Origin of the sequence: Martinezella lusitana, from assembly GCF_900094565.1 — a bacterium.
Classification (GTDB): domain Bacteria; phylum Pseudomonadota; class Alphaproteobacteria; order Rhizobiales; family Rhizobiaceae; genus Rhizobium; species Rhizobium lusitanum.
Genome location: NZ_FMAF01000012.1, coordinates 1 through 55,653 on the forward strand (window position 1 = coordinate 1; position 55,653 = coordinate 55,653).

The following is a 55,653-nucleotide window of genomic DNA, read 5'->3' on the forward strand; positions in this document are numbered from 1 at the left end:
GCGGCGCCATCTTCGCCGCCTGGCCGCCGCTCTATGCGGTGTCCTTCTCCGGCTTCTATCTTGCCATGTTCGCCATCCTGTTTGCGTTGATCCTGCGGCCGGTCGCCTTCAAATACCGGTCGAAGCGCGAAAGCGCCCGTTGGAAGGCCGGTTGGGACTGGGCGCTGTTCATCGGCGGCTTCGTTCCCTCGCTGATCTTCGGCGTGGCGGTCGGCAACGTGCTGCAGGGCGTGCCCTTCCGCTTCGATGACGACATGCGCATCTACTATGAAGGGTCGTTCTTCGCGCTTCTGAACCCTTATGCGCTGCTCTGCGGCCTTCTCTCTGTCTCCATGCTCACCATGCACGGTGCAGCCTGGCTTCAGGTCAAGACGGACGGTGTCGTTGCGGAGCGTGCTCGTCGCTATGGCAGTCTGGCGGCTGTGGCCGTGATCGTTCTCTTTGCGCTGGGCGGCCTGTTTCTCTGGGCGGGGATCGACGGCTATCGCATTTCCAGCGCCATCGATGCGGCCGGCCCTTCCAATCCGCTGCTCAAGACCGTCGAGCACAGTCCAGGGGCGTGGCTTGTCAACTACGGTACGCATCCGTGGATGATGATCGCGCCGGTTCTCGGTTTCGTCGGCGCGGCCGCCGCCCTGCTTGCCATGCTGGCCCGGCGTGAAGTGACCGTGCTGTTGTTCAGCAAGCTTGCCATCCTCGGCATCATCTCGACGGTGGGTCTGTCGATGTTCCCGTTCATCCTGCCGTCGTCGCTCGATCCGCGCTCCAGCCTCACGGTCTGGGACGCATCGTCCAGTCACCTGACCCTGTTCATCATGCTTGTCGTCACGGGCATCTTCCTGCCGATCGTGCTCGCCTACACTGCCTGGGTCTATCGGGTGCTGTGGGGCAAGGTCGACGAGAAGACGGTCAATGACAAGGGCGGTCACGCCTACTAACCTTCAAGGAGATTCCGCATGTGGTACTTCGCCTGGCTTCTCGGCTTTCCTCTGGCCGCCGCTTTCGCTGTCCTCAATGCCATGTGGTATGAACTCGTCGACGATCAAGCGACGAACAACAAGCACGGATAAGGCGCACGCGGCCGGGCACAGTACCCGGCCGCGTGCCGACCAATCACTCCCCAGATCTATTGAAAGACGTTTTTCCCGTGCTCACCAGTTCGCTTATTCGTTACGCTCAACCTGTACCGCGCTACACCAGTTATCCCACGGCGCCGCATTTCCACGACGGCATTGACCATGTAAGCTACGCCAGATGGCTTGGCGAAACGGATCCGCACAAACCCGTTTCGCTTTACCTGCATGTGCCCTTTTGCGACCGGCTCTGTTGGTTTTGTGGCTGCCATACCAAGCAGGTACGGCGCTACGATCCCATCGCCGATTATCTGGACGCACTTGAGGCGGAGATAGCACTCGCAGCAAAGGCCCTTCCGGGCCGGCGGCATGTGAGCGCTATCCATTTCGGTGGCGGCTCGCCCACCGTGATCGAGCCTGACGACATCGACAGTCTTCGTAGGAAACTCGATAGCGCTTTCGACATCGACCCTGATTGTGAGATCAGCGTCGAGATCGACCCACGCAATGCGAGGCCCGACAAACTCGAAGCCTGGCATCGTTTCGGCATGACGCGGGCGAGCCTTGGCGTTCAAGATTTCGATTCCGACGTTCAAAGGGCAATCAATCGGCTGCAAAGCTTCGAACAGACGCGCGCGGTCGTGGAAGCATTGCGCGACGTGGGCGTGGGCTCGATCAATCTCGATATTCTCTACGGCCTGCCGCTTCAAACGACGGAGACGCTGCGTCGAACTATCGATCTTGCCGTGTCGATGCGGCCGAACCGTATTGCGCTCTTCGGCTATGCGCATGTTCCCTGGATGAAAAAACACCAGAGCCTCATCGATCAAAATACCCTTCCTGGTCTGGCCGAGCGGTTCGACATGGCAAGCTTTGGTGCTGCTCAATTGGCGGAAGCCGGCTACATCCCGCTGGGTATCGATCATTTCGCCGACGAGAAAGACAATCTTTCGGCGGCGGCGGCCACGGGAAAGATGCGACGCAACTTTCAGGGATACACGACGGACGAAGCTGAGACGCTGATCGGGCTCGGAGCATCTTCCATCGGAAACCTGCCGCAAGGCTACGTCCAGAATGCGGTCTCTGTTGGCGATTATATCCGTCGAGTCAGAGCAGGCGCGCTAACGACCAGTCGCGGCTTTGCCCTTTCGCCCTCCGACCGGATCATAGGCAAACTGATTGAGAGCCTAATGTGCAATTTTTCCTTCTCCATCGCAGATCTGAGGCGAACCTTCGGAAGCCAGGTCGACCATTTGCAAATCGAAGCCGCAGCGATCACTGCCGAGGAGAAAGACATGATCGACTTTGACGGCGATCTATTCCTGGTGAAATCGGCAGCGCGACCCTTTGTTCGCACGATTGCTTCCCGCTTCGATCGCTATCTGCCGACCAACAAGGCGCGCCACAGCACAGCCGTTTGACGCCTTTGAAAGAGACAGATTAATCGAGAAGTTCACGCAGACGGACAGCAAGCTCGCGGGCGGTATAAGGCTTTTTCAACCAGCTGCCGGCTTCCGCTAATTCGCGACCGGCGATCGTGGGCTCGGCATACCCTGAAGTGAACAGGACTTTGATTTCGGGCCGCAATGTTCGGACCTTGTGTGCCAGTTCGTCACCAGTCATGCCGCCCGGCATCACGACATCGGTGAAAAGCAGAGCGATATCCGGGTTCTCCTGAAAGAGCGCGAGTGCCTCGGTTCCATTGGTCGCCTCGATGACCCTGTAGCCGGCATCGAGAAGCCGGGAGACTGTGACGCGGCGAACGCGCTCGTCGTCTTCGACGACGAGGATGCGTTCGAAGCCTTTTGGAATATTGGGTTTCTTGTCCTCATCGACGCGATCCGGTTCGGTTCCCGCTGGCGCCTTCTGCGCCGGCAGAAAGATGCGAATGCTCGTCCCTTGGTCGATCTCACTGTAGAGTTGGACGAGTCCTCCCGATTGCTTTGCAAAACCATAGACCATGCTAAGGCCAAGCCCGGTGCCGGCGCCCATTCCCTTTGTCGTAAAGAATGGCTCGAACGCTCGCTTCTTCGTCTCGCTCGACATACCAACGCCGGTATCGGTCACCGCGATCAGCACATATTCGCCGCTCCGGACTTCGGGATACATCCGCGCATAATCGGCATCGAGCCGAAGGCGTGAAATCTCGATCGTCAGGAGGCCACCGCGCGGCATCGCATCGCGCGCATTGATTGCCAGATTGAGAAGAGCATTCTGCAGTTGCGAGCCGTCAACAAGCGCTTCATTCACGGAACCGGTAACAACGGTTCGCAATTCGATCGATTCCCCCAGCGTACGCCGCAATAGATCAGAGAAGCTGGATATGAACTTGCCGACATCCATAAGCTTCGGGTTGAGCGGCTGGCGGCGACCAAAGGCGAGGAGTTGAGCCGTGAGCTTCGCGCCATCCTCGGCTGCTGCTTGCGCTTCAGAAACCAGCGAGAGTAGCTTAGTATCCTGCAGCCTTGCTTCGATCATTTCCAGGTTGCCGCTGATGACGGTGAGCAGATTGTTGAAGTCGTGTGCCAGCCCGCCCGTCAATTGGCCGACGGCTTCCATCTTTTGCGACTGCCGCAGTTCTTCTTCGATCTTGTGACGGCTCGTCAGATCACGGACGAAGCCGGTAAAGATGCGCTTGCCATTGGCGATCGCCTCACCGACCGACAATTCCATTGGAAAGACCGTACCGTCTTTGCGTCGCCCGCTGACGACACGACCATAACCAATGATGCGCCGCTCGCCGGTCCTCAGATAGTGTGAGAGATAGCCGTCATGTGCCTCACGATCCGGTGAGGGCATCAGCATACGAACATTTTCGCCGTAGACTTCTTCGGCGGCATACCCAAACAGTTGCTCTGCCGCGGCGCTGAAGGATGCAATCGATCCCGCTTCGTCAATGACGATCATTGATTCGGGCACCGTGGCAAGGATCGAGCGGAGGTGCGCTTCCCGCTCTGCCAGATCTGCTTGAATCTGCTTGAGGTCGCTTATGTCGTTATTTGTCTGGACAATCACCTGCCGTGCCGGATCGACGGTGGACGCCGCAACCCACCGGCTGGTCACAACAATGGGCCTGCCGTCCTTATGGTGATGAATGAGTTCTCCCTGCCAGTCAGCCTCCTGAACGATCTTGTCGCGTATGGTATTGAGGGGTTCGGGGAAGATCGTTGATAGCAAGTCATGAACCACTCGGCCGATTGCTTCCTGTCGGGTCCACCCGTAAAGCCGCTCGCATCCCGTAGTCCATCTGCTGATGACGCCGTCGAACCCGTGAACCACAATATTTGCACTATCGAGAATCTGGGTGATCTCGTCCAATCTGCTTTCGGCGACCCGAAGTTGTGACGGCTGGTCGTTCATAGTTGTTCCATTTGCAATTCGTTAGTGGCGTCGCCGCGTATTGTCCAAGGAAATGACGGACGAACTACTGCCGTGGTATTCATCGCCCTCTCCTGCCAGATGTGCAAGTGTACCTACCTTTATAATGCAGACCGAATGGCGGCCCGCAGGACCGACGATACCCTTGTTTGTCAGCTTCGTCATGGTCCTCGAGACTGTTTCGATCGTAAGGCCGAGATAATCGGCGATATCGAGGCGGGTCATCGGAAGATCGACGACGTTACTCGAGCAGTCCTGCTCACGCTTACGCTGAAGCTGTTGCAGCAAGAAGCTGCAAAGCCGCTCTTCGGCATTCTTGCACGATAACAGCACCATTTGATCTTGCGCCGCCGCCATTTCGTCACAAAGACGTGCAAGGAGTTGGGGCCTCAACTCTGGCGAGCCACTGACTGTTTCCTCGAAGGCCTTGCGGGAGAAGCGGCGCAGTCTGGTTGGCGTCACGGCTTCAGCGCTATAGAGATAATGGTTTCTGAGCGACACACCGACAAGATCGCCTGGATACAGAAAACCGGTGATGACACGTCTGCCATCCGCCATGATCTTGAAAATACGCAAAACACCCTCGACCAGCTCAAAAAGGTGCTTTGCCTGATCACCTTCAAAAAACAACGTTCTACCGGCATCGAGCTGTTCCATTGGCTGTTTCCAGAATAACGCCTGAAGACACGCCGGTTCTTTATCAAAAGCAACGACAACGTCGCTGTAGTTCTGAGCCTGTTCTGCGTGACTTGCCGACAACATGACGATCCCTCTCAAAAGTTGTTCTGATGCCGGTCAGATTGACGTGTTCCGAGTGACAGCCGAATGCCGCGCGTGTTAGAGATGGTGCAATTTTGTAACGGATTGTCACAGGGTCGAAACCCATTCAACTGGAACCTTTGCAATGGCCTCGGATCAACAGCGACGCGAACATGTTCTGGTCGTAGATGACGATGCGCGCATCCGACAGATGCTGACACGGTATTTCGAGGACGAGGGATATGTCGTAAGCGCGGTTTCGAACGGCTCGGAAATGCGAGCCAACCGGAGGCAGCAGAATTTTGATATCATTCTGCTCGACTGGGTTCTTCCCGGTGGGGAAGACGGGCTGGATCTTGCTCGCGAAATTCGTGGGCAGTCGGACGTTCCAATCATGATGCTGACGGGCCGCGATGATGTGGTCGACAGGATCGTCGGGATTGAGGTCGGAGCTGACGATTATATCGCCAAGCCCTTCCATCTTCGGGAAGTGCATGCTCGCCTGAAAGCTATCCTTCGCCGTCGCCAACCGGCGATAAAAAAACCGGAGGGCGATGCGGGCGACGTCATCCGTTTCGAAGGCTGGCAGCTCGACATCAGCAAGCGCCAACTTCTGTCGGCGGACAGGAACGAAATCGAACTGACCACCGGTGAATTCGATATACTGGTTGTATTTGCGCGCCACGCTGGTCGAGTGCTCAACCGTGAGTTCTTGATGGAGCTGACGCGTGGCCGGAATCTGGAAGTCTACGACCGGACGATCGATGCCCAGATTGCGCGATTGCGCAAGAAAATCGAGACGGATCCCACACATCCACAGCTGATCAAATCGGTACGCGGTGTTGGCTACGTCTTCACCGGCAAGGTGTAAGTGCCCTGAGTTGCAGTAGAGGAAGCTTCAAGGATCTTTGCCGCCAGACAACATCATCAGGCCATGATCCAGCCGCTGGAACTGCTCCTCGTCGTGCATTTGCTCCCAATTCCCTGCATTCTGGTTCCAGAATCGAATCTGCGCGCACCTCAGTTCCTTGGCTCGCGAACGAATGCTGGCAAACAGGGTTCTCGCAAGGCCACGTTCATCGGCAGCACTTGTGACGATCAGAAAGATGACATCAAGCAACGGACCGACGACGGGATGGTCGCTGTGCCTATAGATGCTCAGGCCTTGAATGTAGCCTCGAGGGTTGACCGCGACGAGGATTTCCTCGCGGCGGATGGCATCTGATGCCATCCGCTGCCACGCTACCATACCAAGGGTTGGGACTGCTGCCTGGATGAGAGGATAGGCCCGCACAATCTGATCCGGCCGCAGCGCGGCAATAACATAGATGCCAGCCATCCCTCTCCCCCTTCTAAGTCCCTTCTAAGAATGAATGCAAGCGGCCACGCCATATCGAAGCGACCGCACAACGATTGGATGTCATCGTGTCATCATCAGGGGAACAGCTGTCTGTTCCAGCATGGAGCGCGTTACCCCTCCAAAAATCCACTCCCGCACGCGTGAATGTCCGTAGGCGCCCATGACGATTAGATCGGCGCCGATATCTGTCGCATGCTGTCGCAGGACGTCGGCGACGGCTCGGCCACCGCTAGCTAAAACATTGACTGATACCCGAACTCCATGCCGCGCAAGGAAAGCAGCGACATCCGCGCCCGGTTCTTCGCCGCTACTGTGGGTCGATGCATGGGGATCGACAATCGCAACACTCACATTGTCGGCTGCGGTCAGCTGCTCCATCGCAGCGCGGACGGCCTGACTTGCTTCGTTACGCGAGTCCCAGGCGATCAGCACCGTTTTTGGGCGCAGTGAGGCCGCATGTCCCTTGGGTACGACGAGGATCGGGGCCGGCGACTGAAACAGGGCGCCGTTCAAAATTTCGCGCCTCATATCGTCCAGGGCCAGAAGGCCGCCGCCGATCAACGTCAGATCGACATAACGCGCCCGTTCTCCGATTTCGTTTTCCGCCCACCCGTATTCCGTAAAGACACTGGCCACATCAAACGAAATGTCGTCCGATTGCAGTATCGTCTTGGCAGCAGCCACCTTTAGGCTGAGCTGTTCCGTCTCGCGCTCGCGCTCCTCGATCCAGGCTGTCGAGGTCACTTCGCCGTAGCCGCCGATCGGTGGAGCAGCAAGTGCTGTCACCAGCACCGAGAGATGCGCCTTCGACTCCCGGCACAATTCGATCGCGGAGTGTAGATCGTCGTCGTTTTGATTGACGCCGATGATACTCAAAATGGTCTTGGCTTGCATGGTCACACCTCCTGTTTGAACTTGTTGGATCGGTGTGAGTTTAAGCAACAGAACGAAGTCCGCGTTGATCTTGGTCAAGATTGAAGATCAAGGAGAAATCGCGCGCATTGAACAGCTTGATTTGGGTCAAAGCCAATGACCCCGTCCTGCCGTAGAGACGATGCTGATCCTCAGGCGACACATTCCAGGCAAAGCCGATCGAGATGTTCCGCCAAAGCCGATCATTTCCGGCATTTCGTGGGAAACGCCGGCTCCTGAACCGAAGGAAACATTATGCCGGATACCAACCTGCTTCTCACATTCAATACAGGCTCTTCATCACTGAAGATCGGTCTGTTTGAGTGGGATGCGCAAGGCGCGCGTCGTATCGGCAAGGGCCTGGTGGATTTCAGCAGAAGGCCCCTCACCTTTCATCTGACCGAAGGACCTGCCGTCTTTGACCTTCGCCTGCACGCCGAAGGAGGCGAAGATCTGCGCGATGTCATTGCAGAAGCATTCGAAGTGCTCGGCATGCATTTCGATATGGCCGCGGTGCGCGCCGTGGGTCATCGCGTGGTTCACGGTGGAGATCAGTTCACAGGACCTGTTCGTCTCGACGAAGGCAATATCGGCGAACTGGATAAGCTGGTCGCCCTTGCCCCTTTGCATCAACCACAGGCACTCCGTGTGATCCGTGCCGTCAAACATCTGCGACCGACGCTCGTCCAGACCGCGTCCTTCGATACGGCCTTTCATGCAACCCAAAGTGATCTTGTGCGCCGATTTGCTCTTCCGCGAGCCCTACACGATCAGGGGATCAAACGTTATGGTTTTCATGGTCTCTCCTACGCCTTCATTGCAGGGGAGTTACGCCGGCGCGTTCCGGATGTTGCTGCCCGCAAGGTGATCGTTGCCCACCTCGGCAACGGTGCCAGCCTCTGCGCCCTCGATGGCGGTGAAAGCCGCGATTGCAGCATGGGGTTTTCAACGCTCGACGGCATACCGATGGCAACGCGTTGCGGCGCACTCGATCCCGGCGTGTTGCTCCATCTTCTTGGGCCGAAGGCCAGGACCCTGCGGAATCTAGAGGACATGCTCTATCATCGCTCCGGTCTGCTCGGCGTATCGAGCATCAGCGGTGATACCCGTGATCTGCTGAAAGACGAGCGTCCTGAGGCGCGAGAAGCGATTGATCTGTTTGCCTTGCGGATTGCTGGCGAAATCGGCCGCATGACGGCAACGCTTGGCGGCCTGGACGGCATCGTTTTCACCGCCGGGATCGGCGAGCATCAGCCGGAAATCCGTGCCGCGATCTGCGACCGCCTGCGATGGTTGGGCGTCGCCCTCGACGGTAAAGCGAATGCCACCAGCGCGTCCATCATCAGCACTTCGGCAAGCTCTGTGGCGACCTTCGTCATCGCAACGGACGAGGAGCAGATCATCGCCAATGAAGCCCTGTCGGTTCTGGCAGGCAAGTGATCCAGATCAGCAGCCCATCGCGCCGTTCGCGGCAGTGTAACGAACGACCATATTGAATCGGAGCAACCACATGGAAAACCAGCCAGCCGCGACTTTTACACATCCGCTCGCCGCCGCCGAACTCGACCTCATCGACCGCTATTGGCGGGCGGCCAATTACCTCTCGGTCGGCCAGATCTACCTGCTCGACAATCCGTTGCTGCGCGAACCGCTGACGGTCGAGCATATCAAGCCGCGCCTGCTCGGCCACTGGGGCACGACCCCAGGGCTGAACTTCATCTACGCCCATCTCAACCGGGTCATCCGAAATCGCGATCTTAATATCATCTATATTTGCGGCCCCGGGCATGGCGGCCCCGGCATGGTCGCCAACACCTATCTCGAAGGCACCTACAGCGAGATCTACCCGGATATTTCGACGGATACGGACGGCATGCGCAAGCTGTTCCGTCAGTTCTCCTTTCCCGGCGGCATTCCGAGTCATGCGGCGCCTGAAACACCGGGATCGATCCATGAGGGCGGCGAACTCGGCTATGCGCTGGTGCATGCCTATGGCGCCGTCTTCGACAATCCCGATCTGATCGCCGCCTGTGTCGTCGGTGATGGCGAAGCGGAAACCGGTCCGCTTGCCGCAAGCTGGCACTCCAACAAGTTTCTCAACCCGGCCCGCGACGGCGCGGTGCTGCCGATCCTGCATCTCAATGGCTACAAGATCGCCAATCCGACCATCCTTGGCCGCGACACAGACGAGGATCTACGTCATCTCTTCATCGGCTACGGCTACGAACCCTTCTTCGTCGAAGGTTCCGATCCGCACCAGATGCATCAGGCGATGGCTGCGACCTTCGAACAGGTTTTCGACCGCATCCGCGCCATCCAGGCCGAAGCCCGCACCGGCGCTCCGGGCAATTTCTGCCCGCGCTGGCCGATGATCGTGCTCAGAAGTCCGAAGGGCTGGACAGGACCGAAGGAAGTCGACGGCAAGAAGGTCGAGGGTTTCTGGCGGGCGCATCAGGTGCCGGTTTCCAATTGCCGCGAGAACCCCAGCCATCGAAAGATCCTGGAAGATTGGATGCGCAGCTACAACCCTGAGGATCTGTTCGACACCGACGGGCGCTTGAAAGAGGAATTACGTGCGCTGGCACCGGCAGGCGAACGCCGCATGGGTGCAAATCCTCATGCCAATGGCGGCTTGCTGCGCCGTGAGCTCGTCGTACCCGATATTCGCGACTATGCGGTTGCCGTCTCGGAGCGAGGCAGAACAATGGCTCAATCGACCGAGATTCTCGGGCATTATCTGCGCGATATCCTCACCCTCAATGCCGATCACGCCAATTTCCGCATCTTCGGCCCAGACGAGACGGAATCCAACCGTCTCGGGAGCGTCTTCGAAGTGACAAACCGTGTGTGGATGGAGGAGATAAAGCCCTATGACGTCAGTCTAGCCCGAGACGGCCGGGTCATGGAAGTACTCAGCGAACATCTATGCCAGGGATGGCTCGAAGGCTATCTGCTGACTGGCCGCCATGGTCTGTTCTCCTGCTATGAAGCCTTCATTCACATCGTTGATTCGATGTTCAATCAGCACGCCAAATGGCTGAAAGTGTCGCGCGAACTGCCATGGCGAAAGCCGGTTTCCTCGCTGAACTACCTTTTGACCTCGCATGTCTGGCGACAGGACCATAATGGCTTCAGCCATCAGGATCCGGGGTTCATCGATGTTGTTGCCAACAAGAGAGCCGACACAGTGCGCATCTACCTGCCGCCGGATGCCAATACGCTGCTATGGACCGGCGACCATTGCCTGAAAACCTATGACCGCATCAATGTCATCGTCGCCGGCAAACAACCGGAGCTGCAATGGCTGTCGATGGATGAAGCAGTCAAGCATTGCGAAGCCGGCATCGGCATTTGGGATTGGGCCAGCAACGAACAGAGCGCGGTCGAACCGGATGTCGTCATGGCCTGCGCCGGTGATGTCCCCACCATGGAGACGCTCGCTGCCGTCGATCTTCTCCGCCAGAATATTCCGGAGCTGTCGATCCGCGTTGTCAACGTAGTCGACCTGATGGCGCTGCAATCGAAGCAACAGCATCCGCATGGTCTCGCCGATGAGGTCTTCGACGGCTTGTTCACACCGGACAGGCCGGTCATCTTCGCCTATCACGGCTATCCCTACTTGATCCATCGCCTGACCTACCGGCGCACCAACCACCGCAACTTCCATGTCCGCGGCTTCATCGAGGAAGGTACGACGACGACCCCCTTCGACATGACCGTTCTCAACGAGCTCGATCGCTATCATCTGGCCATCGAAGCGATCGAGCGCGTGCCGGGTCTCAAGGAAAAAGCACAGGATGTGATCAAGCTTTTCCGCGACAAGCTCGAAGAACACGGTCGCTACATTCGCCAATACGGTGAGGACATGCGGGAAATCAGCAATTGGAAATGGCCCTATAACGGCGGTGGGGATCGTTTGTCATGAAGTGATGCCTTTTACCAAGGGAGCGGCACGGGCACCGGAGACCTTCTCGCGGTAGACACCGGCGATGTAGTTGCCCGCCGACCGCGTGCCGTGCTCGATCTCAGCCTGACGGGTAAGGTCCTGTTCGTCAGGGCTGACCCGAAGATAGATGCGGGCAACCTTCATGGTTAGGAGGCCAGGATGGCTATACCGAACTTTGCCAACCCTAGAAGCCATGGTCACGAATGGCAAAGCCGATGTAAATTGGCTAGGTCCAAAATGCCCGTCAAATTTTGCCATCAGCGGCCCGCCCAGAACGGGGCACATGATCGGCCGCTGCCTATGGCGAAGAGAGCGGTAATGACCCGATCTGCCTTGGCGGCGGTTGCTGCGATCATACACCTGTCTGTTTCGGGTCGTGATGCGCTTCGCCCAGGTCGCAACGCGACCGGTCAGGTTGAGAAGTAGCGCGTTGGTGTTGTCCCGAGCGCCTTCTTGAACATCATGATGAAGGCGGTGGCAGACTCGTACCCAAGGTCGCTCGACACCCTCTGGACCGTCGCGCCGCTGGCGAGTTCGCGCAGCGCGATCACCAGGTGCAATTGCCGCCGCCACCGGCCAAAGGTCAGCCCGGTTTCCTGAACCATCAGTCGCTTCAAGGATCGCTCGCTCATGGCGACGTGGGCAGCCCATTCCCCAAGGGTGCGGCGGTCGCTCGGCTCCGCCGTCAGCGCAGCGGCGATCATGGCGATCTTGGGGTGGCTGGACACGGGTAGCTCCAGCCCCTGTTTTGGCATGAGCGCCAGTTCGTCCAGCAAGACCCGCACGAGGCGGCCGACGTGGTCATCCGGACCATAGCTGCCCGGTACATCTGCCAGGCGGAGGATCATTTCGCGAAGCATCGGCGACACGGACAGCGTGCAGCATTCCAGCGGCAGCGCCGCCGCGCCGGGTTCGACGAACAGGTAGGACAGGCGGGCGTTGGACGTAACCTGGTTGCTGTGCGGCACGCCACCCGGGATCCAGACCCCGCAGTCTGGGGGGACAATCCAGAGGCCGTTTGCAGCCGTGCAGGTGACGGCGCCGTGCAAGGCGAGGATAAGCTGGCCCTGACGGTGCTGGTGCTGCGGCACCTCGGCTTCGTAGTCGCTAAAGTCGAGATGCACGGCGACTGCCGGGCAATCCGACCGGTCGGGATCGAAGTCGGGGATGCAGGGGCGCGGCTTCTGCGCAGATTGGCCGGATTTGAAGATCATGTGGCATTATCTCTAAATTCGCGCGCACTACAATCCGCTACAAGTGTGATCAACAACCTGATGGAGACTGTCATGCGAATTGCTGTCGTCGGCGCAACCGGTAGGATCGGCGCCAAGCTCACTCGGACTCTGCTGAGCGCAGGGCATCAGGTAAAGGCCCTTTCAAGGGGCGGTCCAGCCCTCGACGCACTGGTCAAGATCGGGGCAGAGCCAGTTATTGGAAGCTTTGACACAGGCGTCGGAGAACTCGACAGGTTCTTTCAGGATGCCGATGCCGCATTCCTGATGGTCAAGACCGACTGGAACAATATTCATCAGCACTATCCAGTGGTTGCCCAGCGCTTTGTCGATGCGCTTAGCCAGTCTGCAGTCAAGCTGGCTGTCAGTTTGTCGGCTTTGGGGTCGGACGTGAATGGGAAGACCGGCCATTCGGAGTGCTTCTACATCCTCGATGAAAAGCTGAATGAACTCAGCAATATCAACCTGGTGCATTTGCGGGCGGCCTGGTTCATGGAGAATACGGCGACCTGGACGGAGTCAGTCGCAAGATATGGCCGGATCGCCTGGTTCTATAAGCCAGATCTCAAGATGCCATGGGTGGCGACGGATGACATCGCCGATCTTGCGGCTAAGGAATTGACTAGTCCGACAGGCGAACACCGCGTCATCCGGGAGGTCGGTTCGGAAGATCTCACGATGACTGAGTTAGCCGCGATCATCAGCAAAGAGATCGGCAAGCCAGTGGAGTATCGCCGCATCGACAGAAAGCGGAAGGATGTTGAAGCCGAATTTCTCAAACGCTTTGGGACGCCGAATAGATGGCTTGATGACGACCTGAGTGCTGACGCGTACAACAATGGTGTTGTGCGTTTCTATGGTGACGCCCCTCCGCTGCGTCCTCAGTTGCCCACAAAGATGGAAGCCTTCATCAGAGATGTTTGGAAGCCGCGCTATCTGCAGTCGGTTGCGAGCGAACGCGAACCCGAAACATTTTATACGTGGAGCGCAAAGCCTGAACTTTAAGGACTGATCCAATCCCACAAATCCACGATTGCGGCGGCCTTTTGGCGGAGGTGGATGCGGAGAACGGGGCCAAGATGATGTCGAATCTTAACGCCGCCAGGACGACACTGGGCTTAACGGCAGACGTGCGTGTCTAGGACGTGATGATTGGCAACGTTTAAATCATGAACAGTATGGAGACACGTAATGGCCCGTGCATGGCATCTTAAGTCGCGGCCGATTAGCAGGCCTGGTCTCGGGAATTTTGAGCTGAAGCAGATCGCGCTGCCGAGCCTCGAAGAGGGACAGATCCACGTAAGAAATCTCTCGCTTTCAGTAGACCCCTACATGCGTCCGCGCATCGATGACAATCCGCGGAGTTACATCCCACCGTTCAAAGTTGACGAGCCGATGGATGGCGGCGCGATCGGCGAAGTCCTGGAATCGAGAGCGAAGATTCAGTTGGAATCTAAAACTGCTATGCAGACATATCCCACGGATTCACGAGGTTCACTCCCATGCCCTCGAAATCTTTGACGTTTCGTGTGACCAGTGTCATACGCCGGGTGAAGGCTACCGCCGCGATATAAGCGTCATTGATCGGCCTGGGATTGGGTACATGCCATTTCGCCGCCTGAACGGCGGCCGGCTCATCCAATGGGAGGATACGACCGGAAAATGCCCCAAGGACCGTGTTTTCCATCCAGTTGCGCAATACCTTCCCGGCGACGGGATCATTGTGCTCCACCAGCCGAACGCCAATCTCCAGCTCGTGCAGGACCACGGACGAAATAAAGGTTTCGGCTGGATCGACGGTTTCGTTCCAGACCGCGACATTGGGATCAGCCCTGCCGCTCGCGACTTTGCGCAGCTCAGACACAACATTGGTATCGAGTAATAGCATCAGGACAGGTCAACCGGCTTGGCATGTTCAGAGCGCTGTGGGAGCGGCAAGTCAATGTCGTCTGCTCCTGGCGCGGCTAGCATATCGCCAAGCGTCCGCATTTTGCCGGTAAGCCGCTTGTACTCGTCGAACGACAGGAGGACGTGCGCGGGCCGTCCCCTGTCAGTGATGATGACCGGGCCGTCCTTGGCGGCGCGTTTTGCACGACCTAGATCGTGATTGAGTTCACGGCCTGAAAGCGTGGTGACGGTCATGGCAAACTCCAACGTTTGTAGCCCCGATATTTGTAGTTACGTAACCACATTTAATTCACCGAAGCTGGAATTGCAAGAAGCAGTCACGGCCGCCGATCGTGCCGACGCGAGGTGAAACGAGCGAGGTGTGATCCGGAAGTGATGGAGAGTATCGGAGAAATCAGTGCGAGCGCCGGCCACAGGCCGGGATTTCGGGAGTTCTCGACGTGCAAGGAGCGGAACAAGGGCAGCCGCAGGAGCTTCAACATGGTGGCCCCAAGGGGAAGCGGGACCGACTGCCCCTGCTCCTTGCGCTCCGCTTTTCATGGGCGGGCGGGGAGCTTCGAGGGGTGGGGTGCCAGGCGCATCCCTCGTCCGTGACTCGCGCCGCTCGATGCGGCAAGGGACGGCAAAGCGGGCTGAGAAGCTGCGCCGCCTTGTGCCGGCGGCGCGATCTCACTGCGCAATCACCTGCCGGCTTTCAATTGCGCCATCCGCTCTCCGAGCAACCACAGTGCCTTATTCAGCTTGATATCCTGATCGATCCCGCTGACGGCGCGGGACTTGACACGGCGCGGCCTTCCGAGATCGTCGTGGCCAACGCCATGCAACCCGCCCTTAATGGCATTTTCCTGCACCACGTTCCAGAGCGTCCATAGATCGTCCGCGCGGTCTTCATGACGGCGGGGGAAAAGCAACTGTTCGGCCTTGATCGGCGTCGTCGTTTCCCCTTCGCTGTTGCCAAATATGAGAACATGGGCGGCGCCTGCGACAATATCCTTTTCATCGCGGTTCAAATCGCCTCGTCAGCGCAACGCTTCCTGTCAGCCCATGGCCAAATCAATACGATCTCCCGCTGGTGTGCCAGTTCACGTCTGAAATAAAGGTCGGCATGGCGGGACAGTTCTGTCTTGGACTGTTCGGACAGATCTCCAAACTGACTGTCCTTGCCGCGATAGATCCGCACAGGCTCCAAGATAACTGAAGCGTAAGGCTTGAGGGCACCCGGGTCGAGGTCCGTGTTGAAAGCGACCCGATGATCCGTCTGCGGGCTGGTTGCGCGCAGTTGCCGGCTCGACGACAGTTCCCGGTACAGAACAGGTTGGGTAGAGCACGATGCACAGAGGGCGCTCACTGCTAAGATGAGTATCGCCCTGTGACAGGTACGTGCGATCGGCAGGAGTGCATCCATTTTCGTCTCCTCGCTCCAGAGCGGTCGTTCAGCCTTGCCGGACCCACATCCGGAGACGGCGCATAAGGGGCGCGACCCATAATCAGCTACGGGCGTTTCGACAGCATTCCAGGAATATTGCGTTTTGTTGCAGCAAGACCGGATGGGCGTCGCGCACTGTCGCTTGCGAGAGGTTGTTCGTCCGAGACAGTTCGATCTCCGTGGGTCCAGGCGAGATCGCGTTGATGATGACGGCGGTCGTGGCGAGTTCCAGCGGCCAGCTTTGCCTCAAGCTCACTACGCTGCTTTGGCTGCAGCGCACTCGTCCACTCGACGGCGCAGAGCACCGTGAGGCTCGAAAAATTTACGATCTCTAGCCATCAGTCGAGAATGTAACGGATTTCCAGGCATTGATTTCCTGTTGAAGGCGCTCCAACTTGGCCGACACATGCTTGAAGGCGTCGCTACCGAGAAGGAGCTGCGGCGGAGGATTGGTGGAATCCACCAACATCAAGACAGCCGCTGCCAATTTATCAGGATCGCCGAGTTGCTTGCCGCTCACGGCCTGACGCGCCTCGCGGATCGGATCAAACAGGCTGTCGTAATCCGCGATGGAACGCTCCGTGCGGACCATAGAACGGCCTGCCCAGTCTGTCCGAAATGAGCCGGGGCAAAGCGTCGTCACGTGAACACCGAAAGGCGCCATTTCCGAACGCATGACCTCAGAAATGCCCTGAAGCGCGAACTTGCTGCCACAGTAATAGGCGATGCCGGGCATGGTGATCATACCACCCATCGACGTGACGTTGACGATAAAGCCACTGCGGCGCTCACGGAACCTCGGAAGAAACGCCTTGGCCACCGCGACGGCACCGAACACATTCACGTCGAACTGGCGGCGCATCTCCTCGATTGGCGATTCTTCGAGCACGCCCTCATGACCATATCCTGCATTATTGATCAGCACATCGACCGGGCCATGCTCTTCCTCCACCTGCTGGACCACGCCCGGAATACGGTCGAATTCGGTGACGTCACAGATGTCTGTACGGAGTGACGGGAGCGTCTTCGCCAACGCTTCACGCGAAGCTTCGGATCGGACGGTCCCGATGACCCTGTGACCGGCGTCGATTGCAGCCGCGGCGATCGCCAACCCGAAGCCCGAATTCGCACCTGTTATGAAAAACGTTTTGCTCGACATTTCTGAAACTCCTTGATTAACCGTGGATGACAGATAATCTGGAGAAGATTCTAAATCGATCGCGGATCCTCTCAAAGCTTTGCCAAATCCTATGAATAGCGAACGGCGGCCGCTCAGGCATGACCGGCTTGTCGTCCTGGCCGGACAACTAGCTCCTCGTCTCGGCTACAATCAGACTGCGCTCGGCTGTGTCCGTATCCTCCGTACGGAAACGGTGCTCAACGACATTCCGGTTCTCTATAAGCCGGGGGCTGTGTTCGTATTGCAGGGGAGCAAATACGGCATCTTGGACGGGGAAGTCTACCTCTACGACGAGGACCATTATCTTGCCGTTTCGGTACCCGTTCCCTTCCGGATGACGTCTTCGGCCAGTCCACAGCGGCCACTGCTGGCTATCTATCTTGAATTCGACATGCAGATGGCGGCTGAGATCGCCATGCAGGTCGAGAAACACGCCGGTCCCGCAATCGCCAAGCCGATAGGGCTGCTCTCGAGCAAAATGAGCGAAGACATTGAGGGTGTCCTGCTACGCTTGCTGACGATGCTCGGTAGCCCGATCGAGGTCGCCGTGCTTGGAGGTTTTATCCTGCGTGAACTGCATTACCGGGTCATGTCAGGGCCGCAAGGTGGCGCAGTGATCGCGGCCCTGCAGCGAAAGGGGACGTCGGGAAAACTGGTTGAAAGCGTGGCTTGGTTGCGAAAGAATTACGCAGTCGAAATCGCCGTCGCGGATCTCGCTAAAAGCGTGGGAATGAGTGTCCCTTCGTACCACGTTCATTTCAAGGACCTGACGGGCTCAAGTCCGATGCAGTATGTGAAAGCGCTGCGACTCCATGAGGCAAGGCTGATGATCGCCCGCCGGAGCGGGACCATTGCAGACGTGGCTGCATCGGTCGGCTATGTCAGCCCCGCCCAATTCAGCCGCGATTTCAAACGGCATTTCGGGCGTACCGCATCGGAAGAGGTTAAGTGGGTCCAACATCACCTTGGAGATCAGGCCTAATTGCCGAATTGGTATAGCAAGCGAGTACTGGTTGCGCGAACGGAAAGGCCGACGCAGTACGGCAATCCGGGCAGGCGTACAATCGAGCTCGAGGCGCGGCGGGCGTAACGGTATATTGTCATATATCCGCGCGATGCGCTCCGAGCCAGAGGTGGGCTACAGTGAAATCAAAGCTCTTGAAGAGATCAGAAGGCGACGCCACCCTCACACTTCCTGGGCAACCACGGCAAATCCCTTGCCTGCTTCACCGGCACGGGCGGCCCCGACACCAGCGTTCAAAGCGAGAAGGTTGGTTTGAAAGTTGATTTCATCGATCACGCCAATGATGTTGGAGATTTCTCCGGACGACCTGTCGATCCGTTCCATCGCGATGACAGCCTGGCGGACCACATCACCGGAATGCTAGGCTCCGGCCTTGGTTCGCGCAATGAGGGCTCCGGCCTCCTGGGCTCGCTTGGTCGAATCCGCAACTGTCGTCGTGATTTTTTCCAGAGCTGCTGCCGTCTCTTCAACTGCGGCTCGGTTTGGGACTGACCTGAGAGTTCGGGCGCCGTGCCTGTGGGGTAGAGTGACAAGGCACCCGCGCATTCGCCCCCGATAACTTCCAGCAGTCCGAAGGCGTTCCCTACCGAGAGGCCCAGCGCGCTAGCAAGACGTTGCCGAGCGCCCTCGTCCGGCAATAGCCGATGCGATCAACCGGCAGATCCGCATCGCGTAGATCCTCAATTTGACTCATATTGTTGGTTTCCGCGCGGAACTGAGCCGGCTCAGTTCTGCGTGGAAACCAACACGTGTGCCCCTGGAATCCGTTGGGAGCCGTGAACCAACGTACATCGCGACCGTCGCCATCGCGGCGGAGCACGCCGAAAAGCTGATCAAGCCCAGGTTGCCACTGAAAGTGCTTCGCGCCTTGACGGAGCCGCTCAGCGTCTACGGTAAGTGGCATCAGCGGAAAGATCACGTAATTCTCGGTGACCGCGAAATCATGGATCATTGCGGCATACGGAGCAACAATCCACGTCTCTCGTGTCTTGCGGCCTTGAGCATCAACGATCCGCCGCCGCCGGAGGATGGAGGCACTTCGCTCGGCCACGACGGAAAGGATGAACGTGCGCCAGGATTTCATTGATATCCTTCGCTCAAGCGCAGACGAGCGGAGAGCACTATTCTCCGCTGCTGCACCCGATCTGGAGACGCGGGCCGAAGAATAACGAGAAGCAAAACTCTATGTTGCCCTCACCCGCGCGAGGCATGCGGTGGCGGTGGTCCGTGACCTTGCCGATGGTGAAGTCGTTCCAGGATTCACATTGTTCCAGTAGGGAAATCTTCGGAAGATGCACCTTATATAGATCTATGATTTCAGCCTGGCCGATGGGGCTTCATCTTCCGATCGTGACCTTTTTATAGGTAGCTTCAGTGAATTCCCGATATAGCTCGATCGTGGGCAGATGTGCATCGATAGTCTCGCGCACCTTCGCGGCCATCGGCAGGTTGTTTTTCTCGCTTTTCCACACATCCGTGAACCGTCCGACCGTCTCGCGTGCGGTGTCGAGGACCAGCTTTTCGGACAGCGCCGACTTGGCGGCCAGATGTGCAAGCTCGTCCTTCGATAGCTCCGTCATTCTTTTCGTGCGTGAAAAGTTAAGCGCGGCCGTATCCTCTCCCTCGATATAGGGGATGGTCGATAGCAAGTCGTAAGCCGGCGAGAGCGCAGGAGTGCGGCGATCGGGATAGATCAGAGACCAGTTCTTCAGATGCATGTCGCCATTGCCGATCAGTGTGCTGAAGACCAACCGCCGGATGAACTCCGCCACGTCGGCCGTACTCGTCTCGATGCCAAGGACGCGGGCGATCATCCGGTAATTGCCCTTGCTGTACTTGTCATCCGGCTTCACGCCGAACACTTGCGCAAAATCCTCGATATGCACCGGACCTTCCGGCGTGCGGTCGAAACGCCTAATAGCGAGCGCCTGCCCGTGCAGTTCGCCCACACCCTGTGGCAGGCCGCTCACCGCATCCAGCTCGACCAGCTGGATCTCCGGCACGTCCATTCCCATCATGCCAGCGATGGTCATCATGGAGAATTCGTTTTCTGGCACGCCGCTATACTGCTGGGAGGGCAGCTTTACGATCCATGATCCACCTGTACCCTCGGCCGGAATAGTCAGGCCGCCTCCCTTCGTGTTGTTCTTGAAGGCCGAGAATTTCAGCTGCACACCGGCCAGCGAAAAGCGTAACGCATTCGGTCGCGCTTCGATAGAAGCCTGCTCGTCATCGGGCGGCAGGTCATCACCCTCGGAGGGATAGACCGTCACTGCACCGGGCAGGTCGCGACCGAGCACCCAGAGCAGGAAGAATTCCCGCGTCTGTTTTACGCCGGCACGTTCAGCGAGGTATTTTCGCAGCGGCCCTTCCGGCAGCAGATTCGAAAAGAAAGGCGGGACGACCAGATTATACGGCCGGAACTTGGTGATCAGAGCGCCGAACGGGTCCTTGAAGGACAAGCTGAGTGTCGGCCGCTTCTCGTCTTCAATATAGGCCTCGTTGAATGCGAAAATAGTGCGCCCGTCTTGCAGGTTCGTCAGGGTCGCGACCGGTTCTCCGTCTAGCCTGACATCGAGTACCGTGACCTTAGGCATCCTCGTCCTCCTCATCCAGCGCGTAGGCCGAGCGCGGGATCGCGACATCACGGTCGCGATGCACCGCAATGTTGCGCAGCTGCCTTATCTCGCGGGCGATCGCACTCATTTCCTGACGTGACATCTTGTCGGCCTGAGAATTTTCAAGGCGGTCGGCTGCCCGCCTGAGGATATCCAGTTCGTCGGGAGTCAGAGGCAGATGCCGCAGGAGGCCCAGGCTATCCTTGAATGCGTCGGCGCTCGTCCCAACCCCATACCCGTGCCGCGCCGACCATCGCTCGAGACGGGCAACCAGTTTGCGTTGGTCGGATGTGAGGACGTCATTCGACGCCGAGCTACTATCGAGGATGTTGCGGATCGCCGGCATCAGCTTTTTTGGCGCAAGGATGATTTCGAGGTTGAGCGCGCGCGCCACATCTACCAGGCTGCCAAGCCCAGGCTCCATTGTACCCCGTTCGATCTGGGAAATATGGCTCTGCGTCAGGCCGGAACGTGCGCTCAGCTCACGCTGGCTTACCTTCTGCCCTTCCCTGGCAGCGCGTAACTGCTGCGTTATATGCTCTGTCTTATATGCCACGATCATTATCCTGCATCACATGATGGGGTATATACAGGATAATATATAAATAGTTCTGCAGGCAGTGCAAGCGTGATATACAGAACCGTATCACTGCCTCTGTATATACATAATCATATATCAGTGTAGCAATGCTGGCTCATCTTACTGACCTAGGTTCCGTAGCCTCCCATCAAGGCGCACAACATATCGGCCTGCGCAGATCCTGCCGGCATCGTATCCACTGTGAAAGGGACATTGATAAGACCTGCCCGTCAAGCCGCGGCTGCGTATGCACGCCGAATTCCTCGAAAAGCTGGAACCAGACCGCACCGACATCGATCCACGCATCATAGCTCGGCCACTCCCCACGCGTATCCCATAGGTCGCGCAGCTGCTCGACCAGCCGGCCGATGCCCCTGACAAAAGCCTGATCCTCGGTCGGCAATTCGGGCGCTACCTCGCAGAGGGTGTCGGATTCGTTCATCCCGTCCAGATGGCCGAACAGGTGGGATACGATCCGCAAGGGTTCAAGAATGACAATGCCGACTTCCCGAAAGACCCGCGCCACATTGCCATGCAGTCGATAGGATCGAAACGATATGCCGGATTTCTCCACAATCATGCTTTTTGCAGCCGCATGCGTCGTACTCACTGCGACGCCCGGACCCGATATGCTTCTAATTGCGTCACGCACCATAAGCCAAGGGCGAGCTGCGGGCTTTCTGACCTATGCCGGGATAGCATTCGGCACATATTGCCATGCACTCGCGGCAGCGTTGGGACTTTCACAGCTTTTTGTCGCTGTTCCAATCGCATACGAGATCGGCCCGCTTCATGATCGCGCCTTTTCTGCCGTTAAGTTGATGCCGCTCGATCCCACCGTCTGTTTGCGCAACGGAGCGTCAGCTATTATGCGGTCGTTTTAGCAGGATGCCAAAGCTGTGTGACCGTGACTTGATGTTCCCTTACTTCCCCAGTTCTTCGTGCACTCTCAGTCAAAACTGATTGCAGAACTAGACGCGACGGCGTTGCCGCATTCGATCATGATATCCCCCGAGGGTGAGAGGAGACATCATGCGTTTCAAAAACAAGACGGCCTTGATCACGGGCGGAGGAACTGGAATCGGAGCGGCAGTGGCACGCCGCATTCGATCGGAAGGTGGCAATATCGCACTACTGGGGCGGCGCCCGGAGCCACTCCACGCGATTGCCGAAGAGATCGGCGCAGCCGTCGTTGCGGCCGACGCAGCGGATAGCGTCAGCATGAAAGCCGCCGTCGTAACGGTCGTCGAGACGTTCGGCGGACTGGATATCCTCGTTGCCAATGCTGGCGGCCATGGTATCGGCCCAACGACCAGCATGTCGGACGAGACCTGGGATCTGTCCATCAGGCTCAACCTCAACACGGCCTTCGTCAGTGCGCGCGAAACGCTCCCGCACCTGATCAAGAGCAAAGGCAATATCGTCGTGCTCGCCTCGATCGCCGGGCTTTTCGCCGGTCCCGATGCCGCAGGCTACGTTACGATGAAGCATGGCTGTATCGGGCTGGCAAAGTCGCTCGCTCGAGACTATAGCCGTCTTGGCGTGAGGACGAACACTGTTTGCCCCGGCTGGGTGACGACGGCGATGGCCGACGAGCAAATGGAATTCATCGTTGAAAAATTCAAGCTGAAGAGTATCGAGGAGGCGTATGCCCTGGTGACGAAAGACGTTCCGCTTGGGCGCCCGGCCACTGCAGAAGATGTCGCCAATGCTGTCTGCTTCCTGGCATCGACCGAAGCAGCGATGATCAACGGCGCTATACTGACGGTTGACGGTGGAGCCGGAACTGTCGATCTGCCCACGCTCGCATTTTCCGAACACTGAGGAGGAAGCATCATGAACCAGAATCCCAAAGACTGGAAAGCCTACGATCAATTTGCCTATGGCATCGATACGAACCGTTTGCCGACGACGAATGCCCTTTCAGGCTCATCCTACATGATCGACTTTGACGATGGTCGCAAGCTTGCCCTCGTCTTCTCAAAGGGGAAGGTTCAGTGGTCCGATGGCAAAAACAGCGCAACCGAGAAGGTTGAAGTCATCGAGGTCGCGCCCGATACCTTCTTCGTCGAAATCATCTTCGCGGATCGGCCCAAGGAAGCCGAAACCTTGATCCTCAACGTCTCCAGCCGCCGCGTTCTCTCGATCTAAAGTGCGCGAAGAGGAGCAATCCGTGGGCGAACCGCAAGTGGCGCAGATTTTTCGGCCAGGTATCGTCGAAGGCGGTGTGGTCAGCGGCCCCAAACCGGTCGAAAGCCGTGATCTGATCGGGCTGAGGGCGCTTTTGACCTATAGCCCGAACCACGTTTACGAACATACTTACCTCTCGTCGCAGCGCTATGCATGGCAGTGCCTGGCAGGCGTTCAGCGTGGCCACGGCGACGTCGACCTGACTACCACTTACAAGTTCGACGAGGACCAATACATCTTCACGTTCCGTGAATTCAAGATCGCCGTCGCTTCGACATTCTTCTACAATTTCAAGGATATGCGTTCGACCGGCAAGTTCCTTGGCATCACCGGCGACGGCCATATCCAGAACTCCCCGGCCGGTGCCTTCATACGTAAGGCATCCATGACATACTATCTTCCCGATCAGGAACCGGTCTGAGAGGAACGGCAATGCGCACAGCATATGAAATCGTGAAGGCACACTACGATGCCAACGAGCGCCGCGACATGGATGGCATGCTTGCCGACATAGCGCCAGATTGCCGATGGACGGAGATGGATGGCTTTCCCTGCGCCGGCACTTATGTCGGCCCGCAAGAGGTCTTCAAGAACGTCTTCCTGGCGCTCGGTGACATCTTCGAGGTTTATAATTTCAAACTCGACCGACTGTTGGACGCCGGCAGCGACGTGGTCGGCATCGGCGATTATGCCGGAACTCACAAGGAGACCGGGAAGCCCTTCGAGGCGCGTGTCGTCCATGTCTGGGGCGTCGCCGATGGCAAGATCCGGCGCTTCGAGCAGTTTACCGATACACTGCGTGTGGCGGAAGCAATGAAATGAACCCTGAGACCGGCCCATGACCACAGGGGCCGGATTTCACGGAGCATCGACCTTTCGCCATTCGGATGGCGAAAGCGCGTAGCGACCACGAAACGCCCGTGAGAAATGAGCGCTCGAAGAGAAGCCGAGCGCAAAGGCGATCTCGGATATTTCGCCCGCGCGGCATGTTGCGTCCCTTAGCCGGGACGCGGCTCTCTCCAGCCGCAGGCTCCAGATATAGTCGGCGGGCGTGGTGCCCTCTTCCTCGAATGCACGATAGACATACCGCACGGAACACCCCATCCGGCGGGCAATCATACCGACCTCGAGATCTGGCCGCGAAACATTATCCGAGACGAAATCCTTCACTCGTCGCCTTAGCAAATCGAGGGAATGGGCGCTTGATCGCCCATGCAGCTGATCGGTGCCAATTATCGTTCGAACGAGCTCGATCATCGTCTGGCCGAGGCTTGCGCGCGTTGTGTCGTCCAACTCCCCAATCTCCCGGATTGTCGAATCCATCAGCGACAGCAGGATACGCTGCATCCCCGCGTGCTCGGGCATCGCGACAAACGGCTCCGTAAGCCGGATAACCGCTGCCGCCGGCAAAGCGCGACGGGGCAATTGCAGGAGGAGCAGGCGAACGGCCGTTCTGTTGGTCAGCATGTAGGGGCGGCTCGGATCGTAAATGACCACAGCATCGGCGCCAATGGGAACGTTGCGGCCATTTTCCCTGCAAAGCGGCAGGCCTGGATCAAGGCGCTCGACGAACTGGCGGCCCGCAAGCCGAAGATCGTCGTCCCCGCCCATCAGACCCAAGACGCACCGCAAGGTCTCGATGCCGTCAAGTTCACGCGCGACTACCTTGTTGCCTTCCATGAGGAAGAAGAGAAGGCCAAAGACAGTGCGACTTTGATCGCCGCGATGACCAAGCGATATCCCAATCTCGCTGACATCGGGTCCCTTGAACTGGGTGCCAAGGTCGCAAAGGGTGAGATGAAGTGGGGATGATCTGAACCACAAGCGATAGCGACTGCCCTTTTCGGCAATCGCTGTCGTTCCAACGGCGCCCGATCATCTCAGGAGGATTGATCAGCCCCAACCGCCTTTTGAATTGACCAAGTTATAAACGGCGCTCTTGAAGGGATACGAACGTTCGACCCGGTTCATTCCGGTCCACAAATCAGCCCGTCGCTTCAAATTGTTAGTCACGCGTCGTTTTGCACTCGGAAGACTGACCGATTCCAAGAAATTACACCCCTGTTTAATCGCCGTTCAAGCGCACCATTCCGGAATGGCTGCGGGTCTCGCTTGGATAGTAACCGAATTCATGGGGAACGCCCCGCGGAAATTTAGGACGAAATCGAAGCCGAACCAATTGGCCACGACGGCAGTCTTAAAGCTGAGTTCGCAAGATGGCCAGCCCTTGACCTAAGATCTTCAATTTTAGGCCAAAATGGAGGGATCCCGAAGGGGATTGATAATAGTTGATAAACTGCCTATTTGTTCTGCATCGCATCAGATGGAGGACCGCATGATCAGTGCCGATCTGGGAAAGCAGCTCGAAAGCTATATTCAGCAACTTGTCGAGACAGGTCGCTATGGTTCGAAAAGCGAAGTCCTGCGGGAAGGTGTGCGACTGATCCAGGACCGCGAGACCCGGCTTGCCGCGCTGGATGCCTCAATCATGCGCGGCATTGCCGATGGGGATGCAGGCCGAACGAAGCCGGCCAGCGATGTCTTCGATCGGCTTGAGGCCAAATACGGCGCGATAGCTGACAAGGCCGAAAAATCGGCATGATCCTCGAATTTTCCTACGAGGCGGAAAACGACCTTGAGCAGATCGCCGATTATATCGCAAGGGACAATCCTCAGCGCGCGCTGTCATTCATCCGAGAGCTACGCAGCAAGTGCGAGGATCTCGTCGATAATCCGAATGGCTACTCCCTCGTCCCCCGCTACGAGCACCATGGTATCCGCCGGCGCGTCCATGGCAACTATCTGATCTTCTATCGCGTCGAATCTGCGAAGGTGGTCATCATCCATCTTCTGCACGGCGCCACCGATTATGGCACCATGCTGTTCGGTGAATAACTGCGCCGGTCGATCCGAGACGAACGCCCTCTCAAACAGCGGAGCTGGGCGACTGCCTGTGCACCTCCTCGACCTTCCCGCAGCACTCAACGCCACCTCTATGCGGTTTATCCGGCAAAGGTTCGTATCTTCATTGATTTTCTCGTTTCACGACCAGGACTATGCGCGATAACGGATGCTGACCGGCACGCCATATAACCTCGCTCTTGAAAGGAAGCGGCCTTACAACCCAGCGGATTATGTCAGGCTTCGCGATGCTCCGTTATCAACGGCCGATGTGAGGGCGCAAAGCAATCGTCCCTCACTCGGCCGCGACTTCACTCTTTTAAAAACGATAACCCATCGCCCAAAATGAGATCGGTATGATGTGAGCGGATTTGAACCGCCGACGTCCAACTAAAAGACCTAAGTGCTTGAAAGACCGAAGCTTCGATTCGTAATGCGAATTATGACAATTGAGTAGGGATTTCGTTTATATATCAAATATATAGCTATTATATAGCAGGTTCTTAGCGCGCCAGAGACTGTCACTATCGCGTATCTGAAATGCGCGAAAGTGACATCGATCTTGAAATCTCGGAAAATATGGTGTAACTTTTGCGTATCTGAAATGCGCGAAAGTTACATATTATGCCCCTCCATCTCGTCGGCGAAAATATCGATAAAACCCGCGCCCATCGGCAGGCGGAGGCGGGTAAGCTCATTCAGTTAATGCGGGGCATCTATGTGGATGCCGACGACGATATAGACCAGACGGTGCGGACCCACGCGGTACGCATCGCTAAATATCTCTATCCGAACGCCTACCTGTCGGCCGCGAGCGCCGTACTGCTCGGCCCAATGCGCGATGGCCGCCTGTTCCTGACCGGCCGCCGTGTGCAACGGCAGCGCATCAGGACGCTCGAAATCATTCAGAACAAGGCGCCGGATCATCCGTCCGTCGCGCCGGCCGTGGTTGGCGACGACATGGGCGAACTGCGCGTAGACGTATCCTCGCTAAGGCAGCGTTTTCTGGAATCCTTCCGGATTCGCAGCGAACATGCCGCATCCTTTGACGAAGCGATGAGAGAGGCGATTGGCGCCCGCCTGATCGAAGAATATGGTAGTTCGAACAACGCCGCCGATGCGGTGTTCAAGCTCGCCCGTGACAATGACTGGCTCGATGAAGGCAGCCAGGCTGAGCGCTTCCTGAAACGCAAACCGGGTGCCGCCGTCGGCAATCAGGCCGCACTGGATCTGATTGTCGCGTGGCACGGCGCGCCGATCGGCACCCTGGTGCATGATGGCTTTGAATGGCGATGGCACGGGTCCGATCCGGACGGCCCGCCGCTCGTGCGGCAGACAATGCCTGGCAGACTGCCGCCTTTCATTGAATCGCTGCTGCCGGAAGGCTGGCTTGGCAAAGTGCTAAACAACCCAGACGAACGGGCAGAACTGCGCTCGGGCAAGCGCTATATATCGAACATCACGATCGTCGAACGGGCCAGCGAATTGGCTGCCCTCCCGGCCGATATTCTGCTGACGAGGTTGAGCCATTATACGGCGGATCACATGTTTACGGGAACCTACGCGGGCCCCGGCCGCGGCAGCATCCAGGACACATTCGAACAGAATCTGGCGCGGATCTTTGCGACGGGCGCGACACCGCGCCTGTCGGGCGTCCAGATCAAGGCGCCGATGTTCCTTGATGCGGACGGCACCCTGATGCCGAGCACGGACAAGTCGTTCACCCACATTCTGAAACCCGCCGGCACGTCGGGCTTCGAAGCATTGCCCGTGATCGAGTGGCAATCCATGGAACTCGGCCGGGCGGCCGGATTCATCGTACCCGCCATTGCGCTCGTCGCTATGCCAGATGGCATGCCACCCGCTCTTGTGGTCGAACGGTTCGATATCCGCACGAGTCATGACGACATGCGAAGGCTGGCGCTTGAAGACATGACGTCCCTTCTCGGCGTCCGGGCCGAAGATAAGTACACAGGCACCATCGAGCGGATCGCGGGCGCGCTGCGTCCACTCTCGACCGACGCCAACGCGGATTTGCTGCTTCTTTTGAAGCGGGCGCTGTTCGCGTGGCTGATCGCCGACGGCGACATGCACCTGAAGAACATGGCGGTGCTGAAGATCGCAGAACCAGGCAGCGGACATTTCAACTCAGTGCGTATGGCGCCGCTTTACGATGCAGTGACGACGCGGGTGTTTCCGAACATGCAGTACGATCACCTGGCGCTCAAAATCACCGGCAAAGACGAACGGCTGAAGAGAGCGGATTTCAAGCGTTTCGCCTCGACGGTGGGTATTCCAGCGGCGGCGGCGGATACGACCATGGATGAACTGGTCGCAGCACTTGCGCGCGGCCTGGACAATCTCGCCCTGCCGCCGCCGCTGACCAATGGTTCCGCAGGTGCTGATCGGGCGGCCCAGATGCAGGCGATTGTCCGCGAGCGCCTGGAAACTTTTGCATAGAGTCGCCCGTGTTTTTGAAGTTGATCCGCTCGCCAGTGTGCCGGAGAGCGGCTTGATCTCCAGATAAATCCCGGTGGACGCGAGGAGCCGCTTCGGCTGTGACAGCGGGCGCCCATTGGCCTGCGACCGCACCGCCCTCTTCCAGTTACTTTCCCCCAATCCTCGCCAGTCAGGCAGGGTTGCTGAGGACTTGCACCCACCGGTCAATTGAATAACTTCGGAAGCCCGAAATAATCTCAGATGATATGCTCGCCCTCACGTGATTGCATCGGCTGCGCGTTGCCAAGAATCTAAAGCCTGCCCTAAAGGAAGCTGTATGGAACTAACGGCCTTTTGACGAAAAGCCTCAGCGTCTGCAAAGAAACCATTTGCAATGTCTTGCCATTCATCTCGATCGAGAGCGAGACCGTCATAAACCTGGGTTTTATTTCCATCAATGATCCGCCAGAACTGTCCGTAGCCAGCCTGACCATCCTCCCCCCTTGGAAGAGGCAAGGCGGATTGGGAACGCTTATCCGCCTCGCAGGATCCAGGCCCGCGATAAAGGGCGGAATGAGCGTCGTCAGATATCCTCTTGCTCCCCGATAATTTCGAGGACACATTGTTTGGAATTGGTAGCATTTGTTAGTTTATGAAATGCAATTTTTGACAAAATGTTCAATGATACGGCATCTGCATTACATATTACTGCATCTACACCTAATGTACGGCATTGCGATATAGCATCGCTGGTTTTCAATATGGCGTCAGTAAGTAAGAATTCGTTGGAAATCTGATCTTTTCTGTCATCTATAACAGAGTAATCTGTTATATTTCTTATCACTGCATCCATAGACGCGACGAGCTTTCTTATTTCGTTATCTTCAATGGCTTTCTTAGTGAAAGCGTTGATCTCCGCAATTGCGGATCGAATAAGGTTTTCAATATTATCGAGCATTGGATCGCCCATTATGCTTTTAAGTGCTAGCGTCCCGTGTCGCCGATCTGGTCGATGAGCGGCCTCGACGGCTATCTTACGGCCCTCATCATCGGCCCGAAGTTCATCGACCCACGCCAATGGATCCCGGAACTGACCGGCCCGGATGCCCTGAACCTGCCGATGGCAATAACGGAACATCGGGCCGTGCAGACGATCGTTGCAGAGTATAATCGGATATCTGCAAGCCTTTCCGAAATACCGAAAGACCACCGGCCAAGGTTCACCCAGATCGATGATCAGACTCTTGATCCATTTGATTGGGACATCTGCTTTCTCATTGGAACACGACACGCGCCAAGGCTTTGGCAACCTGTCCTTCCAGGTCATGCCGTCACTAGAGATATCATCGCGCCGATCCGCAAGCTCGGTGAGGTAAAACGGAAAGCGACCCACCAAGATGCTGCTGCCGTCGCTGAAGCACTCTTCAATATCCGAACCTATTTTATGCCGAAGCGGGCAAAGCAGAAGTTCTGACTGAAAGCCAGAAGCCGATTTGATCAATTACAAAAGCCGTGGGCTGTTCGTTGCGCTCACGTTTGATCGATTCGCCAAGGGTTGTTTGCACTTTTTGCCGCTGCTTTCATTGCGATTGCTAAAATACACTAGAACCTCTTCAACGTATTTTGATTGTGATCCGATAATAGGGGGCGAATACTCATGATGAGCATCAGATAATTACTGGATATCGACAAGGGCAAGAATGATTCAGCCCCAGCCTCCAATAGCAGTGTCCCTTATTGCACCAGGGATATTTCTCGTGTTTGCTTTCGTATATTGTGGCGCATGGTTCGTGGAGAGGCGGCGTCATTATCTCTTGCTGCTCGCTCTCGCGTGCATGCTGTTCTGCATCGGCGCGCTCGTTCAGGTGTTGCATCTTCCCGAGGAAATTTATGCCAACGCCGTGCTTTCCAGCATGTTTTATACCGCGGCCGTGATTGCCGCTGCCGAAGGGATCGTACGGCGGTCGAGCAAGCGGTTGAGCCTACCGGTCGATCTCGCGATAATGGTGGCGGTCACGGGCCTCGTCGTCTACTTCTGCTATCTCAGCCCGAACCTGCTCGCCCGCATCTATATCCAGAACTTTGGATATGGAGCAATTCTAACAGTCGCATCGCTGTTGATCATTCCGCGCCCGGGAACACGGCCGGTCGACCGAGCGCTGTTCTGGATCATGTTCGTGTTCGGGGTGCAGTTCATCCCAAGGACGGTGCTCACGATCGGGCCCAATGCGGTCTTCTCGGCCAAAACCTTCGGCCAGTCGCCCTTCTGGCAGGCCCTGCAGGTCTCTCTGGTGGTGATGGGCGCTGTTCTAGCATTCGCGATCCTGGCGGCGGCATTTTCGGATCTGCTGGACGACTTGCGGCGCGAGCGTGATACCGATGCTTTGACCGGTGTCCTCAATCGCGGTGGGTTCGAGAGCCGATCGAATGCCGTTGTGGGTCGCGCCTCACTTGGACGAGCTTCGCTCATCCTGTGCGACCTCGATCATTTCAAATCGATCAACGACGCCTACGGCCACCAAGCCGGTGATGAGGTCATTCGCCGCTTCGGCGCCGTGCTCAGCGGCGAGCTGCGGTGGTCCGACCTCGCGGGCCGGATAGGAGGAGAGGAATTCGCCATCCTGATGCCTGATGTGTCTGAAAGCGACGCGGCGGCCGTGGCTGAGCGCGTTCGTGCCCAGATCGAGGAGCAATCCTTCGGCGAGTTCGGCCTTGCTCGCCGGGTAACCGCAAGCTTTGGCGTCGTGGAACGTCGTGCCGGCGAACGCCTCCAGGATCTGATCGCGCGCGCCGATCAGCTGCTCTATTCGGCGAAATCCGCAGGCAGGAACCGAGTGGCGCGGACGGCGACGGCCGCAGCGGCCGCGCAGTGCGACACGCCGGCTGTCTCCGATGCGCCAGCGAGGAGTTGTCACAGCGATGTCATCTTAAGTTGAAATCGGTTGCGCGGAAGACGTTCTGCCTTGAGGATTGATCTCAGGCCGTGGCTCCGGCCGCAGCTTTCCATTCTCCGATCTCATGGATGCGGTGAATGCGGTTTTGGAATGCGGAGCGTTGTGCGCGGGCTGGGACGAGGAGGTTACGGACAGCGGAGAAGACAGAGACGAAGCGCTGAAGGCCGCTTCGTTTATTGAAGGAGGCACCGAAATCTCCACTTATCCCGCCGAATGCAGGATCACCATTGAGCGGCGGGTAGTTCCTGGTGAAACCAGTCACAAGATTTTGGATGACTTGACGCTGAAGTGGCGGTGGCAATCGGTTCGAATCTGTTCAAGGCGATGGATAATGTTGGTTGGGCATCGTGCACGCGGGACGACAGCTTTACGCCCTCACTTCGGCCGTTAGTCTGCGGCAAGAATCTTTGAGACAAGGAGAGAAAGTCCTTTGGCCCGTCCAGCCCAGCAGCGACGCACGCCTCCGCCCACCGGTGCCGCAACGGGCGCAGGCTTGTCACTCCTTCTCACGTCTGAAGAGGAGGCGTTGATGCGCGAGGCCGGGTTTGCGAATGTCGAGCTTTTCTATTCCGCATTTTCGTTCATGTGGTGGGTTGCCAAGGCGTAACAGCAGTAGCCTATGTCGGAACCAGACACGCTTAAGAGACGGGAGCCTTGCCAATCCAAGTCTGCATCGATAACGCTGCGGCCAGGGCAAGCCTGCTTGCCTGGCTTGAGCGGAGGGGGTGGAACAGTCGGCGACTATGCGTTTCCTAGTCGCGTCGGCCAAACCGATCATCTCAACTTGGAGCAGCCAGTTGCTTAGGTGTCCTGGGTGTTGGACTCAGAGCGCCTTATGAGTAGCAGGAGGAACTGACCATTGACGCAACCCGCAATCGATAAGGTCCGTTTTAAATTTTTCACGCAATGTCCAAGGGATGATGGTCGCGGCATTTTCGTATTGCAGATGCTGACGGGCAAACCCTACGACCAAATTGCCAGCATGATCGATTGGGGCGTTCGGACCAATCATTACACAATGTGGAACGAACTGCGCGGCGTCCTAACCGAGTTGGGCTGGCATACTGGCGGGTTACGAGAGACAAAGAACTGGGCCGATGTTCAGGGAGTAGCGGTAGTCCATGTCGAAGGAGACCACTTTATCCGCTACGATGCCGATAACGGATTTTTCTATGATCCTGGTCAATCAGATGGTCCCGATCTGCACACTCGCCTCGTTCCTGTGAGCTACCTTCCAGTGCAATCGCCAGATAATGGCGGATAAATCAGGCAGACGTCTAGAACTACGATGGTTTAGTTGCTGCCATGGAAGGCCGCGATGCTATCCGTGCCCACCATTCTTTCAGATTTCCATGTTGGTGAATGAGCTCCGTCCCCTCTGACGTCATGAGGAAATAGTCAAACATGGGAGCGATGTACAAATCGGCTAGCGTCAGTTCCTGGCCAACGAACCATGGACCGTTTCCCATGAGGTCGGACATTGCTGCTAAGCAGTTGCGTGCCTTGGAGAGAGCCGCAGCGAGCTTTTCGTTGTCCGTTGGAACACCTCTGTCAGGCTTCGACACCCGCTCCACGTACACTCCCCACACTAGCTCAGGATACGCATAGTTGTCAGCGATGCTGATCAACTGATTGCATCTTGCGCGGTGCATGACGTCCAAGGGCTGGAGCTTCGGCCCCTCGAAAGCTTCATCGATATATCGAACGATCGCGCTGGTCTCATAGAGAGTAAATCCTCCATGCTCGAAGGCGGGAATGCGCCCGAAGGGATGCCTCACCAAGTATTCGACCGGGGGACCACCTTCTGCAAAAATATCTAGCGGCTCAAGTTGATGTTCGATCCCTTTCTCAGTCAGACACAGTCGAGCGATTCGTACGTAGACGCTGTAATCTGCCCCGAAGAGGCGCGGTTGTGTGGTCATCTGCCCACCTTCGTGCAATTGGCGCATACCTTGGGATTCAAAGTAAACGACGTCCCTAGTAGCTTATGCCATGGCGCTAAACATCAACAAACGTCTTACGCAGCCAAATGCAGGCATGCCCTGCAGGCAATCCTTCAATCCGTCCAAACTCTTCATAACCGCGAGATCGGTAAAAGTCCGGGGCTTGAAAACTGAACGTATCGACGTAAGCGCCTACGCATCCACGTTCGCGCGCAACTGCTTCGGCCTTATCCATCAGCAAACTGCCGACGCCAGCACCTCGAACTGAGTTCGACACCCAAAGCCAATCAACGAACATCCAGCGGTAGAAGGTCCTTGCCTTCACCCCACCCTTCACCACCCCCTCGCCCTCGCGTGCGATGACCCATAAGTCCTCCGCATTGTCAGGGCCGGCTTTGCTGGAATTGTACTCATCTAGCCCTTGATCGATGAGCTGCCGTGTGGTGGCATCTGGAGCGCCCTCGACTTCAACCGCTATCGACAACAAGTCCCTCATCAAATTGTGCTACTAACGGCAAGCGCCGAGGAGTGGCTCCTGTCGGATAGCGTTGCGTTGAAAAGCATAACTCGGATAGCCAGATTCCGCACGACCAAATCTAACCGCAGTTTTTGGACGGTCTGCCTGAGTTTCGCGACAAAATCGACCATGCTGAAAAATCAGAGGAACTTCTGTCGCAAAACTCATTAGCAAAAGTCAGAATAATGCAGGGGACTTTTGCGACAGATCTCCGCCACAGCTTACTGAATTGAGTAGGAGTGCGTCGAGCGTTCAGGGCATCCCGGTCAACCCGAAATGTCCGTTGGGAAAGTTAGGTCAAACCACATCTTTCGCTCTAGCTACGATGAGGACGGTCTCAACTGTTGGCTACTAAACTTCTTTTTCAGAAACCTTCTCGGACAGGCCGATGTTGCAAGGATGCCGCATCTTAAAGTTCAGCCGAAAATATCGCCGAATTTGACTTGTCTTGGCTGCTGAACCGATCTAGGGTTGAACATCATCAACACGGTTCTAGGGAGTTTTCGATGGCTGTTTTTTCCGACTCCCCAGTGGCTTCCGCGAATTTCGCCTGAAGCCGACCAGCGTTTTCCAACGCGGAAGAACCTGATGGACGGTGCTAACCCTCTCGTCGATCCTTCCTCACCAAACCATTTCGCGCGGTTTTGCGCGGACATCCTTTTCCCTATGACGGAGCCGGCGAAAGCCGGATACATCAATGGCTCTTGGTTTCAAATCCCGTCGCAACGGGGCTTTTCGCAGCGTTTTCCATTATTGCTGGGCTCATTGGAAGCAACAGCCGGGCCGCGCCTCCTTCATGTTGTTCACAGCGATGCTGTCAACGCTTGCGGATGTGCTCACGCCCTTGTTCTCCGGCCGGCTGGTCGATGCCGTGGTGTCCGGACAGGCCAGCGACGCCGTAACATGGAATAATGCATTTAACGCCTTTTGTTGCCTGATGGCGCTGTCTGTCGGCGCCGTCATCCTGCGACACGCGACGTTCACCGCCATCATCGGTTTCACGCTGAAGTCGATGTCCGAGATCGCCGCGAATTCCTTCTTCCATATCCAACGATTTTCGAGCGATTGGCACGCCAACAGTTTTGCCGGCTCCACCGTTCGCAAGGTGACGCGCGGCATGTGGGCGCTCGACCTGCTCAATGACACCGTCTTCGGCGCGCTGTTCCCGTCGCTGGTGATGCTCATCGGCTCGACCATTCTGATGACGTGGTACTGGCCGATGATGGGATTACTGGTTGGCGCCGGATCCCTATTCTTTATCGCGTTCACGGCGACGATGGCTCTGCGCTATGTCGCGCCGATGGCCAGCATGGCCAACAGCTGGGATACACGCCTTGGCGGCGCGCTTGCCGATGCCGTGACCTGCAACGCTGTAGTCAAGGCCTTTGGCGCCGAAGACCGCGAAGACGAGCGTCTCTCCTGGGTTACCCGCAAGTGGCAGGATCGCACAAAGCGCACCTGGGCACGGGGCACCTTGAACGGCACCTCGCAGAACGCACTGCTCAGCCTGTTGCGCGGCTGCGTGCTGGGCCTTGCTCTTTGGCTCTGGGCCAACGGCAAGGCCAATGCGGGCGACATCACCTTCGTCCTGACTGCCTTTTTCATCCTTCAAGGGTATCTGCGTGAAATCGGCATGCACATCCGTAACCTGCAGCGCTCGGTGAACGACATGGAGGAGCTTGTCACCATTCATGCACAGCCTTTGGGCGTGGAGGACATTGCGGGCGCCCCAGCTCTCCATGTGAAGGCCGGCCTGATCAAGTTCGATCACGTCACCTTTCATTATGGCAATCACTATGCCCCGCTTTACAAGCACTTCTCGGTCACCATCAATCCGGGCGAGCGAGTCGGCCTCGTCGGCCATTCCGGCTCAGGAAAGACGACTTTCATCAAGCTGATCCAACGCCTGCATGACGTCAACCACGGCACGGTCTCGATCGATGGTCAGGATATTTCCAAGGTGGCGCAGACCTCACTTCGCCGCCAGATCGCGATCGTGCAGCAGGAACCCATCTTGTTTCACCGCTCGCTGGCAGAGAATATCGCCTATGCGCGGCCAACGGCCACGCATGCCGAGATCAGGAGGGCTGCGCAGCTAGCCAGCGCCCACGACTTCATCGAAGCCCTGCCGAAGGGTTATGCGACGCTTGTCGGCGAACGCGGCATCAAGCTCTCCGGCGGCGAACGGCAACGCATCGCAATCGCCCGCGCTTTCTTGGCCGATGCGCCGATCCTCATCCTCGACGAGGCGACCTCGAGCCTCGATTCGGAATCGGAAATGCTCATCCAGCAGGCAATGGAGCGGCTGATGGAGGGGCGCACGACGCTCGTCGTCGCTCACAGACTATCGACCGTGCGCTCGCTCGATCGACTGCTGGTCTTCGAACACGGACATATCGCCGAGGAAGGCACCCATGCCAGCCTCATTCGGCGCAGCAGTGGGATCTATCGCGGGCTGTTCGAGCGCCAGGCACTGGAGTTGACAAGGGGCATCGCGAGCGGAGGGTTGATCGGCTGAGAGGAGTTTATGATGGCCCCTCCCCGCGGTAGCAGCAAGCGTTGACGAATACCGACAGGCCTTTAGAAGCGCCGCACCGAAAGGCCTGACAGAAGATCGCACTCGATCACACGCACAAAAGGTCAAAAACTTCTTGCAAAACGGGCGGCAACCACAGAAGTACCAAACGAACCTAATGAGGCAAGGCATTTGACGGCAAACACACCTCCCGACGAGGAGGCGAGCCGTCCATCGCGTCGGTCAAACTTCGGCTCCGTTCTACAGACGCTGCAATGTCACACCCGCGGGTGGAGTCCGGGCCGGTACTTAAAAGGCTAAAGCCTACCATAGGTTTCGTGAACCTGCCCGGATGGGGTTCAGTCGGCCGACAAAAGTCGCTTGCGAAAAAGAAATGACCAAGGACAGCGAATTTTCGTTCGCCACTCGGTTGTGCGAAATCGGGGTTCTTCCCTGAGATCGCGACCCGCCATAGTCACGTTCTCCTTCCCGATCGCCAGTGACGCTCGGTGCATCAGATGTGCACAAAGAGATCCAGGGGCTGTCCGGCTGCAAACCTTCCTCTATGTTTGTGCACCTGACCAGCGAGGCGAGACGATGATCCCATTGACGAAATTGAAGCCCGATTGCTTTTATTGGGCCACTCCAAAGGCTGAGCGCGGTGCAAAGGCTGAAGTCGTACTGCTATCGACCATCTTCGGTGCGGAACCCGAATATTGGACGGTCGCGTGCCTTGGATCTGACGAGCATCACATGCCCGCAGACTTCGAATTCATTGCCAGAATCGTTCCCCCGTCCTCCAGCTTTGCCATGGAGCTTGCCGCCGAGTGAGTGCTCGACTGAGCCATCGGGCCAGGAAGCTGGTCGACTCCGATGCGGCTGCAGACCGCGTCGTAAAGCCAACCATCAACGTCATTTTGCGGGAGCCCTGAGCTTATTGGATGGCTCTCGAATGAATGAAGCGCTCTTTGCCCTCTTGCGCCGATACGCTTTCGGCGAAAACGACTTGAAAGCAAGCCGACAGGCCGAAGGCGCAGCACAGAATTTCGGCAGGCCGTTGGGCAAACAGAACACTGAACCCAAATAGCGATCAATCTTGATCATCGCCGAGGTTAGCCTCAAGGCTCTGTTGGACAAGATGGCTTCCAAAGGGCCGTTTTCCATTTATGGCCTCCTTGGGACTTTCACTGCCCCTTGCGAATATCAGAAATGGTTCAATTTGCATGTTTGCTTGACTTCACGCCCCCTTCAGGCACCGTGCAAGCGGCATCGCAAGGTTGGGGGATACATGACCAAAGAACGATTTTCCGAATGTCTTTTGCACATCCGCTGGACGCCGATCAATCTGGCGAGCGCGCTGCAATGTGATCTGTCATGGGTAGAAGCGCTTGAAGCAGGGAATATCGAGGTGCCAGCCGGATTGGCCGCATGGCTCGAAACTCTCGCGCAATGCCACGAGGCGGCCGGCGTGCCAACCACCTATCGCGGCTGGGGGCACGAGTGATATCGACGTGGCGGACAAACCGAGTTGGCTTGGGAGCTTCAGAAGCTGACCGCAAGCGGAGGGATCCGAGATGAATGACAATATTCGCTTAAAGCTCATTCAGATCAGACATGAAAAGATCGCGCATCGCGACGAGCTGCTGGAGATGAAAATGCGAGCTGAAGGTGCGACGGGGGAGAGCGGTCCTATCGATATTGACGGTATGACCGCTCACGAGCAACCGGTGTGATCAGGCTCGGAACACTGATCCTGTTGAAAATCCGGACAACCATTTGAAATTAATAGCAAAAGCAGGTCACCTGCGGGGTCATGACCGAAGCCGATCGCAACTCCCATTATTACGGAAAATCCGCGGTATTTCAACAGCTTAAGCGCCTGTTCGACGGGGTAATTCTTCAATGCTTATTCACACTCATTGGCCCCGCTAGCGCTGTACTACCCTGGCAGGAAGAACCCGCCGGCTGCCTTCAGTGCGTTCATTCAGGCTGCCCGCGATTTTGCAAAGGGGGGATAGCCTCGAGATATTGTGGCACCGTGCGCGAGATCACATACTTAGGACCGGCGTACATTGCGGCCAGTTGCTAGCGCCTTGAAGAGATTCGAACTTGCGACCCGTGATTTGGTCACGTAGCAGGCAGGGGATCAGTGCCTTCGCTTAGGATTGCGAGATATCTACGGTAGCTAAAAACACGGCCACGCTTGCGACCTGTCACCTCGTCGATAATCCCCAAACGCTCCAAGTCAGCGAGCGCTGCATTGACAGTCGGCGCGGAAAGGCCTGTCATTTGAACGATCTGATTTGCCGTGTGAAAGGGGTTTTGCTGAAAGAGTTCGTGAATACGAAGGGCCGATCCGGCTCTATCGCTCTCGGTTGTGATTTTCTCCCTGTCCTCCTTGAAAAGACCGACAATCCGAGTGGCAGCTTCAGATGCTTGGTTGGCGGTGTCGGCTACACCTGTCAGGAAGAAGTCTAGCCAAGCTTCCCAGTTTCCATGTTCACGGACCTCTTGCAGTAATCGATAATATTCCCTTCGATGTGCCTTGAGGTAAAGACTGAGGTATAGCAATGGTTTGCGTAGAACGCCGTTCATGCACAGGTAAAGAGTGACAAGCAGACGACCTATGCGGCCATTGCCATCGAGAAATGGATGGATCGTTTCGAACTGGACATGCAGCAGGCCGGCCTTGATCAGTGCCGGTAACCGTGATTGATCGTCATGCATGAAGCGCTCGAACGCATCTAGGCAGCCGCCCAATTCCGTCACGGGTGGTGGCACGAAGAGTGCGTTACCGGGTCGCGTGCCTCCAATCCAATTCTGCGAGCGCCGAAACTCTCCTGGATCCTTGGTACCTCCCCGCCCGCTTTGCAGCAGTCGTGCGTGCATCTCTCGGATCAGGCGCAACGACATTGGCAGCGTTTCCAAACGCTCCAAACCGTACATCATCGCATCAACGTAGTTGGAAACCTCACGAATCTCATCGACCGGTTGCCCCGCTTGGGCCTCGGTCTCGAACCGCAAAAGATCGGAAAGCGTCGACTGTGTGCCTTCAATCTGCGAGGAAAGAACTGCTTCCTTTCTGACATACATGTAAAGGAATAGCTCCTGGCGCGGGAGCAGCATTGTGATGCCATCCAGGCGACCTAGCGCACGCTCTGCCACACTGAGGCGCTCCAATAGCGAGAGGACATCGATGGATGGCTCGGGCGGCAATGGCGGTGGCACGAACGCCCGCACTGTTTCGCTCGCTGCTGTTGTTTCGACAAAACGGCCTAGGCGCAAATTAGGTTCGGAATCAGACATAGCCTAATATGAATTCCGTCCGTTATTTAAGCAATAGCCACTTTATTTAAATAAGCATCGAGTTTAGGTAAGCGCGCTTAATTAACGTAGACCGTTGTCACTGCGTCAAGCGCAAGCGCCGGATTCCAGGCCAGTTCCGTGAGACCACGGTGCCGATGGATTTAGCCGCCAACCGACAGACGTCCTCCAATACATCATTTCTTAAAACTGCGCTCCTATTCCCGCTCGCCCTCGGCATTGATGCCGAGAGAAATGGAATGAGCATGTCAGCGCAACATGCCAGCCCGTTACGCATATTCTTGACTGGTTTCATCTATCGATGCGTCTGCGGCACATTGAACAGGCCTGGGAGGGCATCAAGTATCTCCAGGATCTGAACCTCTATCTTCGAGACCTCGCGATCCATGTGCCCAGGCTTCGACATCTCCTATGGAGTGGATATGTCCGAGAGGCAAGCGAGGCCGTAAAACAGATGCTTGCCCAATTGGATCAGCACCCCGGATTTCGCGACGCCCTTCGCAAAATCAGGCGCCTCTACGAGCTGACTGCAATCTTCACACTTACCTGCTCCAGAATGAAGCTTCTATCGTCAACTACTGTCGGCGATACTGGTCCGGCCTGCCGATATCCAGTTCGCCGGCTGAAAGTGCCGCCAACAGCCTCGTTAATGCCCGCATGAACAAGAAGCGTCAGATGCGTAGGTCGCCGATTGGCGCTCATCGGGTTCTTCAAGTCCGAGCCGCTGTAGCGGATGGTCGACTTAAGAAGGCAAAGCTAAATCTTGCAGCGTGACCCCCAGGTTTTTCCCGCTCCCTCCGGTGACCGTGCAGCTCTAGAAGTTCCGCAAGTTCGTCAATTCCCCTGCACATGACTTCGTCAATCAGTCGGATTCCACTGGGAAAGATATGGTGGTGGATGAAGAGCATCGCAGTGCCGATTGGAAACGCCTCAGGTTTCCGTCGAAGCCAAGGAAGATGATCGGTGACATCCCCATATGCTGCCCCGTCGACGGTGGCGTCGAGGCCAAGCAGGAGCACATCGTCGCAGTATTCAGTAAAATGTAGGGGGCCCGCCACATTGCTTCCAATAAAGCCTGGAAGTGCAGAACGCATCGCGTTCTTGTCGTCGGAATTTCCAGGTATCACGAAGGTTCGAAATGGCAGCCGCTTGAGCATCTTCCCAAGCCGGTTGTGACCTTCTATCCATCCATCATCCACGAGGTCACCTGAAATGACCACGTAATCGGGCCTTAGCTCGCCAAGCCACGCAACAGCTTTTTCGAACCGCAGAAAATTATCGTTGTCGATCCCCGCATGAATGTCGGTTGCCTGAGCGACAATCATATTCGCAGCTCCGTTAGGCCTCGGAAATTTACTAAATGCGCGGGACCAGTGTTCCTTGGCGGGGCACTCCAAATTTTCGGGCGGGTGACGCAAAACCAATACCGGCCCGCTTGTCGGACAGGTTGGCTGCGCGACGCCACAAAATCCCAACTCATGGTAAATATTCGATTACCTCCGTTCAGTATCTGCGAGCCGTTTGAAATTCCCCGCGACGACTCCCATCTCTCTGCCGCTTCTTTTCGGGAGAGACAATGAGAGACTTTGTGAATGCTACGTTCGGGTCGGTTGAACTCGACATCATCAGCCAGGCACTCGAAGAGTGGCGAACTTCAACTGGTATCGAGCATGCCGCTCCGGAGTACGAAATCGCCGCCGCCACAGTTGTCACCTTGTTCCGCGAGGGCAACCGCACGCTTCCGGAGCTTCAGGCTGCAATTTCGGCCCACCGGTGGCTATCCCGGGATGCCGTGGAAATGGTGAAAGTCTCGGTGAATTCCGCAAATAAAGCGTCGTAGGCGCAGACTACAGGGAAGCCCTTTCGCCATGACCAGTGAACGGGCACCGTCGCGGCAGCGTCCCCGGCTTTGACTATATTCCGATCTGTCGTTTTGCCAGAGCATATTTTGCAGCATTTGCCGCCCATTCGTCCGATTGGTCCTGACCTTCGATTTCGACCTCCGTGATCGGTGTCACGCGGATCAATGGAACCGAGCCGAAGGGCAATCCTTCGATCTGAGCACCATCGCGGCTGAGAATGATCTGGCTCATCGGGTTGTACTCGTCGGCCAGACGACAAAAGAGAATTGCACCGTATTTCTCCACGTCTCGTGCAACACCATAGCCGTCTGCTACAAGGTCTCCGATGCCGATGAGCAGATGCGCCCAATTATCGATCTTCTTGTCATCCATCGTCGTGACATCAAACTCCATGAAGAGTTCGCATTCCACACCATTTTGCTGATCCACTATCCCTGCCCACGGAGTGGAAAGTCCGTCCGTGGCGAGTGTTAGCGTGGAGCCCGACCTGACGGCAATAACCCGTTGATGCGGTCCGAACCATTTCGTCTGGTTGTAGATGTTGACCTCTCCTCGATCAGCAGCAAAGCCGTCGGCCAGGTCGCCACGCGCCCTCCAAAAATTAAGCCTCGCGACAGCAGCGGCTTCGTAGACCGGGCTATCTGGACCACGCGGCACGATTGCTGGATCGAAAATGGTCTCGACCGTCACACGTCCCCGCAAGAACGGCATTTTCTTCTTAGTCCAACGGACGATGATCTTATTGAAAGGTCGCGTCTGCGAATTTTCGAGTTTCTCGACAACGTCCCTGATGATCTTGTGCGGAGCCGCGTCGACGGCCGCGCCCTTTAAGTCTCTGTAGGTGCCTGACTGAGAGGAAACGCCTGCTTGTGTCGTGGTAGCGACCCACTCTCCGCTAACCGCCTCAGGCGGTGCCCTGTCTAAGATAGGACGCAAATCCTTTATCGCATCAGAAGTCGTGTATCGCATCACTGTGCCCCTATCGACCTTCTGATGCGCTAAATGGGTGGAAGGAACTTTCGCGTTGCGGTGCCATGGAAGACAATGTTCCCTACAGAATCTTTTGAACTCGCAGAGAGGATCGGTTTTAGCGACGCAATGGCACATAAAATCAAAATTGCTATTCAGCAGGTGACGAAATTAACTCGGTCCCAGAAATGAAGCCAACAAGGGGATCATCAATGGGAATGAAACTGTCACTGGCCGGCGCAAGCACTGCGATTGGGCTCCTGCTTTCGAACCAGGCCTTCGCGCAAACTGCTGAAGTCATGCACTATTGGACAAGCGGAAGCGAGGCCGCCGCCATCAAAGTCATCGCCGATGATGTCGCCAAGAAGGGTGGTACCTGGAAGGACAGCCCCGTCACGGGCTATGAAGCCGCCCGCGCGGCTGTTCTCAGCCGTCTCGCTGGCGGTGACGCGCCGACTTCGATGGTCGTCGATCTCGGCGAAATCAAGCCGTTGGTGGAACAAGGCATCCTGGCCCCAATCGACGACGTTGCCTCCACCAATGGCTGGCAGACGTTCTTCCCGAAACTGGTTGTCGATAATGCAAGCGTCGATGGCCACCTTTATGCCGTTCCAATCGACATCGGTACCGCTAACTGGATGTGGTACTCGACAAAGGTTCTCAACGATGTCGGCGTCAAACCGCCGGCAACTTGGGACGAGTTCTTCGCGGCTGCCGACAAGATCAAGGCCAAGGGCTACATCCCGCTCGCCTTTGGGGGGCAAGCCTGGCAGGAAGCTCTCGTCTTCCGCTCGATCATGATCGCGACCGGCGGAAACAAGTTCTACACAGACGTCTACACGAAGCATGACGTCGATGCCGCCGGCGGGCCGTTGATGGTCAAGTCCTTCGAGACTTTCGCCAAGCTGCGCGGCTATGTCGACGACGGCAACACCAACCGCAACTGGAACGATGCCACCAACATGGTCATCACCGGCAAGGCTGCGATGCAGATCATGGGCGACTGGGCCAAGGGCGAATTCCAGGCCGCCAATATGACGCCTGGCAAGGACTACGGCTGCGAACTGGCTCCCGGTACCAACGGCGTGCTGAATATCGTTTCCGACACCTTCGTCTTCCCGGTCGGCGATAAGCCCGAACAGGTCGCGGCCCGCAAGCTGCTGGTCGACGTCATGATCGACCCGCGAACCCAGGTGGCTTTCAATACCGTCAAGGGCGCCCTGCCGCCGCGCCTCGACGCAAATCTGAAGGATGCGGACATCTGCACCCAGAAGGCAGCGGCGCTGCTCAAGGACCAGAACGCGCTCGCCCCGAACGCCGAACTCTCGTTCAGCAGCGAAACCGTCGGTGCGATCAAGGACCTAGTAACCCAGTTCTGGAGCAATCCATCGATGACGCCTGCCGATGCAGCAAAGCAGTATGCCGATATCGTTGCACGGAACTAAGTCCTGCCAATAGTCTCTGCTGCCCCGGCACGGTTGCCGGGGCAGTTTTCGTCAATGAGTTGCGGTGTCGACCAACAGGGGCAACTGATGTTTAAGAAGAACCTGGCAGCCAAGCTGACGCTTGTGCCCAGCGCCGTGGTCATCGCCGTTTGTTTCTACGGCACGATCCTCTGGACGCTTTATATCTCGCTGACGCATTCGACGATGCTGCCGAACTATAAGTTCTACGGCTTCGGCCAGTATGCGACGCTGCTGTCCATGCCGCGCTGGCATACGGCCTTTGCCAATATGCTGATCTTCGGCAGCCTCTTCATTGTCGGCTCGCTCGTCATCGGCACGACGCTTGCCGCATTGCTCGATCGCAACGTCAAGGCGGAAGGCCTCTTCCGCGTCTTCTTTCTCTATCCGCTGTCCATGTCTTTCGTCGTCACTGGCCTTGCCTGGCAATGGCTCTTGAACCCCACCACTGGCGTCGAAGCCCTGGTGCGCAGCTTCGGCTGGCAGGATTTCAGCTTCAACTGGCTGGCAAGCCCGGAAAAAGCGATCTACGCCGTTTCGATCGCCGCCATCTGGCAGTCCTCGGGGCTCGTCATGGCCATCATGCTGGCTGGCCTGCGCGGCATCGACAGCGACATCTGGAAAGCAACCAAAATCGACGGCATTCCCGTCTGGCGCTCCTATATCAGCATCGTGCTGCCGATGCTGCGGCCGCTAATCCTCACCTGCGTCATCCTGCTGGCGACCGCCGTGGTCAAAAGCTACGACCTCGTCGTCGCCATGACCGGCGGTGGCCCCGGCATCAGCACCGATGTCCCCGGCAAGTTCGTGGTCGACCTGCTGTTCCAGCGAGCCAATATCAGCACGGCCGCCGCTGCCGCAATGCTGATGCTGCTGACCGTGATCTGCGCGCTTTCGCCCTATGTCTACATCGAGCTCAAGAGGCAGAAGCGATGACTGCGACCCCTCTCGCCCCCACCCTCGTCTATACCGTGCCGCGCTCCAGCAGCATACGGCCTGGCCGCATACTCCTCTACGTCATCCTTTCGCTGGCGCTGGTCTATTATGCGATCCCGCTGTTGCTGGTGATCTCGACGTCGTTGAAAACCGCTGAGGAGCTGCGCAACGGCAATATCTTCACCCTACCCCAAAGCCTGAATTTCGATGCCTGGACGAAGGCGTGGATGACGGCCTGCACCGGGATCGAATGCAACGGTATTCACGGCAATTTCTGGAATTCCGTCGAAATCGTCGTTCCGAGTGTCATCCTCTCGATCCTATTCGGAGCGCTCACCGGCTTCGCCCTGTCACAATGGCAGTCGAAGCTCAGCCGCGTCATCCTGCTTTCGCTGATGCTCGGCGCCTTCATCCCCTACCAGGTCATCCTCTATCCGCTGGTGCGCATCTTCAGCAGTGTCGGCCTCTATGGGACGCTCCCGGGGATCATCCTGATTCACATCATTTTCGGGCTGCCCTACATGGCGCTGCTTTTCTTCAATTTCTACCAGGGCGTACCGCCGGAACTTTCGAAGGCAGCCAAGATGGACGGCGCCGGCTTCTTCACGATCTTCTTCGAGATCATGCTGCCGATGTCGGTCAACGTCCTCGTCGTCGCCATCATCATGCAGGCGACCGGCATCTGGAACGACTTCCTGCTGGGCCTGATCTTTGCCGGGCGAGACCACCTGCCGATGACGGTACAGCTGAACAACATCGTCAATACAACGACCGGCGTCAAAGAGTATAATGTGAATATGGCCGCGACCTTCCTGACCGCGCTGCCGCCGCTTCTCATCTACATTCTCTCCGGACGCTATTTTGCGCGCGGCCTCGCAGCCGGCGCAGTGAAGGGCTAATGCAATGACACAGATTTCCGTTATCGAAGCCAACAAGTCCTTCGGGCCGCAGCACATCCTCCGCGATATCAATCTCCACGTCGACAGCGGCGAGTTCATCGTGCTGCTCGGTTCCTCCGGCTGCGGCAAGTCTACGTTGCTCAACGTCATTGCCGGCCTTGAGGATCTCGACACTGGCAGGATCATCGCCGGCGACCAGGACGTGACGAACGTCGATTCCAGCCGTCGCAACATGTCGATGGTGTTCCAGTCCTACGCGCTCTATCCGACGATGACTGTGCGTAGAAACCTCGGCTTTGGACTGCGCGTCAACAAGGTGCCGAAGGCCGAAATCGCCAAGCGTGTCGAATGGGCTGCCAACCTGCTACAGCTGACGCCGCTTCTCGACCGTCGTCCCTCGCAGCTCTCCGGCGGCCAGCGCCAGCGCGTGGCGATCGGCCGTGCTCTCGTGCGCCGCAGCCCGGTCTGCCTGTTCGACGAGCCGCTCTCCAACCTCGATGCCAAGCTGCGCACCGAAATGCGTCTGGAAATCAAAAAGCTGCACCAGGAGCTGCGCAGCACGATCGTCTACGTAACCCATGATCAGATCGAGGCCATGACGCTGGCCACGCGGGTTGCCGTCATGAAGGGTGGCAAGATCGAGCAGTATGCCACGCCGGACGAACTCTACGAGAAGCCCGAAACCCTCTTCGTCGCTGGCTTCGTCGGTTCGCCCAGTATGAACCTGCTTTCCGCCTGCATCCATATCGAGGACGGCGAACCCATGGCGATATTCGGCGACCGCCAGCTGCCCATCGATGCCTACCCGTTCCGCCAGCCGGCCGTAAACGGCCAGGAGATCGTCATCGGCTTCCGGCCGGAAGAAGTTCAGCTTGCCGATGACCGCACGACACTGCCGACGCTCTTTGCGCCGATCACCTTCATAGAGCCGATGGGCGCCGATACGCTCGTGTGGTTTGCCTTTGGCGAACAGAAATTCTCGGTCCGCCTCCCCTCAGCCAAGGCCCGTGGCCTGTCGGGGGAGGTGAGACTCGCCTTCAATGCGAGCAGCGCCTCGATCTTCTCGAAGGAAAGCGAGCAGCGCCTCTAGGAAGAGGCCAGGACAGCCGACGTTCCGCCGGCTGTTCTTCTCCACTCAGCTTAGTTGCTCGATCAAGCGATCCATCATGGCGTCGCAGCGCTGCAATTCGGCCTCCTCGATATATTCATCCGCCTGATGGCCCTGGTCCATATTGCCAGGGCCGATCACGACGGTCTCCAGCCCCAACCTTGTGGCAAACAGGCCCGCCTCGGTGCCGAAGGAGACCTTCGTGGTCGGTGCCTGACCGAACAATCGTCTGATTAAGCTGGCCGCGGGCCCATCCACCGGAGCTGAAAGCCCGGGATAGGCATTGCGGACCTCGATTTCCGTTTTGGCCCCGGCCGCCGCGCGAATGCGGGAGAGGATTTCCCCGACATCGTCCTCGGCGAGATGGCGGATCTCGAAATCGACAGACGCGCGCTCGGCAACGATATTGAGCACCTCGCCGCCAGCGATCCTGCCAGTGTGCACCGTGGTATAGGGGATATCGTAATCCGCATCGCGGCGCCCGCTCGCGGCGATGTCCCGCTGCTCATCGCGCAGCACGCTAACGAAGTCGCAGGCGAGATGGATCGCATTGACGAAACGCGGCGCCAGGGAGGAATGGCCAGCCTCGCCGCGGAACCGGGCCTGCGCCGCCATCTTCCCCTTGTGGCCAAGCGCGATCGCCATGGACGTCGGCTCTCCGACGATACAGAGCGCCGCCTTGAACTGTTCTCTGGCCAGCACGTCGATCAGCGAGCGGACACCGACGCAACCGATCTCCTCGTCATGCGAAAAGGCGATATGAAGCGGCCGCTTCAGGGCAGCGGCATCAAGTCGGCTCGCCGCCGATAAAGTACTGGCGAGAAAGCCTTTCATGTCCGTCGAGCCGCGGCCATGAAGACGTGTCCCGCGCCGTGTCAGCCGGAATGGGTCCGACATCCAGACCTGGGTGGCGGCTGGGACGACATCGGTATGGCCCGACAACATGATACCATCATCTCCCCGAGGACCGATGGACGCGAAGAGATTGGCCTTGCTGCCGCTGCCGTCAGGAACGAGGCGGCATTCAAAGCCGCGCTCCGTCAGATAACTCCGGGCAAAATCGATCAGCGGCAAGTTACTGTCGGCGCTGACGGTGGGATAGGCGACGAGGCGGTCGAGCAATTCAAGCGTGTTCAAGACATACTCCAGAAAAACACGAAGGCCCGCATGGGTTGCGAGCCTTCCATTTCATTCCATCTCGACCTGTGTACTAGTGCACCAACGTTTCTTCATCGGCCATGGTCTGGTTGATGTCGGCTAGCAATGCCGCGATATCGGCCTTCGGGAACGCCTGGCGGAAGCGCCGGTCGAAGGTGGTGAACATGCCGAAGAACGAGTTCGCGCAGTGCTCGAGCATGCGGTCCGCCTCGGCCTCGCCGATGGATAGCTGCTTCTGCAGGAACTGGTTGAACTTCGCCCGGGCAATTGGATTGGCCAGGATGAAGACCGGCTGCGTATCCCACTTCACCTCGCGATGGCGCGAGGCACGCGAACGAATTTGCAGCGGCTCCTGCAGGTGAATGTCGCGCGAAGACGAGCCAACTTCGATCTGGACGGCGTCGTCATCCAGTATCCAGCGGCCCTTGCCGGAATCATAGAGCATGAAATCGGCGGCCGGGACGGTGAGCGTCACGCGCTTCGACTGGCCGGGTTCCAAATGCACCTTGGCGAAAGACTTCAGTTCGCGCTTCGGGCGCTGCAGCCGCGGCTTGCCATAGCTGACGTAGAGCTGCGCGGCCTCCTTGCCGGCGACAGTGCCGGCGTTGGTGATCGTGAAGCTCGCCACGACCTCCTCACCTGCGTTGAGCGCAGAGCGGTCGAGTGTCAGATCAGAGTAGGCAAAGCTCGTGTAGCTGAGGCCGAAACCGAAGGGATATTCCGGCTCGATTTCCCGTGCATCATACCAGCGATACCCGACATGGATACCCTCGCTGTAGTAATGACGGCCATTCTCGCCGGGGTAGCTTAGGTAGGATGGCATGTCCTGCATGCGCTTCGGGAAGGTGGTCGTCAGCTTGCCCGACGGATTCGCGATACCGAAGAGGATATCGGCGATGCCGCCGCCGGTCGCCTGGCCGGAGAAGAACATCTCGACAATCGACTTCACTTCCGGGATCCACGGCAGAACCACGGCATCCGGGCTCGCTATGGCAACGACGACATTCGGATTGACGGCCGCCACTGCGCTGACGAGCGCATCATGGCCCGGCGCCAGGGCAAGCGTCGTGCGGTCGGAACCTTCGCCGTCATAGCCGTTCTCGGTGCACACGAAGATGACGACGACATCGGCACCGCGCGCGCCTTCCACGGCTTCCGCAATCAGCGTGGCCCGCTCGCTCTCGACCTCGCTGGTACCGCGATACTGGTCGACCTTGATCGCATTGCCGGCCAGCTTGACGATCTCGTCGATCGGCACATCGACCAGCGTCGGCGTTGTCGTTGCGCAGCCCGAACCCTGGATGACGGGAACACCGGCGCCCTCGCCAATGACCACCATCCGCTTGACCTTTGAAGGGGTGATCGGCAGCAGCTGGTCATCGTTCTTCAGAAGAACCATAGATTCGCCGGCCATGCGGCGGGCAAGCTTGTGATGGGCGTCGCGGTCGAACACGGTATCGCGACGCTCGCCGAGCTTGCCTGCACGCACCAGCGCGAGCACGCGGGCACAAGCCTCGTCGACGGCAGCCATGTCTACCTTGCCAGCCTCGATGGCTTCGAGCAGATCGCTCTTGCGGGTTTCGCTTTCCGGCATGTCGAGCTCGTTGCCGGCCTTCAGCGAGGCGGGGCGATCCTTGATGCCGTGCCAATCGGACACGACAAGACCTTCATAGCCCCACTCTTCGCGCAACACCTTGGTCAGAAGCCAATGATCCTCGGCGGCCTGAACACCGTTCAGACGATTGTAGGAGCTCATGACCGTCCAGGGATTGCTCTTTTCGATCGCCCGCTGGAAACCCTTGAGATAGATTTCGCGCAGCGCACGCTCGTCGACAACCGAGTCCATCGAGGTACGCTCGACCTCGGAATTGTTGCAGGCAAAGTGCTTCAATGAGGCGCCGACGCCATTCTCCTGCAGACCATTAATGACACCTGCTGCGAAATCACCGCTGATGACGGGATCTTCGCCATAATATTCATAGGAGCGGCCGCCGAGTGGCGTGCGGCGGATATTGATCCCCGGTCCTAGCAGCAGATGAACGCCGAACTCCTGGCATTCCATAGCGAGCGCCGTGCCGAGTTCATGGGCCATCTCAACATCCCAGGAGCAGCCCAGGCTGGAGCCGTTGGGAAAGCAGGTCGCCTGCTTCATGGCGCCCCATGCCACCTCGACATGGCTGGCCCGCTGACCGACCACATTGAGAAAGGCCGAGAAGTCGACACCTCCAGCTTGGTCATTGTCGATCTGATGGATGGAATAGCGCACGCCATAGGTGCCATCAGTCATGACGATATTGGGAATGCCGAGACGTTCGATCGCCTTCGTCTTCCACATGCGATGCCCGGCCAGAAGGGCGACCTTCTCCTCGTTCGTCATTTCCGCGATCAGCGCCGCAAAGTCGCCACTCATAAGCTTGTCTGAATTCACGTCATGTCTCCAAAATGGGTCGGATATTGGCAGTCTCCGGAGGACGGTTGCTCTAGATCGCAAAGGTTAGATCATGGCCGGAGCTCGATCACGTTGAATGATCATGGCATTGACCTGATCACAGTGAAATAATGCATTTCCGAAGCCGCGCTTCATCAAAAGCTTGGCAGGCGCAATCAGCTCGGTACCCTGCGCCGTTCCATGATCGGAGCGACCATTCCAGGTATGTAGGAATCGGACACACACGACTTGCAATGCTGTTCGAACATCTCGATCAATCGAGGCTTTCGATTTTGCTTCAGGGTAAAGACCCCAATGACCATCGGTTTCTGGTTGCCGGATATCGGCACACGGACAACCGTCCTACCGTCCATTGCCAGTTGCGACCGAGGCCGAACATTTGCGATCGTATAGCCGTAACCATTCGCCACCATTGTGCGAATGACGTCCTGGTAAGCGGAACGCATGGCGATGGAGGGTTCGACGCCCGATTTCGCAAAGAGACCTAAGAAATATTCACGGCTGATGGGCAGATCCAGCAAGATGAGCGGCAAATCGGCCAATTCATCTAAGCTGACAGATGGGTATCGAGCGAAAGGATGAGATTCTCCAACGAGGATATGTGGAGGCAGCGTTGCAAGCGGCGTAAAGTCGAAATCATCCGTGATGAGGAGATCATAACTGATTGCCACATCGATTTCCGCCCGCTGGAGCTTTCCCAGCAACTCTTCGTGATCGCTGACTGTCTGAATAATGCGCGTTTCTGGGAAAGCTGTGGTGAAGGAGTGCGAAAGCTCCGGCATGACCATAGAAGCTAGTGTCACCATACATCCGAGCGAAAGCTGGCCGCGGACCTTCTCGTTGACTTCCGATGCCACCGTGTAGATATTCTCGGCCTGCTCGACCAGCTGTTTTGCTTCGGCCAGCATGAGGCGGCCTGCCGGCGTCAACGAAAGACCTTTTGCATGGTGGCGGACAAAGAGCTGCGTTTGCAGTTCCGTTTCCAAATGGGTAATCGCCGTCGAAATCGATGGCTGGGAAATATTCAGTCGTTCGGATGCGAGGGTGATACTTCCTGTCTCCGCAGTCGCAATGAAATATTCGATCTGGCGGAGCGTGTATCTCATAGGCTCATAATATCTCTGCTAGCTGGAAGAACAAGCAGCGGGAGACCGCATTATTCATCGCCAGGCACCCCAAAGGATGGGGCAGCGTTGGGATCAAGCGCTCGCTTAACGTAGTCTTCCATTTGCGGCTCATAAACCGCCCAGAGATCCTGGAGGGCCTCGATCGGCTGATCGTGCCAGTCCACGCGGAGATCGACAATGGGCCAAGCAACGTTGTGGACAACCTTCAGCCCCGCCGAGCGAACGGGGCCCGCCTCTCCGCCTGCTTTGAGGCCGGCCGCCAATGCGTTCAAGAGGCGCGATGGCAGGCCACCGCTTGAAGCTTCAAAGGCAGCAATCATCTGCTGGGGTACGCCGGTATTCGAGAGGAGGTTACCTGCTGCGATGCAGCCCTCGCCCTTCGCCATCGCGTGGGTTCCGAGCGTACGCTCGCCAGAGTGCCCGGCGACATGTCCGCGAGCATCAACGATTGCCAGCTGCCGATAGTCGGCAAAGGGAGTCGATGCCACTAGCCGGCCAAGTGCTTCTTCCGCCGTTGCGCCCGTTGCCAGCATCTCCAGACCCGAGAAGCCAAGGCTCGGATCGGTGATGTTCTGGCTGGCCACAACCCCCGCACCGGCGCGCGCATGAGAACAGCGCGCCGCAACGGCCGGCGAGGAGGAGGAGATGGCGATACCGAACATGCCGGTCTCGGCGCAGCGGGCAGCGATAGAAAAGGTCATCGGCTCACGGCACCTTATTCGGGAATGACAGCAATCGCGTCGACTTCCACCAGCCACTCGGGCCGAGCGAGCGCGGAGACAACAATACCCGTCGAAACTGGGAAAACGCCCTTGAGCCACCTGCCGACAACGCGGTAGACGGCCTCGCGATAGCGCGGATCGACGATGTAGATGGTGATCTTGCAGATGTGATCGAGCGACGAGCCGGCTTCCTGAAGAAGCATCTCGATGTTGGCCATGGCTTGTTCGGTCTGGCCATTGACGTCGCCGATTGCAACGCTGGCGGACGTGTCGAGGTCCTGGCCGATCTGGCCCCGCACGAAAACCATCGTGCCCTTGGCAACGACCGTCTGGCAGAGATCATTATCCAGCTTCTGCTCGGGGTAGGTATCCTTGGTATTGAACTTGCGTATGCGGGTATGGGCCATTGTCGGGTTCCTCGTCTGGAGAAAATTCTTCTATCCTGCCGCGGCCTGAGTTCACCCGGCCTTCTGACCGGAAGGCCGGTATTCGTTGTACTTGCGCTGGGTGGAGATGCGGTCGGCGATATGCTTCGCGTCGTGCCAGACACCCCAGATGAAGCTCGATCCTCGCCGCGACTGCCAGGGCAGACCAAGGAAATAGATACCGCGCTCAGCCGACACGCCGCGCTGGTGTTTCGGACGGCCATGCTCGTCGAAGACATCCAGTTTCAGCCAGCTGTAGTCGGAGGAGAAGCCAGTTGCCCAGATGATCGTCGTGATGCCAGCTTGCCACAGATCGAGATTAAGGATCGGTTTCGCGACGCAATCGGGCTGCGGTTCGATAAGGCGCGCTTCGGGATCTTCCGGCAGGTCGATGCCGTTTCTTGCCACGTATGCATCCGCCTCATCAAGCAGCGCCATGTAGCTGGCATCGCCGCGATCCAGGTTCATGGCGAGATCGTCCGAAAAACTTAGGCTTGTTCCGTTGAAGGCCACTGTTCGGCCGAGCAGGATCATGCCCTTTCGGGCAAGGCGGCGGAAATCGATGGTATAGCCGCCGCGCGCGCCACTAACGGCGATCGTCACGTGCTCCGTTCCCGGACCGGGCGTTTCCATATCCCATTTTCCGAGAACGCCGAGCCACCAGCAGAAGTCACGACCGCGGTAGGCGCGCGGCGGGCGATCATGCGGTCCGACGGAGAGATAGACCTTGCGGCCGCAGAGCATAAGCTCTTCAGCAATCTGGGTTCCAGAAGAGCCGGCGCCGATGACGAGAACGGCTCCTTCGGCGAGTTGGGCGGGATTTCGATACTTGGTGGAATGCATCTGGGTAATACCCGGAGTATTCGCGATCAGGTCGGGAATGGCGGGTACCTGGAAGGCACCCGTTGCAGCAACCACGTTTTGTGCTTCGATCACGCCTTGCGAGGTTTCAACGCGGAAACCGGGGCGGCCGACATGACGCTCGACACTCTTCACCTCGACGCCGCAGCGGACAGGGGCTTCGATCTGCCTAGCATAGGCCTCGAAATAGTCGGCTACAGCATCCTTGGTCGGAAAGCTATCCGGATCGCAGTCCGGGAACTCCATTCCGGGGAAACGGTCGTGCCAGGCAGGGCCGTTGGCAACCAGCGAGTCCCACCGCTCGGAACGCCAGCGCTCGGCGATACGGCTACGCTCGAGGACGAGGTGTGATACACCGGCCTTGCCTAGGTGCTCACTCATCGCGACGCCGGCTTGGCCGGCACCCACAACGAGAGTGTCCACGGTCTCAACTGACATTACTTGCGTCCTTTTCCCTTAAAGGCTTTATGCGGATTTCGACATCCGGTGTAGTTCACAGCCCTGACGGAGAAAATTACGTTTTTAGTTTGCAATGATTAGGCTGCCGCTAAGCCGCCGGGTTGGGATTCGTTTCGCCTAAAGCTAAGAACGCTCCACGCCCATGCTCGAGAAGATCCGGACCGTCGATTCTGAACTTCCCGGCTCTTGAGATCCCATCAGGGGTGAGTAGCGGCCTGCACGGTGGCAGAGTGAGGTCGCTTCTGTAACGGGCTTTAGCGAGTCAATCCCTTTTGAGCCTAATCCCTCGCCGAGTGCTTGCTTCTGTCCGCAGTCGACGCGGGGTCGCTGCTTTATGGGGCCTGCTGAGGACCGGTTGGCCAATCTAGAAACGCGCAGTCCACTGGGGCTGCTTACCTCACTGCGGCCTAACCCATCCATCGTCCCGGCGAAGGGACCTTACTCCGGGGGGCTGATGGTATGGCCCGCCCGAAAGCCTGTCTTGTTACATCCTTCCTCCTCAGCCGGCCATGGCTGGCGCTGCCTTGCGAGGAAGGAAGTTGGTTCCGTCTCTGAGCATGCGGTGCAACACCACCGCCAGCTTGCGGGCCAGTGCAACGCGCGCCTTTCTGGGTCCCGCCCGTCTTGCGACCGCCAGCGCCCAAGTCTTAAGATCCGAGCCTTTGACCGGCCGGGTCAGGATGACGTTGGCCGCCTCGTAGAGCGCGGTTCGCACACCCACATCGCCGATCTTCGAGATGCGACCACTGTAGTCGGTCTCGCCCGATTGATACTTCTTCGGTGTCAATCCGAAATGCGGCCCCACCGCTCGTGATGTTCGGAAACGCTCAGGCGCGTCGACGGCCGCCGCGAATGTTAGTGCCACCAGGACGCCGACGCCCGGCGCCGTCATCAACCGACGGGCTTTGTCGTCCTGACGGGCGATGACACGCAACTTGCGTTCGAAACAGGCAAATTCGTCCGCAAGCGCGTCGCGCGCTTTCAACAGCGACGCGGCAATCGCCTCCAAGGTCGGATGACCTTCGATCAGTTCGCA

55 protein-coding genes and 7 pseudogenes (1 of these 62 only partly in view) are annotated in these 55,653 nt (G+C 57.5%); 31 read left to right on the forward strand and 31 right to left on the reverse strand.

Annotated elements, in window-relative coordinates:
- The 3 genes from cydB to hemN all read left to right on the forward strand — a co-directional run.
- On the forward strand, window positions 1-938 hold a 938-nt coding region (cydB, locus tag GA0061101_RS21965), incomplete at its 5' end, for a cytochrome d ubiquinol oxidase subunit II (protein ID WP_092574861.1).
- Between the two features lie 18 nt (window positions 939-956).
- On the forward strand, window positions 957-1,070 hold the full coding sequence (gene cydX / locus GA0061101_RS21970; protein WP_037201400.1) for a cytochrome bd-I oxidase subunit CydX: 114 nt from the start codon (window positions 957-959) through the stop codon (window positions 1,068-1,070).
- A 77-nt stretch (window positions 1,071-1,147) separates the two neighbouring features.
- Complete coding sequence (gene hemN / locus GA0061101_RS21975) at window positions 1,148-2,494, forward strand: oxygen-independent coproporphyrinogen III oxidase (protein WP_037201403.1); 1,347 nt, start codon at window positions 1,148-1,150, stop codon at window positions 2,492-2,494.
- Window positions 2,495-2,513: 19 nt separating this feature from the next.
- On the opposite strand, the gene GA0061101_RS21980 is transcribed toward hemN, so the two are convergent.
- Window positions 2,514-4,433, reverse strand: coding sequence for a hybrid sensor histidine kinase/response regulator (locus tag GA0061101_RS21980; RefSeq protein WP_092574863.1), 1,920 nt, complete (start codon window positions 4,431-4,433; stop codon window positions 2,514-2,516).
- Window positions 4,434-4,454: 21 nt separating this feature from the next.
- Window positions 4,455-5,213 (reverse strand): Crp/Fnr family transcriptional regulator, encoded by a 759-nt coding sequence (locus tag GA0061101_RS21985; protein ID WP_037201409.1) that lies wholly within the window; start codon window positions 5,211-5,213, stop codon window positions 4,455-4,457.
- A 142-nt stretch (window positions 5,214-5,355) separates the two neighbouring features.
- Between GA0061101_RS21985 and GA0061101_RS21990 the strand changes: the two genes are divergently transcribed.
- Window positions 5,356-6,081, forward strand: coding sequence for a response regulator (locus GA0061101_RS21990; RefSeq protein ID WP_092574865.1), 726 nt, complete (start codon window positions 5,356-5,358; stop codon window positions 6,079-6,081).
- Between the two features lie 27 nt (window positions 6,082-6,108).
- Here the strand turns inward: GA0061101_RS21990 and GA0061101_RS21995 are convergent, their stop codons facing one another.
- Window positions 6,109-6,549, reverse strand: a complete 441-nt coding sequence (locus GA0061101_RS21995) for a hypothetical protein (protein ID WP_037201414.1) — start codon at window positions 6,547-6,549, stop codon at window positions 6,109-6,111.
- 81 nt (window positions 6,550-6,630) lie between these two features.
- Window positions 6,631-7,464: a universal stress protein gene (locus tag GA0061101_RS22000; RefSeq protein WP_037201416.1), complete on the reverse strand. Its 834-nt coding sequence runs from the start codon at window positions 7,462-7,464 to the stop codon at window positions 6,631-6,633.
- A 273-nt stretch (window positions 7,465-7,737) separates the two neighbouring features.
- Here GA0061101_RS22000 and GA0061101_RS22005 point away from each other — a divergent pair, with 273 nt between their 5' ends.
- Window positions 7,738-8,922 carry an acetate/propionate family kinase gene (locus tag GA0061101_RS22005; RefSeq protein ID WP_037201419.1) on the forward strand — a complete coding sequence of 395 codons (1,185 nt, stop codon included), beginning with the start codon at window positions 7,738-7,740 and terminating at the stop codon, window positions 8,920-8,922.
- Between the two features lie 70 nt (window positions 8,923-8,992).
- A complete protein-coding gene (locus GA0061101_RS22010) occupies window positions 8,993-11,407 on the forward strand; it encodes a phosphoketolase family protein (RefSeq protein WP_092574867.1) in 2,415 nt (804 codons plus the stop codon).
- Here GA0061101_RS22010 and GA0061101_RS41120 read toward each other — a convergent pair.
- Window positions 11,402-11,686 (reverse strand): recombinase family protein, encoded by a 285-nt coding sequence (locus GA0061101_RS41120; protein ID WP_197072871.1) that lies wholly within the window; start codon window positions 11,684-11,686, stop codon window positions 11,402-11,404. The genes GA0061101_RS22010 and GA0061101_RS41120 overlap by 6 nt on opposite strands.
- 152 nt (window positions 11,687-11,838) lie before the next feature.
- Window positions 11,839-12,642 (reverse strand): AraC family transcriptional regulator, encoded by an 804-nt coding sequence (locus tag GA0061101_RS22020; RefSeq protein ID WP_037201424.1) that lies wholly within the window; start codon window positions 12,640-12,642, stop codon window positions 11,839-11,841.
- A gap of 72 nt (window positions 12,643-12,714) precedes the next feature.
- Here GA0061101_RS22020 and GA0061101_RS22025 point away from each other — a divergent pair, with 72 nt between their 5' ends.
- Window positions 12,715-13,665, forward strand: a complete 951-nt coding sequence (locus GA0061101_RS22025; RefSeq protein WP_047640250.1) for an NmrA family NAD(P)-binding protein — start codon at window positions 12,715-12,717, stop codon at window positions 13,663-13,665.
- A gap of 186 nt (window positions 13,666-13,851) precedes the next feature.
- The gene (locus GA0061101_RS41125; RefSeq protein ID WP_081938808.1) at window positions 13,852-14,181 is read left to right on the forward strand and encodes a hypothetical protein; all 330 of its coding nucleotides are present in this window, start codon (window positions 13,852-13,854) and stop codon (window positions 14,179-14,181) included.
- Here GA0061101_RS41125 and GA0061101_RS22035 read toward each other — a convergent pair.
- The 5 genes from GA0061101_RS22035 to GA0061101_RS22055 form a co-directional block, all read right to left on the reverse strand.
- Window positions 14,123-14,548, reverse strand: a complete 426-nt coding sequence (locus tag GA0061101_RS22035; protein WP_092574869.1) for a type II toxin-antitoxin system VapC family toxin — start codon at window positions 14,546-14,548, stop codon at window positions 14,123-14,125. The two genes, GA0061101_RS41125 and GA0061101_RS22035, sit on opposite strands and share 59 nt — an antisense overlap.
- Window positions 14,548-14,802, reverse strand: coding sequence for a type II toxin-antitoxin system Phd/YefM family antitoxin (locus GA0061101_RS22040; protein ID WP_037199083.1), 255 nt, complete (start codon window positions 14,800-14,802; stop codon window positions 14,548-14,550). Before GA0061101_RS22040 ends, GA0061101_RS22035 begins: the two co-directional genes overlap by 1 nt.
- Before the next feature lie 446 nt (window positions 14,803-15,248).
- Entirely contained in the window at window positions 15,249-15,578 is a 330-nt protein-coding gene (locus GA0061101_RS22045; protein ID WP_081938809.1) for a DUF932 domain-containing protein, read from the reverse strand.
- On the reverse strand, window positions 15,575-15,973 hold the full coding sequence (locus tag GA0061101_RS22050) for a DUF3313 family protein (RefSeq protein WP_051963996.1): 399 nt from the start codon (window positions 15,971-15,973) through the stop codon (window positions 15,575-15,577). The genes GA0061101_RS22045 and GA0061101_RS22050 overlap by 4 nt, the downstream gene beginning before the upstream one ends.
- Window positions 15,974-16,325: 352 nt before the next feature.
- The gene (locus GA0061101_RS22055; protein WP_037199084.1) at window positions 16,326-17,153 is read right to left on the reverse strand and encodes an oxidoreductase; all 828 of its coding nucleotides are present in this window, start codon (window positions 17,151-17,153) and stop codon (window positions 16,326-16,328) included.
- A gap of 91 nt (window positions 17,154-17,244) precedes the next feature.
- Between GA0061101_RS22055 and GA0061101_RS22060 the strand changes: the two genes are divergently transcribed.
- Window positions 17,245-18,156, forward strand: coding sequence for an AraC family transcriptional regulator (locus GA0061101_RS22060; protein ID WP_037199171.1), 912 nt, complete (start codon window positions 17,245-17,247; stop codon window positions 18,154-18,156).
- Between the two features lie 207 nt (window positions 18,157-18,363).
- Here the strand turns inward: GA0061101_RS22060 and GA0061101_RS40240 are convergent.
- The 6 genes and pseudogenes from GA0061101_RS40240 to GA0061101_RS22090 form a co-directional block, all read right to left on the reverse strand.
- A pseudogene (locus tag GA0061101_RS40240) lies at window positions 18,364-18,675 on the reverse strand (methyl-accepting chemotaxis protein); the annotation flags it as partial.
- Window positions 18,675-18,839: pseudogene (locus GA0061101_RS22070) on the reverse strand (HipA N-terminal domain-containing protein); the annotation flags it as partial. The pseudogenes GA0061101_RS40240 and GA0061101_RS22070, both read right to left, overlap by 1 nt.
- The gene (locus GA0061101_RS40245) at window positions 18,782-19,282 is read right to left on the reverse strand and encodes a carotenoid oxygenase family protein (RefSeq protein WP_037199086.1); all 501 of its coding nucleotides are present in this window, start codon (window positions 19,280-19,282) and stop codon (window positions 18,782-18,784) included. The pseudogene GA0061101_RS22070 and the gene GA0061101_RS40245, both read right to left, overlap by 58 nt.
- 253 nt (window positions 19,283-19,535) lie before the next feature.
- Window positions 19,536-20,795: a type II toxin-antitoxin system HipA family toxin gene (locus GA0061101_RS22080; protein WP_037199087.1), complete on the reverse strand. Its 1,260-nt coding sequence runs from the start codon at window positions 20,793-20,795 to the stop codon at window positions 19,536-19,538.
- Window positions 20,788-21,378, reverse strand: coding sequence for a helix-turn-helix domain-containing protein (locus GA0061101_RS22085; protein WP_245297535.1), 591 nt, complete (start codon window positions 21,376-21,378; stop codon window positions 20,788-20,790). The genes GA0061101_RS22080 and GA0061101_RS22085 overlap by 8 nt, the downstream gene beginning before the upstream one ends.
- A gap of 166 nt (window positions 21,379-21,544) precedes the next feature.
- Window positions 21,545-22,006, reverse strand: a complete 462-nt coding sequence (locus tag GA0061101_RS22090) for a hypothetical protein (RefSeq protein WP_245297549.1) — start codon at window positions 22,004-22,006, stop codon at window positions 21,545-21,547.
- Here GA0061101_RS22090 and GA0061101_RS22095 point away from each other — a divergent pair.
- The 4 genes and pseudogenes from GA0061101_RS22095 to GA0061101_RS22110 all read left to right on the forward strand — a co-directional run.
- Window positions 21,954-22,178 (forward strand): annotated as a pseudogene (locus GA0061101_RS22095) (LysE family translocator); the annotation flags it as partial. The gene GA0061101_RS22090 and the pseudogene GA0061101_RS22095 sit on opposite strands and share 53 nt — an antisense overlap.
- 250 nt (window positions 22,179-22,428) lie before the next feature.
- Window positions 22,429-23,220: an SDR family NAD(P)-dependent oxidoreductase gene (locus tag GA0061101_RS22100; protein WP_037199088.1), complete on the forward strand. Its 792-nt coding sequence runs from the start codon at window positions 22,429-22,431 to the stop codon at window positions 23,218-23,220.
- A 12-nt stretch (window positions 23,221-23,232) separates the two neighbouring features.
- Window positions 23,233-24,007, forward strand: a pseudogene (locus tag GA0061101_RS40920) (MoaF C-terminal domain-containing protein).
- 11 nt (window positions 24,008-24,018) lie between these two features.
- Window positions 24,019-24,408 carry a nuclear transport factor 2 family protein gene (locus tag GA0061101_RS22110; RefSeq protein WP_037199089.1) on the forward strand — a complete coding sequence of 130 codons (390 nt, stop codon included), beginning with the start codon at window positions 24,019-24,021 and terminating at the stop codon, window positions 24,406-24,408.
- 36 nt (window positions 24,409-24,444) lie between these two features.
- Here the strand turns inward: GA0061101_RS22110 and GA0061101_RS22115 are convergent, their stop codons facing one another.
- On the reverse strand, window positions 24,445-25,083 hold the full coding sequence (locus GA0061101_RS22115) for a helix-turn-helix domain-containing protein (RefSeq protein WP_245297547.1): 639 nt from the start codon (window positions 25,081-25,083) through the stop codon (window positions 24,445-24,447).
- Here GA0061101_RS22115 and GA0061101_RS22120 point away from each other — a divergent pair.
- The 4 genes from GA0061101_RS22120 (at window position 25,012) to GA0061101_RS22135 (ending at window position 28,947) form a co-directional block, all read left to right on the forward strand.
- On the forward strand, window positions 25,012-25,398 hold the full coding sequence (locus tag GA0061101_RS22120) for a hypothetical protein (protein ID WP_245297550.1): 387 nt from the start codon (window positions 25,012-25,014) through the stop codon (window positions 25,396-25,398). The two genes, GA0061101_RS22115 and GA0061101_RS22120, sit on opposite strands and share 72 nt — an antisense overlap.
- A gap of 523 nt (window positions 25,399-25,921) precedes the next feature.
- Complete coding sequence (locus GA0061101_RS22125) at window positions 25,922-26,188, forward strand: type II toxin-antitoxin system ParD family antitoxin (RefSeq protein ID WP_037199090.1); 267 nt, start codon at window positions 25,922-25,924, stop codon at window positions 26,186-26,188.
- Window positions 26,185-26,481, forward strand: a complete 297-nt coding sequence (locus tag GA0061101_RS22130) for a type II toxin-antitoxin system RelE/ParE family toxin (RefSeq protein ID WP_037199091.1) — start codon at window positions 26,185-26,187, stop codon at window positions 26,479-26,481. Before GA0061101_RS22125 ends, GA0061101_RS22130 begins: the two co-directional genes overlap by 4 nt.
- A gap of 630 nt (window positions 26,482-27,111) precedes the next feature.
- Entirely contained in the window at window positions 27,112-28,947 is a 1,836-nt protein-coding gene (locus GA0061101_RS22135) for a type II toxin-antitoxin system HipA family toxin (protein WP_092574871.1), read from the forward strand.
- 562 nt (window positions 28,948-29,509) lie between these two features.
- On the opposite strand, the gene GA0061101_RS22140 is transcribed toward GA0061101_RS22135, so the two are convergent.
- On the reverse strand, window positions 29,510-29,884 hold the full coding sequence (locus GA0061101_RS22140) for a hypothetical protein (protein WP_092574873.1): 375 nt from the start codon (window positions 29,882-29,884) through the stop codon (window positions 29,510-29,512).
- A 30-nt stretch (window positions 29,885-29,914) separates the two neighbouring features.
- Between GA0061101_RS22140 and GA0061101_RS22145 the strand changes: the two are divergent.
- The 3 genes and pseudogenes from GA0061101_RS22145 to GA0061101_RS22160 form a co-directional block, all read left to right on the forward strand.
- A pseudogene (locus tag GA0061101_RS22145) lies at window positions 29,915-30,400 on the forward strand (UPF0149 family protein); the annotation flags it as partial.
- Window positions 30,401-30,683: 283 nt separating this feature from the next.
- Window positions 30,684-31,862: a GGDEF domain-containing protein gene (locus tag GA0061101_RS22150; protein WP_063835629.1), complete on the forward strand. Its 1,179-nt coding sequence runs from the start codon at window positions 30,684-30,686 to the stop codon at window positions 31,860-31,862.
- A gap of 877 nt (window positions 31,863-32,739) precedes the next feature.
- On the forward strand, window positions 32,740-33,144 hold the full coding sequence (locus tag GA0061101_RS22160) for a hypothetical protein (RefSeq protein ID WP_245297538.1): 405 nt from the start codon (window positions 32,740-32,742) through the stop codon (window positions 33,142-33,144).
- Window positions 33,145-33,163: 19 nt separating this feature from the next.
- On the opposite strand, the gene GA0061101_RS22165 is transcribed toward GA0061101_RS22160, so the two are convergent.
- Window positions 33,164-33,802 carry a glutathione S-transferase family protein gene (locus GA0061101_RS22165; RefSeq protein WP_037199197.1) on the reverse strand — a complete coding sequence of 213 codons (639 nt, stop codon included), beginning with the start codon at window positions 33,800-33,802 and terminating at the stop codon, window positions 33,164-33,166.
- 76 nt (window positions 33,803-33,878) lie between these two features.
- Window positions 33,879-34,307 carry a GNAT family N-acetyltransferase gene (locus GA0061101_RS22170; RefSeq protein WP_245297539.1) on the reverse strand — a complete coding sequence of 143 codons (429 nt, stop codon included), beginning with the start codon at window positions 34,305-34,307 and terminating at the stop codon, window positions 33,879-33,881.
- Window positions 34,308-35,037: 730 nt separating this feature from the next.
- Here GA0061101_RS22170 and GA0061101_RS22175 point away from each other — a divergent pair.
- From GA0061101_RS22175 to GA0061101_RS40260, 5 genes and pseudogenes are all read left to right on the forward strand, one after another.
- Window positions 35,038-36,858, forward strand: a complete 1,821-nt coding sequence (locus GA0061101_RS22175; protein ID WP_092574878.1) for an ABC transporter ATP-binding protein — start codon at window positions 35,038-35,040, stop codon at window positions 36,856-36,858.
- A gap of 594 nt (window positions 36,859-37,452) precedes the next feature.
- Complete coding sequence (locus GA0061101_RS22180) at window positions 37,453-37,686, forward strand: hypothetical protein (protein WP_037199116.1); 234 nt, start codon at window positions 37,453-37,455, stop codon at window positions 37,684-37,686.
- A gap of 457 nt (window positions 37,687-38,143) precedes the next feature.
- The gene (locus tag GA0061101_RS22185) at window positions 38,144-38,359 is read left to right on the forward strand and encodes a hypothetical protein (RefSeq protein WP_037199201.1); all 216 of its coding nucleotides are present in this window, start codon (window positions 38,144-38,146) and stop codon (window positions 38,357-38,359) included.
- A gap of 70 nt (window positions 38,360-38,429) precedes the next feature.
- Entirely contained in the window at window positions 38,430-38,588 is a 159-nt protein-coding gene (locus GA0061101_RS39515) for a hypothetical protein (RefSeq protein WP_156143672.1), read from the forward strand.
- A gap of 174 nt (window positions 38,589-38,762) precedes the next feature.
- Window positions 38,763-38,873 (forward strand): annotated as a pseudogene (locus GA0061101_RS40260) (LysR family transcriptional regulator); the annotation flags it as partial.
- A 109-nt stretch (window positions 38,874-38,982) separates the two neighbouring features.
- Here the strand turns inward: GA0061101_RS40260 and GA0061101_RS22195 are convergent.
- Window positions 38,983-40,161 carry a Fic family protein gene (locus tag GA0061101_RS22195; RefSeq protein WP_092574881.1) on the reverse strand — a complete coding sequence of 393 codons (1,179 nt, stop codon included), beginning with the start codon at window positions 40,159-40,161 and terminating at the stop codon, window positions 38,983-38,985.
- A gap of 265 nt (window positions 40,162-40,426) precedes the next feature.
- On the opposite strand from GA0061101_RS22195, the pseudogene GA0061101_RS22200 reads away from it, so the two are divergent.
- Window positions 40,427-40,953: pseudogene (locus GA0061101_RS22200) on the forward strand (ISKra4 family transposase); the annotation flags it as partial.
- On the opposite strand, the gene GA0061101_RS22205 reads toward GA0061101_RS22200, so the two are convergent.
- Complete coding sequence (locus tag GA0061101_RS22205; protein ID WP_092574883.1) at window positions 40,890-41,504, reverse strand: metallophosphoesterase; 615 nt, start codon at window positions 41,502-41,504, stop codon at window positions 40,890-40,892. The pseudogene GA0061101_RS22200 and the gene GA0061101_RS22205 sit on opposite strands and share 64 nt — an antisense overlap.
- A gap of 251 nt (window positions 41,505-41,755) precedes the next feature.
- Here GA0061101_RS22205 and GA0061101_RS22210 point away from each other — a divergent pair, with 251 nt between their 5' ends.
- Window positions 41,756-42,019, forward strand: coding sequence for a hypothetical protein (locus GA0061101_RS22210; protein WP_051964012.1), 264 nt, complete (start codon window positions 41,756-41,758; stop codon window positions 42,017-42,019).
- 73 nt (window positions 42,020-42,092) lie between these two features.
- Here GA0061101_RS22210 and GA0061101_RS22215 read toward each other — a convergent pair whose 3' ends face one another.
- Complete coding sequence (locus tag GA0061101_RS22215; protein WP_092574884.1) at window positions 42,093-43,013, reverse strand: hypothetical protein; 921 nt, start codon at window positions 43,011-43,013, stop codon at window positions 42,093-42,095.
- 209 nt (window positions 43,014-43,222) lie between these two features.
- Here GA0061101_RS22215 and GA0061101_RS22220 point away from each other — a divergent pair, with 209 nt between their 5' ends.
- From GA0061101_RS22220 to GA0061101_RS22235, 4 genes are all read left to right on the forward strand, one after another.
- Window positions 43,223-44,455 (forward strand): ABC transporter substrate-binding protein, encoded by a 1,233-nt coding sequence (locus GA0061101_RS22220; RefSeq protein ID WP_037199121.1) that lies wholly within the window; start codon window positions 43,223-43,225, stop codon window positions 44,453-44,455.
- 87 nt (window positions 44,456-44,542) lie between these two features.
- Complete coding sequence (locus GA0061101_RS22225; protein ID WP_037199122.1) at window positions 44,543-45,409, forward strand: carbohydrate ABC transporter permease; 867 nt, start codon at window positions 44,543-44,545, stop codon at window positions 45,407-45,409.
- Complete coding sequence (locus GA0061101_RS22230; protein ID WP_037199123.1) at window positions 45,406-46,308, forward strand: carbohydrate ABC transporter permease; 903 nt, start codon at window positions 45,406-45,408, stop codon at window positions 46,306-46,308. The genes GA0061101_RS22225 and GA0061101_RS22230 overlap by 4 nt, the downstream gene beginning before the upstream one ends.
- A 4-nt stretch (window positions 46,309-46,312) precedes the next feature.
- The gene (locus GA0061101_RS22235) at window positions 46,313-47,398 is read left to right on the forward strand and encodes an ABC transporter ATP-binding protein (RefSeq protein WP_047640200.1); all 1,086 of its coding nucleotides are present in this window, start codon (window positions 46,313-46,315) and stop codon (window positions 47,396-47,398) included.
- Window positions 47,399-47,443: 45 nt separating this feature from the next.
- Here GA0061101_RS22235 and argE read toward each other — a convergent pair whose 3' ends face one another.
- The 7 genes from argE to GA0061101_RS22270 all read right to left on the reverse strand — a co-directional run.
- Window positions 47,444-48,553: an acetylornithine deacetylase gene (gene argE, locus GA0061101_RS22240; RefSeq protein ID WP_037199126.1), complete on the reverse strand. Its 1,110-nt coding sequence runs from the start codon at window positions 48,551-48,553 to the stop codon at window positions 47,444-47,446.
- Between the two features lie 73 nt (window positions 48,554-48,626).
- Window positions 48,627-50,984, reverse strand: coding sequence for a beta-glucosidase family protein (locus GA0061101_RS22245; protein WP_092574886.1), 2,358 nt, complete (start codon window positions 50,982-50,984; stop codon window positions 48,627-48,629).
- 194 nt (window positions 50,985-51,178) lie between these two features.
- Window positions 51,179-52,129 (reverse strand): LysR family transcriptional regulator, encoded by a 951-nt coding sequence (locus GA0061101_RS22250; RefSeq protein WP_037199129.1) that lies wholly within the window; start codon window positions 52,127-52,129, stop codon window positions 51,179-51,181.
- A 50-nt stretch (window positions 52,130-52,179) separates the two neighbouring features.
- Window positions 52,180-52,851, reverse strand: coding sequence for a DUF1028 domain-containing protein (locus GA0061101_RS22255; protein WP_047640197.1), 672 nt, complete (start codon window positions 52,849-52,851; stop codon window positions 52,180-52,182).
- A 14-nt stretch (window positions 52,852-52,865) separates the two neighbouring features.
- Window positions 52,866-53,279 carry a RidA family protein gene (locus GA0061101_RS22260; protein WP_037199132.1) on the reverse strand — a complete coding sequence of 138 codons (414 nt, stop codon included), beginning with the start codon at window positions 53,277-53,279 and terminating at the stop codon, window positions 52,866-52,868.
- A gap of 51 nt (window positions 53,280-53,330) precedes the next feature.
- Window positions 53,331-54,596: a flavin-containing monooxygenase gene (locus tag GA0061101_RS22265; RefSeq protein WP_092574889.1), complete on the reverse strand. Its 1,266-nt coding sequence runs from the start codon at window positions 54,594-54,596 to the stop codon at window positions 53,331-53,333.
- Window positions 54,597-55,116: 520 nt separating this feature from the next.
- Window positions 55,117-55,653, reverse strand: the 3' portion of a protein-coding gene (locus GA0061101_RS22270) for an IS110 family RNA-guided transposase (protein ID WP_092574890.1). It continues 501 nt past the right edge of the window; the window shows 537 of its 1,038 coding nt (coding positions 502-1,038); its start codon lies off the right edge, out of view; it ends in the stop codon at window positions 55,117-55,119.

Excerpts from the sequence above, each read along its gene's own strand:
- cydX (WP_037201400.1), top strand. The coding sequence starts at position 957 with ATGTGGTACTTCGCCTGGCTTCTCGGCTTTCCTCTGGCCGCCGCTTTC.
- GA0061101_RS21980 (WP_092574863.1), bottom strand. The coding sequence starts at position 4,433 with ATGAACGACCAGCCGTCACAACTTCGGGTCGCCGAAAGCAGATTGGAC.
- GA0061101_RS21985 (WP_037201409.1), bottom strand. The coding sequence starts at position 5,213 with ATGTTGTCGGCAAGTCACGCAGAACAGGCTCAGAACTACAGCGACGTT.
- GA0061101_RS21990 (WP_092574865.1), top strand. The coding sequence starts at position 5,356 with ATGGCCTCGGATCAACAGCGACGCGAACATGTTCTGGTCGTAGATGAC.
- GA0061101_RS21995 (WP_037201414.1), bottom strand. The coding sequence starts at position 6,549 with ATGGCTGGCATCTATGTTATTGCCGCGCTGCGGCCGGATCAGATTGTG.
- GA0061101_RS22000 (WP_037201416.1), bottom strand. The coding sequence starts at position 7,464 with ATGCAAGCCAAGACCATTTTGAGTATCATCGGCGTCAATCAAAACGAC.
- GA0061101_RS22005 (WP_037201419.1), top strand. The coding sequence starts at position 7,738 with ATGCCGGATACCAACCTGCTTCTCACATTCAATACAGGCTCTTCATCA.
- GA0061101_RS22010 (WP_092574867.1), top strand. The coding sequence starts at position 8,993 with ATGGAAAACCAGCCAGCCGCGACTTTTACACATCCGCTCGCCGCCGCC.
- GA0061101_RS41120 (WP_197072871.1), bottom strand. The coding sequence starts at position 11,686 with ATGGCAAAATTTGACGGGCATTTTGGACCTAGCCAATTTACATCGGCT.
- GA0061101_RS22020 (WP_037201424.1), bottom strand. The coding sequence starts at position 12,642 with ATGATCTTCAAATCCGGCCAATCTGCGCAGAAGCCGCGCCCCTGCATC.
- GA0061101_RS22025 (WP_047640250.1), top strand. The coding sequence starts at position 12,715 with ATGCGAATTGCTGTCGTCGGCGCAACCGGTAGGATCGGCGCCAAGCTC.
- GA0061101_RS41125 (WP_081938808.1), top strand. The coding sequence starts at position 13,852 with ATGGCCCGTGCATGGCATCTTAAGTCGCGGCCGATTAGCAGGCCTGGT.
- GA0061101_RS22035 (WP_092574869.1), bottom strand. The coding sequence starts at position 14,548 with ATGCTATTACTCGATACCAATGTTGTGTCTGAGCTGCGCAAAGTCGCG.
- GA0061101_RS22040 (WP_037199083.1), bottom strand. The coding sequence starts at position 14,802 with ATGACCGTCACCACGCTTTCAGGCCGTGAACTCAATCACGATCTAGGT.
- GA0061101_RS22050 (WP_051963996.1), bottom strand. The coding sequence starts at position 15,973 with ATGGATGCACTCCTGCCGATCGCACGTACCTGTCACAGGGCGATACTC.
- GA0061101_RS22055 (WP_037199084.1), bottom strand. The coding sequence starts at position 17,153 with ATGTCGAGCAAAACGTTTTTCATAACAGGTGCGAATTCGGGCTTCGGG.
- GA0061101_RS22060 (WP_037199171.1), top strand. The coding sequence starts at position 17,245 with ATGAATAGCGAACGGCGGCCGCTCAGGCATGACCGGCTTGTCGTCCTG.
- GA0061101_RS40245 (WP_037199086.1), bottom strand. The coding sequence starts at position 19,282 with ATGAAATCCTGGCGCACGTTCATCCTTTCCGTCGTGGCCGAGCGAAGT.
- GA0061101_RS22080 (WP_037199087.1), bottom strand. The coding sequence starts at position 20,795 with ATGCCTAAGGTCACGGTACTCGATGTCAGGCTAGACGGAGAACCGGTC.
- GA0061101_RS22085 (WP_245297535.1), bottom strand. The coding sequence starts at position 21,378 with ATGATCGTGGCATATAAGACAGAGCATATAACGCAGCAGTTACGCGCT.
- GA0061101_RS22100 (WP_037199088.1), top strand. The coding sequence starts at position 22,429 with ATGCGTTTCAAAAACAAGACGGCCTTGATCACGGGCGGAGGAACTGGA.
- GA0061101_RS22110 (WP_037199089.1), top strand. The coding sequence starts at position 24,019 with ATGCGCACAGCATATGAAATCGTGAAGGCACACTACGATGCCAACGAG.
- GA0061101_RS22125 (WP_037199090.1), top strand. The coding sequence starts at position 25,922 with ATGATCAGTGCCGATCTGGGAAAGCAGCTCGAAAGCTATATTCAGCAA.
- GA0061101_RS22130 (WP_037199091.1), top strand. The coding sequence starts at position 26,185 with ATGATCCTCGAATTTTCCTACGAGGCGGAAAACGACCTTGAGCAGATC.
- GA0061101_RS22135 (WP_092574871.1), top strand. The coding sequence starts at position 27,112 with ATGCCCCTCCATCTCGTCGGCGAAAATATCGATAAAACCCGCGCCCAT.
- GA0061101_RS22140 (WP_092574873.1), bottom strand. The coding sequence starts at position 29,884 with ATGCTCGATAATATTGAAAACCTTATTCGATCCGCAATTGCGGAGATC.
- GA0061101_RS22165 (WP_037199197.1), bottom strand. The coding sequence starts at position 33,802 with ATGACCACACAACCGCGCCTCTTCGGGGCAGATTACAGCGTCTACGTA.
- GA0061101_RS22175 (WP_092574878.1), top strand. The coding sequence starts at position 35,038 with ATGGCTCTTGGTTTCAAATCCCGTCGCAACGGGGCTTTTCGCAGCGTT.
- GA0061101_RS22180 (WP_037199116.1), top strand. The coding sequence starts at position 37,453 with ATGATCCCATTGACGAAATTGAAGCCCGATTGCTTTTATTGGGCCACT.
- GA0061101_RS22185 (WP_037199201.1), top strand. The coding sequence starts at position 38,144 with ATGACCAAAGAACGATTTTCCGAATGTCTTTTGCACATCCGCTGGACG.
- GA0061101_RS39515 (WP_156143672.1), top strand. The coding sequence starts at position 38,430 with ATGAATGACAATATTCGCTTAAAGCTCATTCAGATCAGACATGAAAAG.
- GA0061101_RS22195 (WP_092574881.1), bottom strand. The coding sequence starts at position 40,161 with ATGTCTGATTCCGAACCTAATTTGCGCCTAGGCCGTTTTGTCGAAACA.
- GA0061101_RS22205 (WP_092574883.1), bottom strand. The coding sequence starts at position 41,504 with ATGATTGTCGCTCAGGCAACCGACATTCATGCGGGGATCGACAACGAT.
- GA0061101_RS22210 (WP_051964012.1), top strand. The coding sequence starts at position 41,756 with ATGAGAGACTTTGTGAATGCTACGTTCGGGTCGGTTGAACTCGACATC.
- GA0061101_RS22220 (WP_037199121.1), top strand. The coding sequence starts at position 43,223 with ATGGGAATGAAACTGTCACTGGCCGGCGCAAGCACTGCGATTGGGCTC.
- GA0061101_RS22225 (WP_037199122.1), top strand. The coding sequence starts at position 44,543 with ATGTTTAAGAAGAACCTGGCAGCCAAGCTGACGCTTGTGCCCAGCGCC.
- GA0061101_RS22230 (WP_037199123.1), top strand. The coding sequence starts at position 45,406 with ATGACTGCGACCCCTCTCGCCCCCACCCTCGTCTATACCGTGCCGCGC.
- GA0061101_RS22235 (WP_047640200.1), top strand. The coding sequence starts at position 46,313 with ATGACACAGATTTCCGTTATCGAAGCCAACAAGTCCTTCGGGCCGCAG.
- GA0061101_RS22245 (WP_092574886.1), bottom strand. The coding sequence starts at position 50,984 with ATGAGTGGCGACTTTGCGGCGCTGATCGCGGAAATGACGAACGAGGAG.
- GA0061101_RS22250 (WP_037199129.1), bottom strand. The coding sequence starts at position 52,129 with ATGAGATACACGCTCCGCCAGATCGAATATTTCATTGCGACTGCGGAG.
- GA0061101_RS22255 (WP_047640197.1), bottom strand. The coding sequence starts at position 52,851 with ATGACCTTTTCTATCGCTGCCCGCTGCGCCGAGACCGGCATGTTCGGT.
- GA0061101_RS22260 (WP_037199132.1), bottom strand. The coding sequence starts at position 53,279 with ATGGCCCATACCCGCATACGCAAGTTCAATACCAAGGATACCTACCCC.
- GA0061101_RS22265 (WP_092574889.1), bottom strand. The coding sequence starts at position 54,596 with ATGTCAGTTGAGACCGTGGACACTCTCGTTGTGGGTGCCGGCCAAGCC.